Source organism: Bradyrhizobium betae (genome assembly GCF_004123905.1).
GTDB classification, from domain to species: domain Bacteria; phylum Pseudomonadota; class Alphaproteobacteria; order Rhizobiales; family Xanthobacteraceae; genus Bradyrhizobium; species Bradyrhizobium betae_A.
This window is the reverse complement of record NZ_MZXW01000053.1, coordinates 224235-280746: the sequence shown is the minus strand read 5'-3', so window position 1 is coordinate 280746 and position 56512 is coordinate 224235. Positions and strand designations below refer to the sequence as shown.

52 protein-coding genes (2 of these 52 only partly in view) are annotated in these 56512 nt (G+C 64.6%); 17 read left to right on the top strand and 35 right to left on the bottom strand.

Translation table 11 applies throughout. The features are described from left to right. From B5V03_RS36480 to B5V03_RS36450, 7 genes are all read right to left on the bottom strand, one after another. Window positions 1–343 carry the 5' end (the start) of a methyl-accepting chemotaxis protein gene (locus tag B5V03_RS36480; protein ID WP_129275238.1) on the bottom strand. 1685 nt of this gene lie to the left of the window's left edge, so 343 of the gene's 2028 nt are visible here — the first part of the coding sequence; it begins with the start codon at window positions 341–343; its stop codon lies off the left edge, out of view. 16 nt (window positions 344–359) lie between these two features. Continuing rightward, on the bottom strand, window positions 360–1343 hold the full coding sequence (locus B5V03_RS36475) for a TRAP transporter substrate-binding protein (RefSeq protein WP_245502454.1): 984 nt from the start codon (window positions 1341–1343) through the stop codon (window positions 360–362). Window positions 1344–1438: 95 nt separating this feature from the next. After that, window positions 1439–2251 (bottom strand): ABC transporter permease, encoded by an 813-nt coding sequence (locus B5V03_RS36470; RefSeq protein WP_129275237.1) that lies wholly within the window; start codon window positions 2249–2251, stop codon window positions 1439–1441. 4 nt (window positions 2252–2255) lie between these two features. Next, window positions 2256–3170 carry an ABC transporter permease gene (locus B5V03_RS36465; RefSeq protein ID WP_129275236.1) on the bottom strand — a complete coding sequence of 305 codons (915 nt, stop codon included), beginning with the start codon at window positions 3168–3170 and terminating at the stop codon, window positions 2256–2258. Further along, window positions 3167–4324 (bottom strand): ABC transporter ATP-binding protein, encoded by a 1158-nt coding sequence (locus B5V03_RS36460; RefSeq protein WP_129275235.1) that lies wholly within the window; start codon window positions 4322–4324, stop codon window positions 3167–3169. Before B5V03_RS36460 ends, B5V03_RS36465 begins: the two co-directional genes overlap by 4 nt. Before the next feature lie 52 nt (window positions 4325–4376). Further along, window positions 4377–5855, bottom strand: coding sequence for a glycerol-3-phosphate dehydrogenase (locus B5V03_RS36455; protein ID WP_129275234.1), 1479 nt, complete (start codon window positions 5853–5855; stop codon window positions 4377–4379). A gap of 33 nt (window positions 5856–5888) precedes the next feature. After that, a complete protein-coding gene (locus tag B5V03_RS36450; protein ID WP_129275233.1) occupies window positions 5889–8576 on the bottom strand; it encodes a sensor domain-containing protein in 2688 nt (895 codons plus the stop codon). Between the two features lie 202 nt (window positions 8577–8778). Between B5V03_RS36450 and B5V03_RS36445 the strand changes: the two genes are divergently transcribed. Beyond that, complete coding sequence (locus tag B5V03_RS36445; protein ID WP_129275232.1) at window positions 8779–9882, top strand: NAD(P)/FAD-dependent oxidoreductase; 1104 nt, start codon at window positions 8779–8781, stop codon at window positions 9880–9882. A 171-nt stretch (window positions 9883–10053) separates the two neighbouring features. On the opposite strand, the gene B5V03_RS36440 is transcribed toward B5V03_RS36445, so the two are convergent. Next, on the bottom strand, window positions 10054–10233 hold the full coding sequence (locus B5V03_RS36440; RefSeq protein WP_007596254.1) for a YdcH family protein: 180 nt from the start codon (window positions 10231–10233) through the stop codon (window positions 10054–10056). A 329-nt stretch (window positions 10234–10562) separates the two neighbouring features. Between B5V03_RS36440 and B5V03_RS36430 the strand changes: the two genes are divergently transcribed. The 3 genes from B5V03_RS36430 (at window position 10563) to B5V03_RS36420 (ending at window position 11470) form a co-directional block, all read left to right on the top strand. Then, the gene (locus B5V03_RS36430; RefSeq protein ID WP_027519980.1) at window positions 10563–10769 is read left to right on the top strand and encodes a YdcH family protein; all 207 of its coding nucleotides are present in this window, start codon (window positions 10563–10565) and stop codon (window positions 10767–10769) included. Window positions 10770–10897: 128 nt separating this feature from the next. Then, window positions 10898–11116: a hypothetical protein gene (locus B5V03_RS36425; protein WP_129275230.1), complete on the top strand. Its 219-nt coding sequence runs from the start codon at window positions 10898–10900 to the stop codon at window positions 11114–11116. Between the two features lie 102 nt (window positions 11117–11218). Then, a complete protein-coding gene (locus B5V03_RS36420) occupies window positions 11219–11470 on the top strand; it encodes a hypothetical protein (protein WP_092034622.1) in 252 nt (83 codons plus the stop codon). A 60-nt stretch (window positions 11471–11530) separates the two neighbouring features. Here the strand turns inward: B5V03_RS36420 and B5V03_RS36415 are convergent, their stop codons facing one another. Beyond that, a complete protein-coding gene (locus B5V03_RS36415; RefSeq protein ID WP_164988517.1) occupies window positions 11531–12268 on the bottom strand; it encodes a GGDEF domain-containing protein in 738 nt (245 codons plus the stop codon). Between the two features lie 141 nt (window positions 12269–12409). Here B5V03_RS36415 and purE point away from each other — a divergent pair, with 141 nt between their 5' ends. After that, on the top strand, window positions 12410–12898 hold the full coding sequence (purE, locus tag B5V03_RS36410) for a 5-(carboxyamino)imidazole ribonucleotide mutase (RefSeq protein ID WP_129275228.1): 489 nt from the start codon (window positions 12410–12412) through the stop codon (window positions 12896–12898). Beyond that, a complete protein-coding gene (locus tag B5V03_RS36405) occupies window positions 12895–14001 on the top strand; it encodes a 5-(carboxyamino)imidazole ribonucleotide synthase (RefSeq protein ID WP_129275227.1) in 1107 nt (368 codons plus the stop codon). Before purE ends, B5V03_RS36405 begins: the two co-directional genes overlap by 4 nt. 36 nt (window positions 14002–14037) lie before the next feature. Here B5V03_RS36405 and aqpZ read toward each other — a convergent pair whose 3' ends face one another. Then, window positions 14038–14760 (bottom strand): aquaporin Z, encoded by a 723-nt coding sequence (aqpZ, locus tag B5V03_RS36400; protein WP_129275226.1) that lies wholly within the window; start codon window positions 14758–14760, stop codon window positions 14038–14040. A gap of 261 nt (window positions 14761–15021) precedes the next feature. Here aqpZ and rpsU point away from each other — a divergent pair, with 261 nt between their 5' ends. After that, entirely contained in the window at window positions 15022–15330 is a 309-nt protein-coding gene (gene rpsU / locus B5V03_RS36395) for a 30S ribosomal protein S21 (RefSeq protein ID WP_014439827.1), read from the top strand. A 138-nt stretch (window positions 15331–15468) separates the two neighbouring features. Then, window positions 15469–16119, top strand: a complete 651-nt coding sequence (locus tag B5V03_RS36390; RefSeq protein ID WP_129275225.1) for a tetratricopeptide repeat protein — start codon at window positions 15469–15471, stop codon at window positions 16117–16119. 28 nt (window positions 16120–16147) lie between these two features. Here the strand turns inward: B5V03_RS36390 and B5V03_RS36385 are convergent, their stop codons facing one another. The 12 genes from B5V03_RS36385 to B5V03_RS36330 form a co-directional block, all read right to left on the bottom strand. Then, window positions 16148–17104: a hypothetical protein gene (locus tag B5V03_RS36385; RefSeq protein WP_129275224.1), complete on the bottom strand. Its 957-nt coding sequence runs from the start codon at window positions 17102–17104 to the stop codon at window positions 16148–16150. A gap of 93 nt (window positions 17105–17197) precedes the next feature. Further along, window positions 17198–17482, bottom strand: coding sequence for a cupin domain-containing protein (locus B5V03_RS36380; protein WP_129275223.1), 285 nt, complete (start codon window positions 17480–17482; stop codon window positions 17198–17200). Window positions 17483–17520: 38 nt separating this feature from the next. Then, a complete protein-coding gene (locus B5V03_RS36375) occupies window positions 17521–18618 on the bottom strand; it encodes a calcium:proton antiporter (protein ID WP_129275222.1) in 1098 nt (365 codons plus the stop codon). Window positions 18619–18678: 60 nt separating this feature from the next. Continuing rightward, window positions 18679–19479, bottom strand: a complete 801-nt coding sequence (locus B5V03_RS36370) for an alpha/beta hydrolase (protein ID WP_129275221.1) — start codon at window positions 19477–19479, stop codon at window positions 18679–18681. A 21-nt stretch (window positions 19480–19500) separates the two neighbouring features. Further along, on the bottom strand, window positions 19501–20898 hold the full coding sequence (locus B5V03_RS36365; protein WP_129275220.1) for an NAD(P)(+) transhydrogenase (Re/Si-specific) subunit beta: 1398 nt from the start codon (window positions 20896–20898) through the stop codon (window positions 19501–19503). Between the two features lie 39 nt (window positions 20899–20937). Then, window positions 20938–21255, bottom strand: coding sequence for a proton-translocating transhydrogenase family protein (locus B5V03_RS36360; RefSeq protein WP_129275219.1), 318 nt, complete (start codon window positions 21253–21255; stop codon window positions 20938–20940). An 11-nt stretch (window positions 21256–21266) separates the two neighbouring features. Continuing rightward, entirely contained in the window at window positions 21267–22394 is a 1128-nt protein-coding gene (locus B5V03_RS36355; RefSeq protein ID WP_129275218.1) for a Re/Si-specific NAD(P)(+) transhydrogenase subunit alpha, read from the bottom strand. Window positions 22395–22533: 139 nt separating this feature from the next. Beyond that, complete coding sequence (locus B5V03_RS36350) at window positions 22534–22686, bottom strand: aa3-type cytochrome c oxidase subunit IV (protein WP_008136857.1); 153 nt, start codon at window positions 22684–22686, stop codon at window positions 22534–22536. A gap of 97 nt (window positions 22687–22783) precedes the next feature. Beyond that, window positions 22784–23179, bottom strand: coding sequence for a type II toxin-antitoxin system death-on-curing family toxin (locus B5V03_RS36345; RefSeq protein ID WP_129275217.1), 396 nt, complete (start codon window positions 23177–23179; stop codon window positions 22784–22786). 12 nt (window positions 23180–23191) lie between these two features. Further along, on the bottom strand, window positions 23192–23416 hold the full coding sequence (locus B5V03_RS36340) for an AbrB family transcriptional regulator (RefSeq protein WP_018641564.1): 225 nt from the start codon (window positions 23414–23416) through the stop codon (window positions 23192–23194). Between the two features lie 77 nt (window positions 23417–23493). Then, window positions 23494–26460, bottom strand: a complete 2967-nt coding sequence (locus B5V03_RS36335) for a patatin-like phospholipase family protein (protein ID WP_129275216.1) — start codon at window positions 26458–26460, stop codon at window positions 23494–23496. A 247-nt stretch (window positions 26461–26707) separates the two neighbouring features. Further along, window positions 26708–28618, bottom strand: a complete 1911-nt coding sequence (locus B5V03_RS36330) for a M3 family oligoendopeptidase (RefSeq protein ID WP_129275215.1) — start codon at window positions 28616–28618, stop codon at window positions 26708–26710. Between the two features lie 127 nt (window positions 28619–28745). Between B5V03_RS36330 and B5V03_RS36325 the strand changes: the two genes are divergently transcribed. The 4 genes from B5V03_RS36325 to B5V03_RS36310 all read left to right on the top strand — a co-directional run bounded on the left by B5V03_RS36325 (window position 28746) and on the right by B5V03_RS36310 (window position 35384). Next, window positions 28746–30245 carry a sigma-54-dependent transcriptional regulator gene (locus B5V03_RS36325; RefSeq protein WP_129275214.1) on the top strand — a complete coding sequence of 500 codons (1500 nt, stop codon included), beginning with the start codon at window positions 28746–28748 and terminating at the stop codon, window positions 30243–30245. A 346-nt stretch (window positions 30246–30591) separates the two neighbouring features. After that, on the top strand, window positions 30592–32790 hold the full coding sequence (locus B5V03_RS36320) for a L,D-transpeptidase family protein (protein ID WP_129275213.1): 2199 nt from the start codon (window positions 30592–30594) through the stop codon (window positions 32788–32790). 278 nt (window positions 32791–33068) lie between these two features. Further along, window positions 33069–34703 carry a DUF882 domain-containing protein gene (locus B5V03_RS36315; protein ID WP_129275212.1) on the top strand — a complete coding sequence of 545 codons (1635 nt, stop codon included), beginning with the start codon at window positions 33069–33071 and terminating at the stop codon, window positions 34701–34703. A 147-nt stretch (window positions 34704–34850) separates the two neighbouring features. Then, complete coding sequence (locus B5V03_RS36310; protein WP_129275211.1) at window positions 34851–35384, top strand: hypothetical protein; 534 nt, start codon at window positions 34851–34853, stop codon at window positions 35382–35384. A gap of 113 nt (window positions 35385–35497) precedes the next feature. Here the strand turns inward: B5V03_RS36310 and B5V03_RS36305 are convergent, their stop codons facing one another. Both B5V03_RS36305 and B5V03_RS36300 read right to left on the bottom strand, forming a co-directional pair. Continuing rightward, entirely contained in the window at window positions 35498–35770 is a 273-nt protein-coding gene (locus B5V03_RS36305) for a DUF2312 domain-containing protein (RefSeq protein ID WP_094976882.1), read from the bottom strand. 183 nt (window positions 35771–35953) lie between these two features. Beyond that, the gene (locus B5V03_RS36300; RefSeq protein ID WP_129275210.1) at window positions 35954–36259 is read right to left on the bottom strand and encodes a DUF1244 domain-containing protein; all 306 of its coding nucleotides are present in this window, start codon (window positions 36257–36259) and stop codon (window positions 35954–35956) included. Between the two features lie 168 nt (window positions 36260–36427). Here B5V03_RS36300 and B5V03_RS36295 point away from each other — a divergent pair, with 168 nt between their 5' ends. Continuing rightward, window positions 36428–37027, top strand: a complete 600-nt coding sequence (locus B5V03_RS36295) for a DUF1036 domain-containing protein (protein WP_129275209.1) — start codon at window positions 36428–36430, stop codon at window positions 37025–37027. After that, window positions 37024–38460: a pyruvate kinase gene (gene pyk / locus B5V03_RS36290; RefSeq protein ID WP_129275208.1), complete on the top strand. Its 1437-nt coding sequence runs from the start codon at window positions 37024–37026 to the stop codon at window positions 38458–38460. Before B5V03_RS36295 ends, pyk begins: the two co-directional genes overlap by 4 nt. 152 nt (window positions 38461–38612) lie before the next feature. Here pyk and B5V03_RS36285 read toward each other — a convergent pair whose 3' ends face one another. Next, window positions 38613–39293 (bottom strand): TetR family transcriptional regulator, encoded by a 681-nt coding sequence (locus B5V03_RS36285; RefSeq protein ID WP_129275207.1) that lies wholly within the window; start codon window positions 39291–39293, stop codon window positions 38613–38615. Between the two features lie 271 nt (window positions 39294–39564). Here B5V03_RS36285 and B5V03_RS36280 point away from each other — a divergent pair, with 271 nt between their 5' ends. Then, entirely contained in the window at window positions 39565–40548 is a 984-nt protein-coding gene (locus tag B5V03_RS36280; RefSeq protein ID WP_129275206.1) for a phosphatase PAP2 family protein, read from the top strand. A 487-nt stretch (window positions 40549–41035) separates the two neighbouring features. Here B5V03_RS36280 and B5V03_RS36275 read toward each other — a convergent pair whose 3' ends face one another. Beyond that, a complete protein-coding gene (locus B5V03_RS36275; RefSeq protein WP_129275205.1) occupies window positions 41036–41200 on the bottom strand; it encodes a Flp family type IVb pilin in 165 nt (54 codons plus the stop codon). Between the two features lie 288 nt (window positions 41201–41488). Here B5V03_RS36275 and B5V03_RS36270 point away from each other — a divergent pair, with 288 nt between their 5' ends. Continuing rightward, window positions 41489–42970 (top strand): hypothetical protein, encoded by a 1482-nt coding sequence (locus B5V03_RS36270; RefSeq protein WP_129275204.1) that lies wholly within the window; start codon window positions 41489–41491, stop codon window positions 42968–42970. A gap of 120 nt (window positions 42971–43090) precedes the next feature. On the opposite strand, the gene B5V03_RS36265 is transcribed toward B5V03_RS36270, so the two are convergent. Next, window positions 43091–43417: a BA14K family protein gene (locus tag B5V03_RS36265; protein WP_129275203.1), complete on the bottom strand. Its 327-nt coding sequence runs from the start codon at window positions 43415–43417 to the stop codon at window positions 43091–43093. 349 nt (window positions 43418–43766) lie between these two features. Here B5V03_RS36265 and B5V03_RS36260 point away from each other — a divergent pair, with 349 nt between their 5' ends. Next, window positions 43767–44624: an alpha/beta fold hydrolase gene (locus tag B5V03_RS36260; RefSeq protein ID WP_206736238.1), complete on the top strand. Its 858-nt coding sequence runs from the start codon at window positions 43767–43769 to the stop codon at window positions 44622–44624. 411 nt (window positions 44625–45035) lie between these two features. Here the strand turns inward: B5V03_RS36260 and ftsH are convergent, their stop codons facing one another. From ftsH to B5V03_RS36215, 8 genes are all read right to left on the bottom strand, one after another. Beyond that, window positions 45036–46961: an ATP-dependent zinc metalloprotease FtsH gene (gene ftsH, locus B5V03_RS36250; RefSeq protein ID WP_129275200.1), complete on the bottom strand. Its 1926-nt coding sequence runs from the start codon at window positions 46959–46961 to the stop codon at window positions 45036–45038. Between the two features lie 278 nt (window positions 46962–47239). Beyond that, on the bottom strand, window positions 47240–48301 hold the full coding sequence (tilS, locus tag B5V03_RS36245; protein WP_129275199.1) for a tRNA lysidine(34) synthetase TilS: 1062 nt from the start codon (window positions 48299–48301) through the stop codon (window positions 47240–47242). Between the two features lie 64 nt (window positions 48302–48365). Then, complete coding sequence (ybgF, locus tag B5V03_RS36240; RefSeq protein WP_129275198.1) at window positions 48366–49406, bottom strand: tol-pal system protein YbgF; 1041 nt, start codon at window positions 49404–49406, stop codon at window positions 48366–48368. A 206-nt stretch (window positions 49407–49612) separates the two neighbouring features. Continuing rightward, window positions 49613–50101 carry a peptidoglycan-associated lipoprotein Pal gene (gene pal, locus B5V03_RS36235; protein ID WP_129275197.1) on the bottom strand — a complete coding sequence of 163 codons (489 nt, stop codon included), beginning with the start codon at window positions 50099–50101 and terminating at the stop codon, window positions 49613–49615. A gap of 271 nt (window positions 50102–50372) precedes the next feature. Beyond that, window positions 50373–51098: an N-acyl amino acid synthase FeeM domain-containing protein gene (locus tag B5V03_RS36230; RefSeq protein ID WP_129275196.1), complete on the bottom strand. Its 726-nt coding sequence runs from the start codon at window positions 51096–51098 to the stop codon at window positions 50373–50375. Between the two features lie 184 nt (window positions 51099–51282). Then, a complete protein-coding gene (locus B5V03_RS36225; protein ID WP_245502453.1) occupies window positions 51283–54471 on the bottom strand; it encodes an efflux RND transporter permease subunit in 3189 nt (1062 codons plus the stop codon). After that, window positions 54468–55544 carry an efflux RND transporter periplasmic adaptor subunit gene (locus B5V03_RS36220; protein WP_129275195.1) on the bottom strand — a complete coding sequence of 359 codons (1077 nt, stop codon included), beginning with the start codon at window positions 55542–55544 and terminating at the stop codon, window positions 54468–54470. Before B5V03_RS36220 ends, B5V03_RS36225 begins: the two co-directional genes overlap by 4 nt. Further along, on the bottom strand, window positions 55541–56512 hold the 3' portion of the coding sequence (locus B5V03_RS36215; protein ID WP_129275194.1) for an efflux RND transporter periplasmic adaptor subunit. It continues 147 nt past the right edge of the window; only the last 972 of its 1119 coding nucleotides appear in the window; its start codon lies off the right edge, out of view; it ends in the stop codon at window positions 55541–55543. Before B5V03_RS36215 ends, B5V03_RS36220 begins: the two co-directional genes overlap by 4 nt.

Sequence of the window (56512 nt, the reverse complement as noted above, 5' to 3'; positions counted from 1 at the left end):
GGCCGGCGGCAATCGCCGGCAGGCGGGCGAATTGCTGATCGACTTGGTCAAAGGTCTGGCCAAAGCCGTCGATCGCCTTCATGGCGCTGTCTCGGTCGCCGAGATTGCGCGTGCGGATGAATCTCTCGACGGTGACATTCGACGAGAGCAGCGCGGCATGCACCCTCGCCATGCCGGCATCGCCATCGGCGCTGGTGACGAGCTCGCCGACAGTGCCGCCGATCTCGGACAGCCGCATGACGGCAAGCAGCGCCAGCACGCAGAGGAAACCCAGGACCAGCGCGAAGCCGCCGAAGATGCGCGGGCGGATGCCGATGCGCGACAGGAGCAATGACAGGTTCATGATGTTTCCCGCACCATTACGGCGTGGCCCGAATCCGGGCGAGCAGATCCTTGCCGAAGCGTTTTTCGAATTCGGGCTCCAGGGGCTTCACGGCATCGATGAAGGGTTGGCGATCGACCTTCTCGATGATCTCCATGCCGGCCTTGCGCAGCTCCTCGATCTTCTTTGTCTCCTCCGCGACGCCACTCTGCCAGGTCGCCTCCGCACCGGCCTTGGCCGCGGCGATGATGGCGGCTTGGTCGGCCGGCTTCAGAGCCTGGAACACGTCGCGATTGGCAACGAAGGCGATCGGCGCGAAGAAATGCCCGGTCAGGCTGGCATATTTCTGCACTTCCTCGAGATGGCTGGTGGCGATCGTCATGACCGGGTTCTCCTGCCCGTCGATGCGGCCATCCTTCAGCGCCGAATACACCAGCGTGAACTCCATCGGCACGACCTCGGCGCCCAGCGCCTTGAAGGTCATCTGATAGACATCGTTCGGCAGCACGCGGATCTTCAGGCCCTTGAGGTCCGCGGGAGAATGAATCGGCCGCTTTGAATTGGTGACGTTGCGAAAGCCCTGCTTGCCGATCGCGAGCAACACGAGCCCCTTGTCAGCAAAGTGCTTGGCGAACAGCGCGCCGACCGGCCCATCTGCGACCGCCTTGGCCTGCGCCGCATCACGGAACAGGAACGGCACGTCGAATACGCCGAACTCCGGCACGGCGGAGCTGACGACCGATCCCGATAGCGTCGCCATGTCGACCACGCCACTGCGCATGGCGGCAAGGATCGCCGTCTCGCTGCCCAGCGCGTTGCCGGCGCGTGCATCGAGGATGATTCGCCCCTGTGCGAGCTCGCCGAGCTTGCGGCGAAATTCGTCGGAGCCGATCTGCTGCGGCGATTGCGGCGAACCGTTGTACAGCAGCGACACCATCTGCGTCGCGCCAGCCGACGGCCGAACTGCGAAACAGAGCAACGCCAGAACCGTGCTGGCCACACCAATGTAAAGCCGCTTCATCGCCCCTCTTCCCCAAGCGAGGCGACGATAACGAGATAAGCTATATGAATTGTTAACCAAGATGGGCGGTGCTCAGGCACCGCACGAGAGTTCAGCTACAGCGGCGCCGCGCTCTCGCCCTGTGAGCTCGACAGTTTCGAGGCAAGCGAGGCGATCACGATGACCACCGCAATCAAGGCAATCACCAGCGTGCAGATCGCGTTGATCTCGGGCTTCACGCCGAGCCGCACCTCCGAATAGATCCGGATCGGCAGCGTCGCGGAGCCCGGGCCGGTTGTGAAACTCGCGATCACGAGATCGTCCAAGGACAGCGTGAAGGCCAGCATCCAGCCGGCGACGATCGCGGGCGCGATCAGCGGCAGCGTGACAGCGACGAACGCGCGTGCCGGGTTGCAGCCGAGGTCCATCGCCGCCTCCTCCAGCGAGCGGTCGAGCGAGCCGAGGCGGGACTGCACCACCACCGCAACAAAACACATCGTCAGCGTGGTGTGCGCGATCGTCACCGTCCAGAAGCCGCGCTCGGCATTCAACGCCACGAACAGCAGCAGCAGCGACAATCCCGTGATCACCTCCGGCATGACGAGCGGCGCATAGAGCATGCCGGAGAATAATGTGCGGCCTCGAAAGGACTCGCCGCGCGACAGCGCGACGGCCGCGAGCGTCCCGAGCAGCGTCGCGATAGTCGCGGAGGAGACCGCGACGCGCAAACTCATCCAGGCCGCCTCGATCATGGCGCGGTCATTGAAGAGCTCGCGATACCAGCGCAGCGACCAGCCACCCCACACCGTCACCAGCCGCGAGGCGTTGAAGGAATAGATGACGAGGATGAGGATCGGCAAATAAAGGAACGCCAGCCCCAGCGCGAGCGAGGCGATGTTGAAACGGGACAGGCGGGAGACCTTGCGCATCGCCTCACCGCCCCTGTTCAAGCTGCCGCTTCTGGAGCCGTTCGTACAGCAGCAGCGGCACCAGCAACACGACGAGCAGTACGATCGCCGCCGCGGAGGCGACCGGCCAGTCCTTGTTGGTGAAGAATTCGAGCCACAGGGTCTGGCCGATCATCAGCGAATTGGAGCCGGCCAGCAGATCCGGAATGACGAACTCGCCGACGATCGGGATGAAGCACAACAGCACGCCGGCGCCGACACCCGGCAGCGACAGCGGAAAGGTGACGAGCCAGAACACTTGCCACGGCGGCGCGCCGAGATCACTGGCCGCCTCCTCCAGCACCGGCTCCATCTTCGCGAGCGTGGCATAGAGCGGCAGGATCATGAACGGCAGATAGGAGTAGACGATGCCGATATACATCGCAGTGTCGGTGGAGAGCCACACCACCGGCTGGCTGACCAGATGCAGCGCCAGCAGGATCTGGTTCAGCAGGCCGTCGTGCTGGAGGATGTTGATCCAGGCATAGATGCGGATCAGGAACGAGGTCCAGAACGGCACGATCACCAGCACCATCGCCACCGCCTGCCAGCGTTTTGGCAATCGCGCCATGCCGTACGCGATGGGATAGCCGATCAGCAGCAGCAGCGCGGTCGCGGTGAGGGCCACCGTGAGGCTGCGCACATAGGCGAACACATAGAGGTCATCGGAGCCGAGTAGCCTGAAATTGTCGATCGATAGCGCGGCAAACGCCGCCTTCAGCGCTTCCCACCCCGCCGTCAGGTCGAACACCGGCTCGTAAGGCGGCTGCGCGATCGCCGTCTGCGACAGGCTGATCTTGAGCACGAAGCCGAACGGCACCAGGAACAACAGCACCATCCAGACGTAAGGCGCGATCGCGGCAAAGCGCGCCGGTCGCGCGAAGATGCGGCGCGAGCTCATGACGGCAGCACCACGCAATCATCGGGCGTGAACCAGGCGACGACGTGCTGGTTCAGGCTGTAGGCATCGACATCGAGGCGCGCGCTGTTGGCGACGGAGGCCTGCACCATGCCGCCGGTATCGAGCTTCACCTTGTAGGTGGTGGTGCCGCCGAGATAGCAGATGTCGGCGATGACGCCGTCGAGCCGGTTGATCGCGGTTTCACGACCGGCCTCGCTCACGGGACCGCGGCGCGACAGCTTGACCTTCTCGGGGCGGATCGCGACTGAGAATTTCCCCGCACCGAGCGGCTCGCGCGGCTCGGCCACCACCAGCGCACCCGCGTCACGCGTGCCAATGACCAGACGATGACCGTCGCGCAATTTGGACTCGCCGTCGAACAGATTGATATCGCCGACGAACTCCGCGATCCAGCGCGAGCGTGGCGCCTCGTAGAGTTCGCGGGGGATTGCGACCTGAGCGAGCTTGCCTGCCTTCATCACACCAATCCGGCTCGCCATCGTCATGGCTTCCTCCTGATCGTGGGTGACGATGATGAAGGTCATGCCGAGCCGGCGCTGCAGCTCCATCAGCTCGCCCTGCGTGTTTTCGCGCAACTTTTTGTCGAGGGCTGCGAGCGGCTCGTCGAGCAGCAGGAGTTTGGGGCGCCGCGCCAAGGCACGCGCCAGAGCGACACGCTGGCGCTGGCCGCCGGAGAGCTGGTCAGGCTTGCGCTTCTCCAGCCCTTCGAGCTTGACCAGCGCGACCATCTCGTCCACGCGCGTGGCGATGTCGGCGCGCGCCATGCCAGCGCGCTTCAGGCCGAAGGCGACGTTGTCGCGCACGGAGAGATGCGGAAACAGCGCATAGTTCTGAAACATCATGTTGATCGGCCGCTCATGCGGCAACGCCTGCGCGATATCCTTGCCGTCGAGCAGGATGCGCCCCTCGTCCGGCGCCTCGAAGCCGGCGAGCATGCGCAAGAGCGTAGTCTTGCCGCAGCCGCTCGGTCCAAGCAGCGCGAAGAATTCGCCGGCCTTGATGTCGAGCGACACGCCATCGACGGCTCGGAACGTCCCGAACGTCTTGGCTACGCCCTCGATGCGCAGCAGCGGCTGACCCGCTACGGGAAGCGCATCCGCCGCAGCCTCTGTTCTGGGCAACTCGTCAGTCATGGTCCCTACCAACCCCGATTCCGCCGCACGCTAGCGGCCGATCGGCCTTTGCTCAACAGGTTCGGGGCGGGTCGTTCACATGCGCCATGAACGCCGCGAGCGCGTCACGGTCCGCCGCGGGCATCGTAAGATCCAGCTTCGAGCGCCGCCAAAGGACGTCCTCCGGAAAACGCGCCCATTCGTGGGCCATGAGATAGCGCACCTCGGCGCCGGTCAGCTCAGGGCCGAAGGCAGGGCCTAGCTCTTCGCGCGTCTTCGCCTCGCCGAGCACCGCCGATAGCCGTGAACCGTAGGCCCCGACCAAGCGCTGGGCCTCCGGCTCCGACAGAAACCGCCAGCGGTCCCGCGCGAGGTCGACCTCGTGATCGAAACGGTCCCAGGCGAAATCGCCGCCGGGCAGCGCGGCACCCGCAGTCCAGGGCGGCGACATCGGATAGAATGGCGTCAGGTTCGTCACCGCCCGCTCCGCGCGCAGACGCGAGGTGGTGACGTCACCGCCGAACATCGTGATCAGCGGCGCCTTGCGCCGTCGTGCATGGAACAGCGTGGTGCCATCGCGTCCCCGGGCGGACGCCAGCGTCAGGTTGACGCCTGAGACCGTGCGCACCACGTCGGTCGGCGCAACGCGCTCGCGAAAATAGCGGCTGGCGGCGTCGCAGAGATAGCTGATGTCGGCGCCCGGCATCGCCACGATCGCGGGATCGCCGGCGAAAGCATGCGTGACCGTTCCGATCAGCGTGAAGTCGCGCTCGAAGGGCCGGGCGAAGATCAACCGTCCATCATTGTTCTGGAAGACGTAGACATTCTCGGAATCGAACAACTTGGGCACGATGATCTGGCTCATCTGCATCGCCGCCATGGCGGGCTGCGGCTGCCGCAGCACGGTGTCGGCGACCATCGACGTCCAGCCGCCGGAGGCGTTGGCGAGCGCCCTCGCCGTGATCGTGCGGCGAAGGCCGCGATCGACCACCGCAAGGCGCCAGGTGTCGGTTCGATCGGCACGGACGCAGCGCGCCCCGGTCCGGATCGCAGCGCCGCGTTCGGCGGCGTCCAGCGCCGTGAGCACCACCAGGCGGGAATCATCGACCACGCAGTCCGAATATTCGAACGCGATACCGAACGGACGCTTCAGCGCGTTGCCGACCGGATGATGCGTGATGTCGAGGGTCGCCGATGGTGGCAGGCCGCTGCGGTTCGTCAGGCTGTCATAGACATAGAGGCCTGCGCGCAGCAGCCATGGCGGGCGCTCCTCGGAATGGGCGGGGATCGCGAAACGCATCGGCCGCACCAGATGTGGCGCAATAGCAAGCCAGGTCCGCCGCTCGGCCAGCGCCCGGCGCACCCGCCAGAAACCGCGGCGCTCCAGCACCGACAGATCGCCATGGATCAGCCGCGGCGTCGCCGACGAGGCTGCGCCGCCGAGATCGCCCTGCTCGAACAGGATGACCCTTAAGCCCCGGCCGGCCGCATCGCGTGCGAGGCTGACACCGTTCAGGCCGCCGCCGATGATCGCAAGATCGTAATCCGCCATGAAACCGTCGAGAGGGAGCGAAGTTCACCACCACTAGCCGGTCTTGAGCGCAAGCTCCATGGCCTCGGCGCGGCCGACAAGGCCGGCATATTTCCCGATCGGCAGCGGCTTGCCGAGCAGATAGCCCTGCACGCCGTCACAGCCCTCCTTGGCAAGGAAGGCGAGCTGCTCGACGGTCTCGACACCCTCGGCGACGATCGACATGTCGAGGCCGTGGCCGAGATCGATCACGGCGCGGACGATGGCCGCCGATTGCGGGTTGCGGCCGAGATTGATGATGAAGGCGCGGTCGATCTTGATCTTGTCGAACGGGAACGCCTGGAGATAGCTCAGCGAGGAATAACCGCTGCCGAAATCGTCCATCGAGATGCGCACGCCAAGCGACTTCAGCCGGCGCAGCAACGCCAGGCCGCGATCAAAGTCCTCGATCAGCACTCCTTCGGTGATCTCGAGCTCGAGGCGACCGGGCGCCAGACCCGTCTCGATCAGGATCGAATGGACGAGGCCAACCACGTCGCCGTGCATGAACTGCGCCGGCGACAGATTGACCGCAACCTGGAGCGGCTTCGGCCAGGACGCCGCCTCGCGGCAGGCCTGCCGCAAAATCCACTCGCCCATCTCGACGATCAGGCCGCTCTCTTCCGCGATCGGGATGAATTCCGCCGGCGAAACCTGGCCGCGCACTGGATGCTGCCAGCGCGCCAGCGCCTCGAAACCGATGATCTCGCTCTCGGCAACGCTGTGGCCGGCGACCCCCTGCGGCTGGAAGGCCAGCGAGAGCTCGCCGTTCTTGATCGCCATCGACAGGTCCTGGTGCAGCACGCGGCGGTCACGGATCTGCTGGTCCATCTCCGGCTGGTACAGGCTGATTGTGCCGCGCGACTTCTGCTTGGCGCGGAACAGTGCCGCTCCGGCATTGGCGAGCAGCGATGCGGCATCCGCACCGTTGTGCGGGAAGATCGACATGCCGGTGGTGACGCCGGCGCGGACCGGCCGGCCCTCGATCTGGAATTCGCGGGCGATGGCCTCGCCGAGTTGCCGCGCCAGTGAAAGACCGGCCTCCGGCTGCTTACCGTCGATGATCAGGCCGAACTCGTCGCCGGACAGGCGCGCCACCACGCCGCCACGCGCGGAATCCTGGAGCCGCTGGGCGACCTCGACCAGGAGCTTGTCGCCGAGCGCATGGCCGAAGACGTCATTGACCTCCTTGAGGCCATCGAGATCGACGCAGAGGACCGCGAACTCCTCGCGGGTGCCTTCGCAGGCCTCGATCATCTGGGTCAGCGCCTGAAGGAAGGCGGCGCGGTTCGGCAAATCGGTCAGGCCGTCATGATAGGCCATGTGCGCCATGCGCGACTCGGTCTGCCGGCGGTCGGTGACGTCTTCGTGGGTCTTGATCAGATATTGCGGCTCGCCGGCATCGCTCAGCACGGTGGCACGGCGGGTCAGGAACAGCCGCAACCCGTCCTTGGTGGAGATCGGATGCTCCTCGGTGATCATCCCGCGCTTCTTGATCGCGGCTTCATCGCGCGCGATGATCAGCTTGGCTTCCTTTGGATTGAAGATGTCGGACGCGGTCAGGCCCGTGGCTTCCTCGCGCCTGCGGTTGAGGATGGTTTCGGCGCTGCGGTTGGCGAGCAGATAGCTGCCGTCCTTGACCTGCTCCACGATCAGCGCGACCGGGATGTTGTCGACCACGAGCTCCAGGAACTTCTTCGTGCTCTCCAGCTCCTGCGACAGCGAACGGCGGTCGGTGATGTCTTCGAACACCAGCAGCAGGAATTCGGGCTTGTTGCTCTCGTTGCGGACCACGATCCGGATCGAGGCCACCATGCGCCGCTCACCGGCGCGGTCGACCTCGAATTCGTTGCGGAACTGGCCGTCCGGTGAATTGAGCGCCGCCCGGTCGGTCGCCTCGATGCTGTCCGCCGAGATCGGCGCGAACAGTTCGCGCGCGTTCTTGCCGACGGCATGGTCGCGCGAGAAACCCCAGAACCGCTCATAGGCACGGTTGGCGAAGATGTAGCGGCCGTCCTCGATGTTCTTCGCGGCCACGCAGGCCGGCACGTTATCCAGCACCGTTTCCAGGAACTGCTTGGTGGAGGCGAGCTGTCGCGACAGTCTGCGCTGCTCGCTGACGTCCAGATGCGTTGCCACCGAGCCGCCGTTCGGCAGCACGAAATATTTCACCAGGATGCCTCGCCCGTCCGGCAGTTCGGTGATCAAACCGTTGGCGCTGGCCGCCTTCTCGTAGAACTCGTCGTCGGAGACGCCGCCGAGCACGCCGCGCGTGCGTCGCAGCTCGAGGAGTTCGTGGCCGTTCATATTGGCCCAGAGATCCGACCGCAGCAGGCCGTAAAGGTCGAGATAGCGGTCGTTGCAGAAGATCACGCGCCGCTGCGCATCCGTCATCACCACGCCCTGGTTGAGATTGTTCATGGCGGAGGAGACGAAGGCATTGCGCCGCAACTGCAGACGCCTGGTCCGGCGCAGCGAGGAATGGATCCACAGCGCGATCGCGGCGAGGAACGAGCAGATGACGACGCCCGCGATCAGGACTTCCCAGATCACGTTGGGGTCGAGCTCGCCGAGATAGCTAGGCGCCTCGAAACTGTCAGACAGCGCAAAGGCACGCGCAGGCGCGACCGCGCCCGCCAGGCACACGGCGGCCTGCACAGCAATCGGAAGCATGCTGCCCGCGTGCCAGTTCTTTTCAGCCATCAGCCACCCGCGATTTCAATGTCGGATTGTCTGGCCTCACCGGTTTGGATCGGGTAAACGCCTGTACGCGCAACAGAAAAATGTGACGCCAAATACGGCAATTGCCCTGACATGATAAATGCTTCCTTAACGGAAAACGGCCCCGCGCCCTCGTTCTCGCCTCCAATGCCACCGGCGCTTCCAGCGGACAGCCTGCACAACCATGGATAAGGTCGACTGCATCGTCATCGGAGCCGGCGTGGTCGGGCTCGCGGTGGCCCGGAAGCTCGCGCAGGCCGGCCGCGAGGTGATCGTGCTGGAGGAGGCCGAGGCCATCGGCACCATCACCTCCTCACGCAACAGCGAGGTGATCCATGCCGGCATCTACTACCGCGCCGGGAGCTGGATGGCGCGCATGTGCGTCGACGGCAAGCACGCGCTGTACCGCTATTGCGGCGAGCGCGGCATCCCCCACAAGAATTGCGGCAAGCTGATCGTCGCAACCAATCCGAAAGAGACCGAGAAGCTGCAATCGATCAAGGCGCATGCCGAGGCCAATGGCGTGCTCGACATGCAGCTGCTCACGGGCGAGGCCGCGCGCGCGCTGGAGCCGGCGCTGGCCTGCGACGCCGCGCTGCTCTCGCCCTCGACCGGCATCATTGACAGCCACGCCTACATGCTCTCGCTGCGCGGCGAGGCCGAGGCAGCCGGCGCGGCCTTTGCGTTTCACACCCCGTTGATCCGCGCCAAGGCGGGGGCCGGAATCATCGAGGTCGAGGCCGGCGGCGAGGCACCGATGGCGCTGCAATGCAGCCTCCTCGTCAACGCTGCGGGGCTCGCGGCGACGACGGTCGCGCGCCACATCGACGGGATGCCGCTGGACCGGATTCCACCGGCCTATCTCGCCAAGGGAAATTACTTCAGCTGCAATGCCAAAGCGCCGTTCTCGCGCCTGATCTATCCGGTGCCCGAGCCCGGCGGGCTCGGCGTACATCTGACACTGGACATGGCGGGGCAGGCGCGTTTCGGCCCCGACGTCGAGTGGATCGAAACGATCAACTACGAGGTCGACCCGTCGCGTGCCGAACGCTTTTATCCGGCGATCCGCAGGTATTGGCCGACGCTGCCCGATGGCGCATTGATGCCGAGCTATTCAGGCATCCGCCCGAAGATCGTGCCGCCGGCGGTGGCCACGCAGGATTTTCTGATGCAGGGCCCGCGCGATCATGGCGTCGAAGGACTGATCAACCTGTTCGGCATCGAATCGCCGGGACTGACGTCCTCGCTCGCGATCGCCGATCACGTCGCCGAACTCGCAGGCATCTAGAGCGTTTTCGAGCGAAGTGGGTACCGGTTCGCGTCAAGAAAACGCATCCAAACAAAAAGCCAGCACCACGCAACACACGCATGCGATGCGCACCCTGCAGCAGGGATGAGTGCAAACGCTCTCATCCCTGCGTGAAAGGATACGATCGACTTGACGCTGTTACGGGGGTTACTAGTGGAGCGTGTCGCCGTGCCTTAGACGCTCGATCTGGTCCTTGACCATCAACTTCCGGCGCTTCAACTCAACAATTTGCAGGTCGTCTGTTGAAAGGTGCACGAGAGCTTCGTGCAATTCGTTTTCGAGAGTTTTATGCTTCCGTTCCAATTCAACCAGATGTGCCTGAATTGTCATTCGAAACCTCCTCGGTAGGGGTGAACCTTGGATTCGATCCGGACAACCAAGTCTACATCACCGATTCGTTCTGTCGATGGGTATCCGTCGTCGCAGCGTCATTTTTGAAAATTCATATGTAATGAAGCGTGAGTAAGGGAACCACGCTGGAAAAATCCATGATATCAATGCGCTTGCGCAGCGCTGCCGCGAATCGTCGAAATATCTTGCGGGAGATCGGTGAGCGGCGACCCGAGATCGCTTGCGATCACGGTGCGCAAGGACGATAATTTCCACAGGGCATCCACAGCCTTAATCTCACGCCTATCGGTTTTTCGGCCACCGCAGACATGACCAATGAAGATGCGCGCGAACTCGAATCCGAGCTCGCCCGGTTGCACCAGGAACACCGAGATCTCGATGCCGCGATCGATGCACTGCATCAATCGCCTGCCCCCGACCTATTGCGGTTGCAGCGGTTGAAGAAGCGCAAGCTGTTGTTGCGCGACCGTATCGCCTTCATCGAAGACCAGATCACGCCCGACATCATCGCCTGATCCACAGGGCAGCTTTTCGCGGCGGCTCGCCGCATGTGAATCCGCTTGACTCCAAAAGAACAAAATAGGAACATTTAGCCAGCCCAACGCCCCCAGGAAACGCCCGAGAAACACCAAGGACAACGCAGATGTCGGCAACCGCCCTTTTCGACAACAGCCATTATGAACAGGCCTGCGATCAGGCGATCGCGATGTGCGACGGCAATCTGCGCAGCACCATCAAGGCGCTGATCATGGCCAACGAATATCTGGAGGCAGAGCTGGAAGAATTGCAGGCGGCGATTTCGGCCGGCTGCATTCCGGAGACCTCGCGCAGCAAGATGCGGAGCAAGAGCAGCGCCGCCTGAGTTTCAAAGCGCGACGAGATCGCGCTTTGATTTTTTCAGCATGATCTTATCGGAAAACCGCTTCACACTTTTCCGGATCATGCTCTATTGGAGCGCAATGCCATGTCGGACGTGACCTACTACGTTGCAATGCCCTTCCTGATCGATGCCGACGGATCGCCGGTCGCGGGCGCCGCGGAGGAATGCCAGAGCTCGACGGCCGCGTTACGGCGCGCCGAGATCTTGTCGCACGGCGCCGGCAACATCGGCGCAGTCGCGTTCAGCCGCAGCGGCGATCCCATGACCGGCGAATTCGGTGACGCCACGCTGCTGCGCAAATTCGGCAACGTGCCGGAAGATCTCGCCACGCTGTGAGGGTTATTGTTTGAGCATGATCTCTTCGGAAAACCGCTTCACACTTTTCCGGATCATGCTCTAGCTGCTGACGAGCCTGATCCGCGGCTCGTGCCGCCGGCTGGCCTTGCGCACATACATGGCCGCATCGGCTTCCTCCATGGCGCGGCCTGGGTCGGACTGCGCTCCCAGCAGCGCAACACCGGCGGAGGCGCCCGCGGTCACATGCTGGCCGCGAAAGACAAAGGACAATTCGTCGATCGCCTGCTCGAAGGCCGCCGCCTTCGCCTTGGCATCAGTCTCGCTGAGATTCCAGAGCAGCAGCGCGAACTCGTCGCCGCCGAGCCGGCCGACCACGTCTGAGGCGCGGACCTGCCGCGTCAGCGCGCTGGCGATCTCCTTGAGCACCGCGTCGCCAGCGGCATGGCCGAAGGAATCGTTGATCGGCTTCAGCCGGTCGACGTCGAGCACGATCAGTGCGCCGCTGGCGCGATACCGCTTCATGTAGGCGATTGCGCGCGTGAGCTCGCGCTCGAAGCCGCGCCGATTCGGGATCTCGAGCAGGAAATCGGTGTCGGCGGCAGCTTCCAGTTCCGCGACCCGCCGCTCCGCCGCCTTGAGCTTGCTCCGCAGGCCGCGGATGGTCGCCTTGGTGTCGTCGGCAGTCGACGCTCCGCGCGGTGCCGGCTTGACCGAATTCTTGGCCGGATTCGTAGCCGGATTCCTGGCCGGGCGCTTCGCGGCGGTGTTGGATCGGCTCGCGCCCGCTTTTCGGCCCTTTTTGGCCTTCGCAGCGCTCGCCCTTTTTGGTTTCTTCATGGGCATCCTGCTCAATGAAGGCTTGCGGGGATTCACCAAGACAGGATAGTGCATTCCCTTCTCCTTGCCACCGCCTTGCGAGCCACCGGCCGGAACCGTTAATCTGGCCTATCCTTCTGTTTTCCGAGCACAATTGACGTCATGACCGCGCCGATCGCCATTATCATGGGAAGCCAGTCTGACTGGGAGACGATGCGGCACGCCGCCGACACGCTCGCAGCTTTGGGCGTTACCGCCGACACCCGCGTCGTTTCGGCCCACCGCACCCCAGACAGGCTGTTTGCCTTCGCCAAGAGCGCCAAGGCGGCCGGCTTCAAGGTCATCATTGCCGGCGCCGGTGGCGCTGCGCATCTGCCGGGCATGGCGGCGGCGCTGACGGAACTGCCGGTGTTCGGCGTTCCCGTCGAATCCAGGACGCTCAAGGGCATCGATTCGCTCTATTCAATCGTGCAGATGCCTGCGGGCATCCCGGTCGGCACCCTCGCCATCGGCAAGGCCGGCGCCATCAACGCGGCGCTGCTTGCGGCCGCCGTGCTGGCGCTGTCCGACCCGGCTTTGTCCGATCGCCTCGCCGCCTGGCGCAAGGCGCAGACTGATGCGGTCGCCGAGCGCCCGGAGGACAAGGCGTGACGGACGCAAAGCAGGTGAAGCTGAAGCCCGGCGACACCATCGGCATCCTCGGCGGCGGACAACTCGGGCGGATGCTGGCGATGGCCGCGGCGCGGCTCGGCCTGCGCTGCCAGGTGTTCTCGCCCGATCCGGACTCGCCCGCCTTCGACGTCGTGCTGAACGCGACCTGCGCCGAATATGCCGACGTCGAGGCGCTCGAACTGTTCGCGAACGACGTCGACGTCATCACCTACGAATTCGAGAACGTGCCGTCCGCCGCCGCGATGGTGCTGGATGCCCGCCGCCCGGTGCTGCCCAACCGCAAGATCCTCGAGACCACCCAGGACCGGCTCGCCGAGAAAGATTTTGTCACGCGCCTCGGCATCGGCACCGCCGCCTATGCCGACGTCACCTCGGTCGCTTCGCTGCGCGAGGCCATCGTCAGAATCGGCCTTCCGGCCGTGCTGAAAACCCGCCGCTTCGGCTATGACGGCAAGGGCCAGGCCATCATCCGCGAGGGCGACGACATCGCGAAAGTGTGGACCAGCCTCGCCACCAAATCGGCGATCCTGGAAGCCTTCATCCCGTACGAGCGCGAGATCTCCGTGATCGCCGCGCGCTCGACATCGGGCCAGGTCGAATGCTTCGACGTCACCGAGAACGAGCATCGCGACCACATCCTGAAGATATCCCGCGCGCCCGCGCAGATTCCGGACGCGCTCGCAGAGGAAGCGCGCAGCATCGCCGGCAAGATCGCAAGCGCGCTCGACTATGTCGGCGTGCTGGCAGTGGAGATGTTCGTGCTCGCCAATGGCACCGGACCAAAAGTGCTGGTCAACGAGATCGCCCCGCGCGTGCACAATTCCGGGCATTGGACGCTCGACGGCGCCTCGGTCTCGCAATTCGAGCAGCACATCCGCGCCATCGCCGGCTGGCCTCTGGGAAAGCCGGTGCGTCACGGCGAGATCGTCACCATGACCAATCTGATCGGCGACGAGATCAATGATTACGAGAAGTGGCTGACCGTCCCGGGCGCGACCGTGCACATCTACGGCAAGGGCGGCCCGCGCCCCGGCCGCAAGATGGGTCACGTCACCGAAGTCAGGCCGCCGAAAGCCGGATAACGGGACCGCAGCCAGGGCTACGATCCCGCTTTGCGATTAGGCCGTCTTGGCGCCAGCGACGACGCCGGTGGGCTCCTCGCTGAGCCAGCGATAGACCACCCCGCCCAGCGCGCCGCCGATCAGCGGTGCGACCCAGAACAGCCAGAGCTGCGCCATCGCCCAGCCGCCGACGAACAGCGCGGGACCGGTGCTGCGCGCCGGGTTCACCGACGTGTTGGTGACGGGAATGCTGACGAGATGAATCATCACGAGCGCGAGCCCGATCGCGAGCGGCGCGAATCCAGCGGGTGCACGGCCGTGGGTGGCCCCCATGATGACGAACAAGAACATCATCGTCATCACCACCTCGGTGAGGAAGCAGGCGACAAGGCTGTACTGCCCCGGCGAATGCGCGTCGTACCCGTTCGACGCAAAGCCCTTGGTGACGTCGAAGCCGGGGGCACCGCTGGCGATGATGTAGAGCAATCCGGCGGCAACGATTGCGCCACAGATCTGCGCGATCACGTAAGGCAGGATCTGGCCGGCCGGAAAACGCCCGCCGGCGGCAAGGCCGACCGTGACGGCCGGATTGAGATGGCAGCCCGAGATGTGCCCGATCGCATAGGCCATGGTGACGACGCTCAAGCCGAAAGCCAGGGACACGCCGACCAGGCCGATTCCGACCTGCGGAAAGCCGGCTGCAATGACTGCGCTGCCGCAGCCTGCGAATGTGAGCCAAAAGGTCCCGATGGCTTCAGCGGCGTATTTCTTCATGTTCATGTATCGTCCCCTCATTTCAAAGATTCCGGAACAAAGCTCCGGTCGCGGCCCCACTATTGGCACCAAATCCCCTGAATCGGTGCCGCACGGAGGTATTTTCGCCGCATTTAATGGCCGAACTAGGCCCGAAAATCCGCTTGGCCGGTGGACATCTCCGGTTTTGTCTGATACATCCGCGCGCTCAAGGTTAAGGGCTTGCGCTTTTTGCCATCCCCTTTGTCCTACCAGAATTCAAATCCGATCCACTGAAGAGGATGCCGCGTGCAGGTTCTCGTTCGCGATAACAATGTCGACCAAGCCCTCAAGGCGCTGAAGAAGAAGATGCAGCGCGAGGGTATTTTCCGCGAGATGAAGCTCCGCGGTCATTATGAGAAGCCCTCCGAGAAGAAGGCCCGCGAAAAGGCCGAAGCCGTGCGCCGCGCGCGCAAGCTGGCCCGCAAGAAGCTGCAGCGTGAAGGCCTGCTGCCGATGAAGCCGAAGCCGGTGTTCGGCGCCGGTCCCGGTGGTGATCGCGGTGGTCGTGGCGGCCCGGGTGCGGGCGCAGGTGCAGGTCCGCGCGGACCGCGCTGATTTTGCCTGACTTGCAAGACTGAACTTGCAAGACTGAGTTTTCGATGACGCGGGCCCTCGGCCCGCGTTATTGTTTTGTGAGCGGTGCCTTTCTGGGACGGGGCACTACCATGCGGCACCAGCGCGAGCGAACCGTAGATGGCCTCCCCTTTCCCTGAGCGCAGCATGGCGCAACTGCGCCGGATCTCGCGTCAGCCGCTCACGCTCGGTTTAATGGGGATTGCGCTATGCGGCTGCTCCTTCGACCTGGGCTCCCTGATGCCGGAGAAGGACAAGCCGCAGGAGGCGCCCAAGGCGGCCGCCGCGCCAGAGAGCGCGGTCAGCGCCGGTAGCGTCACCGAAGCCCGGGCCCACACCGCAAAGGCGCAAGCCCTCGCCAAGTCAGGCGAGACGGCCGCAGCGCTGGATGAGTTCAATCGCGCCGTTGCGCTCGATCCCTACAATGCGCAGGCGCTCTATGGCCGCGGCCTGATCTACCAAGGCAACAACGAGCACGATTTCGCGGTCGCCGATTTCAGCGCCGCCAACGGGCTCAATCCGCAAAAGGTCGAGCCGCTGCTCGGCCGCGCCACCAGCTATCTCGCCCTCGGCAAGGTCAAGGAAGCGGCGGCCGATCTCGACGAAGCCTCCGAGGCCGATCCGCACAATGCCCAGGTCTGGACTGCGCGAGGACAGGCTTATGAACGGCTGCGCGACAAGGCCAAGGCGGCAGCCTCCTACAACAAGGCGGTCGCTCTGCGTCCACGCGACGATGCCGCCCGCAGCGGCCTCGCCCGCGTCGGCGGCTGACAAACTTAGAGGAAGCGCGGACGCTACCTTAATCGGGGGTGGAACTCTTCGGCAGGACGGAGTGGAACATCGACTTCATGCCCGACAGCATCTCGTCCGCGACATTGGTCTTCTTCGGCCGCGGCATAGTTGCGCCGGCATCGGCACGCAGGTCGAGCGGCGGCGCGATCACCGGGACGGGAATGTCAGCCGGCGGCGTGATCCGATTCGGGTCGTCGTTGCCGAGCGAGGCCGTGTAGGACGGCGACGAGCCGCCATTGCCATACGCCTCGGTGGAAGGCGTGGACACCGTAATCGGCGGCGGCAGCGGACGGAGGACCGTGGACGGCTCGGTCGTGACGACCCGCGGGGCCTCCGGCGTGCGGACGGCTTCGCGCATCGCGGGCTCGGGGGTCCGCTCGACCGGCTTGGTCTCGGCGGATTTGGCCTCGGCTGCCTTTTCGGCAGCCTTTGCTTCAGCAGCCTTTTCGGCCGCCTTAGCCTCAGCAGATCTGCCCTCAGGCGACTTGCGCAAACGCTCGATGGCGGCACGCGCCAGATCGTTGGCGTCGGGGGTCGCGGCCGGGGACGCAGCAGCCGGCGCCGAATTGGCCTCCATCACTGGAGCGGTGGCTGCCGGAGCAGGCTTGGCGGCTGCCTTCTCACGTGCCGGGGGGCGGCCGTGCGAAGCGGTGTCGGAGGGAGCAACGTCCGCGGGCTTGGTGTCCGCAGCCTTGGTCTCGGATTTGTCCGCAGGCTTCTCGACCGCCGCCTTCTCGGTCACGTTCTTCTCGGAGACGCCCTTGGCCTTGACGCCGGGAGCGGGAAGGCTGGCGGTGTCGGCAGGCTTGCCATCCTTGCCGGCCTCGGCAGGTGCAATGACGGCCGCGGGGGCATCAGCCGCCGGCTTGGCGTTGATGTAGTGGTTAACGATGTAAGCCCCGATGATCGTTGCGAGCACCGAGGGTAAGATATCCATCGAGATTTTAGCGAGGTATTTCAGCATTTCTCGGCCACTCCCCGCGCGATCAGATGCGGGAACTTTGGGGCATTGTAAGGGATCAACTGCGACGGATCGATGGCAAAGGTTACACGTGCCTTACGGCTTCAGCTCGATCTCAAGGAACACGATCTCGGTTGAGGTTTCGTTAAGTACGTCATGTTGGACGCCGGTCTTGCGGAAGTAGGATTTTCCGGCCGCGAGCTGCGCCTTGGAACGCTCCCCATTGGGCGCCACGATGGTCATTTCGCCGGCCACGACGGGAACGATCACGTAGTCCATCCCGTGGGTGTGATGCCCGGTCGCGCTGCCCGGGGCGAGCCGCCATTCGGTCACCCGGACCTCTTCGTTGTCGATCTGGACCTCGGACTTGGCGGCAAGCATCGGAACTCTCCAAAAATAACCTAAAGCGCGGGCGCGCTTCAGGGCACAAACACCATGAACACGTAGACGGCAAATACCACCATATGGACCAGCCCGAACAGGACATTGGTCCTGCCCGTGCCAAAGGTCAGCATGCTCAGCAAGAATGTCAGGAACAGCAGCGCCGTATTCTGCGGATTGAGCCCCAGCACGAGCGGCTGGTCGAGCGCATAGGTGGCAAGCCCGACGGCGGGAATCGTCAGCCCGATGGTCGCAAGCGACGACCCGAGCGCCAGATTGATGCTCTTCTGGAGGTCGTTCTTGCGGGCCGCGGCAATCGCGGAGACGCCCTCGGGCATCAGGATCAGGAGGGCGACCAGCAGGCCCGCGAATGCCGGGGGAGCGCCGATCTGGACCGCGACGGCGTCGACGACCAGCGAAAATTTCTTGGCCAGGAGCACGACGGCCAGCAGCGAGATCAGCAGCAGCGCGATGCTGAACGCCAGCATCCTGCCCGGCAAATGGGCCACCCCGCCCTCACCGTCCGCCCTCTCATGAACGAAGTAATCCTTGTGCAGGACGGTCTGGGTGTAGAGGAACACGCCATAGAGCACGATCGTGATGAGGTCGACGAAGCCGAGCTGGAGCGTCGAATAGATCGGGCCCGGCGTCGTCAGCGTGTAATTGGGCATGATCAACGTGAGGGTCGCGAGCGCGATCAGCACGCTGAGATAGACGTTGGCACCGGAGACCTGAAAGCCCTGCTCGCGGTAGCGCAGGCCGCCGATGAAGACGCAGAGGCCGACGAGGCCGTTGCAGACGATCATCACGACTGCGAACACAGTGTCGCGCGCGAGTTCTGGCGCCGGCTTGTCGCCCAGCATGATCGTGGTGATCAGCGCGACCTCGATGATGGTGACCGCGAGCGTCAGCAGCAGCGTGCCGTAGGGCTCGCCGATGCGCTCGGCGATCACCTCGGAATGATGAACGGCCGCGAACACGGTTCCGAACAGGATCACCAGCAAGACGACCGCGAACAGGCCGCCGCCGACCGATAGCGTAAAGCCGTAGCCGGTCGCGGTGACGATCAGGAACAACAGCACCGCCAGAGCGGGGAAGATCCATGACGACCGCGGCATCGGTCCGTGTGCGCTCATGCAGGCGATTCCTTCAACTGGGAGACCGATTATGCGTGAGAAGATCGCGCGCGTCAGCCCTCAGGACCCATTGATGAAGTTTCGTGCGATATCGGCGATGCCAAAGTTGCCGAGATCGTCATGCCCGCCGCCGGGAATGCGGACGAACTGCTTCGGCTCGCGAGCCAGCGCAAACAGCTTCTCGCCGAGTGCGATCGGGATGGTCTGATCCTGCGCCCCATGCACGATCAGGAGCGGCACTGTGACGCGTGCAATGCGCTCATCCGAGTGGAACGGGTCGCGCATCAGCAGGCGGACCGGGACGAAGCGGAAATGCGCAGCCGCTACATCGGCGATCGACGTATAGGGCGCCTCGAGGATCAGCTTGCCGACCGGGTGCTCGGACGCGATCGCGACGGCAACGCCGGTCCCGAGCGAGAAGCCCCAGGCGACGACGCGCTGGGCCTCGTAACGCTCCGCCGCGAATGAATACGCGATTGCCGCGTCGCGCAGCAACCCGTTCTCGCTCGGCGCGCCACTGGAGCCCGCGTAGCCGCGATAGGATAGCGCCACGAGACCAGTGCCGTCAGCCGTGATGGCCTTGAAGCGTCCGGCAAGACCGGCGAGAAAATCGCCATTGCCGTGGAAGAACAGGACCACGGCACGGCCGGGCTTCGCCGGCACGTGCCAGACGATGACCTTCTCGCCATCCGACGTGGTCAGGACGTGCTCTTCGGCCTGGGGAAACCCCGCGGCGGCGGGCGCGGTGCGCTCGGCGGTCGGGATCGGAAACAGCATGGCGCGCTGCTTCACATAGAGCAGGACGAGACCGGCGAGGTAGCCGGCGGCAACGACGATGGCGATCCATTTCAGGAATGTCATCGTGGCGCCGGCTCTCCGGCGCTACATCGCCTTGACGATGTTCTCTGTGACCTTCTTGGCGTCGCCGAGCAGCATCATGGTGTTGTCGCGGTAGAACAACGGATTGTCGATGCCGGCATAGCCGGACGCCAGCGAGCGCTTGATGAACATCACGGTGCCGGCCTTCCAGACCTGGAGCACGGGCATGCCGTAGATCGGCGAGGTCTTGTCCTCTTCGGCCGCCGGGTTGGTGACATCGTTCGCACCGATCACGAAGGCGATATCGGCCTGCGCGAATTCGGAGTTGATGTCCTCGAGCTCGAACACCTCGTCATAGGGTACGTTGGCTTCGGCCAGCAGCACGTTCATGTGGCCGGGCATACGGCCCGCGACCGGGTGAATGGCGTATTTCACCTCGACGCCTTCCTTCTTCAGGATATCGCCCATTTCGCGCAGCGCGTGCTGGGCCTGCGCCACCGCCATGCCGTAGCCGGGCACGATGATGACCTTCTGCGCGTTCTTCATGATGAAGGCGGCGTCGTCAGCCGAGCCGAGCTTGGCGGGCTTCTGCTCGCCACCGCCACCGCCGGCCGCGGCGGTCTCGCCGCCGAAGCCGCCGAGGATGACCGAGATGAAGGACCGGTTCATCGCGTGGCACATGATGTAGGACAGGATCGCGCCCGATGAGCCGACCAGCGCGCCGGTGATGATCAGCGCGGAGTTGCCGAGCGTGAAGCCGATGCCGGCCGCGGCCCAGCCCGAGTACGAGTTCAGCATCGAGATCACGACCGGCATGTCGGCGCCGCCGATCGGGATGATCATGAGCACGCCGAGCGCCAGCGCGATGATGACGATCAGCCAAAAGTCGAGCGCGCTGCCCGACATCACCAGCCCGACGATGAAGACGACCAGCGCGATCGCCAGCGCGATGTTGATGATGTGGCGGAACGGCAGGATGATCGGCGCGCCGCTCATCCGCGCGGACAGCTTCAGGAACGCGATCACCGAGCCGGTGAAGGTCAGCGCGCCGATGGCGACGCCGAGCGACATTTCGACCAGGCTCTGCGGATGGATGTTGCCGGGGGTGCCGATGTCGAAGGCTTCGGGCGCGTAGAACGCGCCGGCGGCGACCAGCACTGCGGCCATGCCGACCAGCGAGTGGAAGGCGGCGACCAGCTCCGGCATCGACGTCATCGGCACGCGACGGGCGATCACCGCGCCGATGCTGCCGCCGATGGCGATACCGAGAATCACCAGGATCCAGGCGACGCCGTCCGCCGGCGGATGACTGGCGAGCGTGGTCGCGACCGCGATCCCCATGCCGATCATGCCGAACAAATTGCCCTGGCGCGACGAAGCCGGGCTCGACAGCCCGCGCAGCGACAGGATGAACAGCACTCCCGCCACGAGATACAAAAATGCAGAGAGGTTGGCGCTCATCTCAGGTCCCCATTGATCCCTTCAGCCCGAGGTGGCCGCTTACTTCGACTTCTTCTTGTACATCGCCAGCATGCGCTGGGTGACAAGGAAGCCGCCGAAGATGTTCACGCAGGCAAAGATGAGCGCGATGAAGCCGAAGCCCCGCGCCCAGCCGGAGCCGCTCGAAATCATGCCGACGCCGACCGCGAGCAGCGCACCGACCACGATCACCGAGGAGATCGCGTTGGTGACGCTCATCAGCGGCGTATGCAGCGCGGGGGTCACCGACCACACCACGAAATAACCGACGAAGACGGCGAGAACGAAGATCGACAGCCGGAAGACGAAGGGGTCGACGACCTGTGCAACATGCTCCATGGCGGCTCTCCTTAAACCTTCGGCTGGAAGTTCGGGTGGATCACGGCGCCGTCTTTCGTCAGCGCGGTCGCCTTGACCAGCTCGTCGTCCCAGTTCACGGCCAGCGATTTGCTGGCCTTGTCGACCATCGTTTCGATGAAGTTGAACAAATTGCGCGCGTAGAGGCTGGAGGCCGACGCCGCGACGCGGCCGGCGACGTTGGTGTAGCCGACGATCTTGATGCCATCGAGGTCGACGACCTCGCCGGCCTTGGCGCCCTCGACATTGCCGCCGCGCTCGACGGCGAGATCGACCAGGACCGAACCCGGCTTCATCGACTTGACCATGTCGGCCGAGACGAGCTTCGGCGCCGGCCGGCCCGGAATCAGCGCAGTGGTGATGACGATGTCCTGCTTCTTGATGTGCTCTGCGGTGAGCGCGGCCTGCTTGGCCTGGTATTCCTTGGACATTTCCTTGGCGTAACCGCCGGCGGTCTGCGCGTTCTTGAACTCCTCGTCCTCGACAGCGAGGAATTTCGCACCGAGCGATTCTACCTGCTCCTTGGTCGCGGGCCGCACGTCGGTCGCGGTGACGACGGCGCCGAGACGGCGCGCGGTCGCGATCGCCTGGAGGCCGGCAACGCCGACGCCCATCACGAACACTTTTGCGGCGGGCACGGTGCCGGCCGCCGTCATCATCATCGGGAAGGCGCGGCCGAAGGCCTCGGCGCCCTCGATCACGGCGCGGTAGCCGGCGAGGTTCGCCTGCGAGGACAGCACGTCCATCACCTGCGCACGCGTGATGCGCGGCATCAATTCCATCGCGAAGGCAGAGACGCCGGCATCGGCGATCGTCTTCAGCGCAGCCTCGTTGCCGTAGGGGTCCATGATGGCGATGACGAGCGCGCCGCGCTTGTACTGCGCGAGCTCGGAGGCCTCGGGGCGCTTCACCTTGATGATGATGTCGGCGTCCTTCAGCGCGTCGGCGCTGACGGTGGCGCCCACGGCGGTGAATTCGGAATCCGGCAGGCCCGACTTGAGGCCGGCGCCCGGCTCAACGGCGATCTCGGCGCCCAGCGCCTTGAACTTCTTCACCGTATCAGGCGAAGCGGCAACACGCGGCTCCGACGGATCGATTTCCTTGGCAACGGCGATCTTCATAGGCCCTCCGGCGACGCGGGCAAAAACGCGCACGCGAACTTAGCGTCACTCCCGCAACGTTGGATACCGGTTTTGGAACCGGCTTGTATGCAAATTTTATAAGCAGCCGCCGGCGTTGGCGGATGCAGCAGGCGCTGGATCAGGTCAGGAAGATCGCCATCAGGATGACGATGAGCGCAACCGAGGCCGTTCCGTACTTCACCAGCTTGATGAAGCCCTCATAGGTCTGCTCGTGAGCAACATAGTCGTTGCCGTCAGCAGTGGTGTACGCCACTTCGCTATGGTCAGCCATCGATTGTCCCCGGTCGAAAGTCGAATTCTTGGGCTGGGATACCTTAATCCTTCGGGCAGGGCAACGGCAGGCAGACGCGGTTTTGCCGCAAATCAGGTCATTTGGAATCCAGATTGTCGCGAATCCAGCGTGTCAGGCTCTGCTCGCTGACTTCACCGGCGGCGAGCGAGAGGATGATCGCCGTCGCTTCTGCAGGATCGGGACTGAAGACCACGCCGTTCTTGTGAAGAAATACCATCATCGCCATGAAAGCGATGCGCTTGTTTCCGTCGACAAACGCGTGATTCTTCGCAAGCCCGAATGCATAGGCTGCAGCAAGCTCGTCGAGCGGCGCCTGCTCGTCGCGCCATTTGTTGATCGGCCGCTCCAACGCCGAACGCAGCATCCCTTCATCGCGCAATCCCGGCGCTCCGCCGAAACGACGGAGTTGCCGGCTATGAATTGCGACAGCCTGCTCGTAGGTGATCCAGAGCGGCTCCTGAAGATCGCTCATGCGCGTCGCCGACTATTTTGCAAGCGCAGCGAGCGTGTCGCGATACTTGTCCATCACCTCGTCGGCGATTTCCATCGTCCGCTCGAAGTCGGGATCGTAGGGCAGCAACTGAAAACCACCCCCGGGTAATTCCACGATGTGCAATTGCTGTCCGCGCTTGAGATCGAGCCGCTGCATCAACTCGCGGGGCAGCAGCAGACCGTCTGAATTGCCGATCTTCTTGATTTCGATCTTCATGACCTAGCCTCCGGTCAGCACGTTATACATGTGTATAACGCCCCACTGGCGGCCGTTCAACAAATGTTTTACGTCCCCTAACCCTGATCCAGCACGGCGATCGCGCCTGCTGCGGTGACGGGCCGGTCGATGACCGGCCACCCCAGGGCGCGGCGGACCTCATCGATCACCGCCTCGCCCGGCTCGTTAAATCGGGCCGTATGCGGATCGACGCCGCATCCGACGGCCACCGGATTGTCGCCGGACAGGAAGCCGTGGGCCATGTGGAAACCGAGCGCGCGATAGACCTCGAACTGCTCTTCGGAGAAGAACTGGTCGCCCGTGGTCTCGTGCGGGAACGCGGCGTGCCGCCGCCCATAGTCGCGGATGTAATCATTCTCGTCTCCGGTCAGGGACGACTTGAGATAGACGAGATAGCCGGTGTCGCCGGCGCCATAATCGATGGTGCCGATGGCGACATGGACGTGATCGATCGGCTTGTCATCGCGCCGGCCTCGGGACGTCGCCGGGTCCGCATTGCACGCCATCACCGCCCGCGTGCGCTCGTGGATCGGCATCCAGGGCAGATCGATCCGGACGCCGAGATCGATGCGGGCATAACGCTGCAGCGTCATCAGCGAGGCGAAGTTCATCGGCGTGTCCGCTTCCGCATCCACGGCGATGATGACCCGGCAACGCCGGCGCAGCAGCTCATAGACGCCGAGATTCTCGATATGGCCGCCGTCGGTGAGATAGACGCCGTCGCTGTTCTCATAGAGACGGCCGGAGATTTCCGACCAGAAATAGAGCGGCGAGAAGCGGCGGAACCAGCGCGCGCTCACGTAGCGCGGATTCCTCAGCCAATAGCCGAGCCGGACGTTGAGAAGCGCGAGCGTCGGCGTCAACGCGCGGATCGAGTTCGACCCCATGTTCGACGACGCAGCCGCTCCGGAGATCGCCATCGCCGTGGCGAGGTCGAGACTTTGCTCGGCCCTCTCGACGGCCAGTGTCGCCGCGTAGCCGGTCGCCTCGCTCCCGACATTGCGCGGTGAGAACATGAAGAAGTCGGCGTTGCGGCCACGCCGGTTGGCAAAATCCGAACCCTGGATGTTCAGCGCGGTGTTGATGAGGTGATAAGGCGCCAGCAGCGTGGCCCCGGCTTGTTCGCTGCCATCAGGGTCGCCTGCATTCGCGACGCCATAGAGGTCGCTCAGCTTTATGCGATCGAGCGGCTTGAAGTCGCGGCCCTGGTCGAGACTGGCCTCGGCGCGTGCGAGATCGCTCTCGGCCGGCCGGGTCGGGTCGAACAGGAAGGCTTTGCTCAACCGGTCGCGGTAGAGCCGGTGCAGCGAGTTGGCATTCGGCGTCAAAAGCCAGGAGACCAGGAACAGCAACAAGCCCGTCAGCGCATACAGGACAATCACCGGCAGGGTGTAGGAATAGGCTGCGTCGGACGCGGTCCCCTGGAACAGTTGCGGGAAGCGCGGCCGCACCTTTCGCGTGAGCCATTGGGCTGCAGCTTGGAGCCACGCCGGTGCGTGCCAGGTCGCCAGCCGATCCGAGTTCATATCAACGCGCGGCTCGGGGGACGGCTCAACCTTCTCGGCAAGTTCGATGGCGGCGTTCCGGTCGAGCTGGACCTTGCCTGCAAGGCCTCCGGGAAGCGATGCGTTCAGTTTCGCCTTGGCGATGCAGTCCCTCTGTTCGGTCTGGGCCGAGCAATCCCTGAAGATGTCGTTGGAGATCCCCCAATAGGACAGATTGAGATAAGCGACCCAGATGATCAGCGGCAAGGCGAGGCCGGCGATCCAGAGCGCGATCTTGGCAACGACCGCTAGCAGCATCGATCCCCGCTGCGAGGATACGCTGTTGCCCTTCAACAGTTCGAGGAATTGCTGCCGGAACGCGGTGACGAACACCCCGATCGGTGCCGCGACGGCGGCAAGCGACTGGATCCAGGTCACCGCGACGCCGCCGACCGGCCCGCCGATCACGCTGCTGTCGGCAACATCGAACATCTGCCGCAGCATGAACGGCTGAAATTCGAAGAAGGCGATGGCTGCCAGCAGGACCATGAAGGTCGCCCCCACGGTCGGCAGGTGCGAGCGAAATTCCTGGCGATGACTCGGGCGGGCGAAGGACCGCACGATCGCCCACAGGAAAAAGAGTCCGATCACGATGATCGTCGTCGCAAGGGTGAGCGCGAAATTCTTCACCTGGAGCACCCGCGCGAAGTCGCAGGCGGCACCGACCACGACGACGATGCCGGCGGCGTAGACGTACACGATGGCGGGACCGCTGCCCCTTTCGGATCGCGAGCCGAAATAAGCCAACACGCCGCACGCAAGCAGGATTGCGCCGACGATGGCACCGACCGCCGTGAATCCGTGCTGATTCACGAAGCCGAAATCGTGCAGCTCGCACCCGCTGGAATCGCCGATGCTGACGCCGAACAGGTTTGCGACCGTCAGGCATTTCCGCGTCGGCGTCGACCAGATGGTGACTGCCGCCAGCATCAGCACGATCGGAAGGATGATCCCGATATTGGCGACCAGCCCGCGTACCACGATGGCAATGCCGGTAAGCAGATCGCGCACCCCGGCGGGGATCAGATAATTGGAGCAATTCCTGATATGCCCGACGGAGGCGGTATCGCTGATTTCGTTCGCGGTCGCGGTGCCGCCCGAGGGCCTCTCCCCGAACACGAAACGCCGCGCCACCGTCATGGTCGCGCTGAGCGAGGTGCCGATATAGCCGCCGCCGGAGACGGTCGAGAGGTAGTCGATCCGCCGGAACAGATTGTGGTGGTTCAACGCCTGGAGGACGCCGAGGCAAAGCGCCGAGGAGCGAATGCCGCCGCCTGACAATGCGAGCCCGGTGACGTCGAGCATCTGGCAGGATTGCAGACCATCCGTGCGGATCTGGCGCGCATCCTCGCGCCTTGTGTTGATCGCTTCGATTTCATCGCGAACGATCTGGTGGTGCTTCTCGCACCACGGCATTTCCTCAGTGGAGCGAGGCGTGCGAGCTTCAACGAGCTGCGTCGGCCGGACCTGATCGAGCATGCGTGCCTCCCCTGGGCGGCGGAGCACCGGCAATCAATGGTTGTAAAATGGAATAAAAAATAGCCTTATGAAAATAAGTCTCGCCGGGGATTCAAACGTTCAATCCTACATCGCAGGCGCGTGCGATCGCGAAAATCGCACGGCAATGCGCCGGCTGGAACCCGGCAGGTGCCGCCTGAATGGGCGACACCGGCCGGGTTTGGGAAGAGTTCCCGGGCCGCGCGTCAGGCACACGCGGCCCGCCGCTTCAGCCCATCGCCTCCAGCTCGTCGATCATGCCGGCGATGACCGAGAGACCGCCGTCCCAGAACTTTGGATCCTTGGCATCGAGCCCGAATGGCCGCAGCAGCTCGGAGTAATGCTTGGTGCCGCCGGCGGCGAGCATGTCGAGGTAGCGCTCGGCAAAGCCTTCGGCGGCGTTCTCGTAGACGGCGTAGAGCGAGTTCACGAGGCAATCGCCGAACGCGTAAGCGTAGACATAGAACGGCGAGTGGATGAAGTGCGGGATGTACATCCAGTAATTCTCGTAGCCCGCCTTGATCTCGATCGCGGGGCCCAGGCTCTCGCCCTGCACCGACAGCCAGATCTCGCCGAGCCGCGTCGCCGTCAGCTCGCCGTTCTTGCGCTCGGTGTGGACCGCGCGCTCGAACGAATAGAACGCGATCTGCCGCACCACGGTGTTGATCATGTCCTCGACCTTGCCAGCGAGCAGCGCCTGACGCTGCTTTGCGCTCTTGGTTTGCGCCAGCAGCCGGCGGAAGGTCAGCATCTCGCCGAACACGCTTGCAGTCTCCGCCAGCGTCAGCGGCGTCGGCGCCATCAGCGCGCCGTTCTTGGCCGCGAGCACCTGGTGCACGCCATGGCCGAGCTCATGCGCGAGCGTCATCACGTCGCGCGGCTTGCCCTGGTAGTTCATCAGCACGTAGGGATGCGCCGAGGGCGTGGTCGGATGCGAGAACGCACCCGGCGCCTTGCCCGGACGCACCGGCGCGTCGATCCAGCGATCGGTGAAGAAGCGTTCGGCGATGTCGGCCATTTTGGGCGAGAAGCCGCGATAGGCCGTCAGCACCATGTTGCGCGCGTCGGGCCAGCCGATGACATCGGTCGCCGCGAACGGCAGCGGCGCGTTGCGGTCCCAATAAGCCAGCCGCTTCCTGCCGAACCACTTCGCCTTCAGCGCGTAATAGCGATGCGACAGCTTTGGGTAGGCCGCGCGCACCGAGGCGACCAGCGCATCCACCACCTCGCGCTCGACGCGGTTGTTCAGATGGCGGGAATCCGCAACGTCCTGAAAGCCGCGCCAGCGGTCGGAGATATCCTTGTCCTTGGCCAGCGTGTTGGTGATCAGCGCAAAAGTGCGCTCATGGGCCTTGAAGGTCTTTGCCAGCGCTTCGGCGGCGGCCTTGCGCTTGGCACCGTCACGATCCTGCAGGAAATTGAGCGTCGGCTCGATCGCGAGTTCTTTTGCGCCGACCTTGAAGCGCAGGCCGGAGATGGTCTGGTCGAACAGCCGGTTGAAGGCGGAATAGCCGGTCTGCGACTTCTCCAGGAAGAGCTGCTCGAGCTTGTCGTCGAGCTGGTACGGCTTCTCCTTGCGCAGATCCTCGATCCACGGACGGTAATACGCGAGCTCCGGCGCCTCCATCGCGCGGTTCAAAATATCGTCATCGACACGGTTGAGCTCGAGCGCGAAGAACAGCAGATGCGTGGACGCCGCCGTCAGCCGCTCCGAGACATCGCCGTAAAACTTTGAAATCTTGGGGTCAACGCTGTCGCCGGCATGGATGAGACCGGCATAGGAGCCGAGACGGCCGGCCAGATCGTCGATCGCCTCATAGCGTCGCACGGCTCTCGCGAGCCATTTTCCGCCATCTTCATTTGCTGTCCCTGTCGCGAGCTTGCCCTTGAAGTCCGTCTCGAACGCGACGCAATCGGCATCCATCTTTGCGAGATCACGCGCCACTTCCGGCGCATCGATCCCGGAATAGAGATCGGCCAGGTTCCACTCCGGAAGCTTGTCGGTCTTGCTCGCAGGCTTGCTGGAGGGTTTTGCCTTGGTGGCGGATTTCTTGACGGCGGATGTCTTGGTGGCTGGCTTGCGGAGAGCGGGCTTCTTCAAGGCAGACTTCTTGAGAGCAGATTTGGAGCGCGAATTCATTGTGTGGGAAACCTGTGTTCAACAATCGCGACGGCGGGCGGGGGCATCAAGGTTTAAGAGTGCGTTAATCGGCTTCGGCCAGAGTGCCCCGATTCGAGACAGATAGTAGTAGCGTGCGGGGAACACCATGGCTGCCAGTATTTTGATCGCCGACGACGACGCAGTAGCCCGCCGGCTGGTCGAGAACATGGTGCAGAAATGCGGCTATGAGACGATCGTCGTGGACTCCGGCGACGCCGCGATCGCCACCCTCACCGCCCCCGATGCACCTGTCATCGACGCCGTCATCCTCGATCTCGTGATGCCCGGCCTCGATGGCATGGGCGTGCTGGCGAAGATCCGCGAAGCGGGCCTGACCGTGCCCGTCATCGTGCAGACCGCCCATGGCGGCATCGACAATGTGATCTCGGCGATGCGCGCGGGCGCGGCCGATTTCGTCGTCAAGCCGGTCGGCGTGGAGCGGCTTCAGGTTTCCTTGCGCAACGCGCTCAACGCTTCAGCGCTCAAGGGCGAATTGCAGCGCATCCGTCACAGCCGCGAGGGCCGGCTGACCTTCTCCGACATCATCACCCGCGCCGAGGCGATGGCGGGCGTGATGCGCGCCGCGCAAAAGGCGGCGGGCTCGTCGATCCCCGTACTGATCGAGGGCGAGTCCGGTGTCGGCAAGGAGATGTTCGCACGCGCCATCCATGGCAGCGGCGAGCGCAAGGCCAAGCCGTTCGTCGCGGTCAATTGCGGCGCGATCCCCGACAACCTCGTCGAGTCCATCCTGTTCGGCCACGAGAAGGGCGCCTTCACCGGCGCCACCGAACGCCACACCGGCAAATTCGTCGAGGCTCATGGCGGCACGCTGTTCCTGGACGAGGTCAGCGAGCTGCCGCTGACCGCGCAGGTCAAGCTGCTCCGCGCGCTGCAAGAAGGCGCAGTCGAGGCCGTCGGCGGCCGCAAACCGTTGAAGGTCGACGTCCGCATCATCTCGGCAACCAATCGCAGGCTGCTGGAACGGGTGAAGCAGGGCCACTTCCGCGAAGACCTGTTCTACCGCCTGCACGTGCTGCCGCTGACGATCCCCTCGCTGCGCGCCCGTCGCGAGGACATCCCGCATCTGCTCCGGCATTTCCTGGCGCGGTTTGCCGCCGAAGAGAACCGAACCATCACCGGCATCAGCGGCGACGCGGTCGCGCACCTCACCCAGCTCGACTGGCCCGGCAACATCCGCCAGCTTGAAAACGCGGTCTACCGCGCGGTAGTGATGAGCGAGAGCGACCAGCTTGGCCCTGCCGACTTCCCCCTGCTCACTTCGCAGCCGCATCATCACGAGACGGAGATTCCGACCGCGCCGCTGATGATCGAACCGATCGCGGCGCCCTCGATGGTGTCGGGTGGTGAAATACCAATCGCGCCGCTCCCCCTGGCCGGCGCCCTCTCCATGCTGACCCCGACCGGCGATGTCCGCCCGCTGGAGGACATGGAGAACGAGATCATCCGTTTCGCCATCTCGCATTACCGCGGACAGATGTCCGAAGTCGCCCGCCGCCTCAAAATCGGCCGGTCCACCCTTTACCGCAAACTCGACGAAGCCGGGGTTCCCGGCCATGGCGGCAAAAGCGGCGAGGAGACGCACTGAGCCTCATGCGAACGGAGGTTCGCGCGACCCGACAAGGCCGCTGCAAGCCGTTGAATTACGGCAAAATTCGGCGGCGACTTGAACCGTGACTTGGAAGTGACAGACAGAGGGAAAAGCGCGTGCTGCAAGCGCACAATCCGTTGCCAAGAGGCTCCCTTGAAGTCAGTTTGTCGTGAGTTGTCCCGGGTAGCGCTGGCTGCGAAATCGGGGCCTGTATATCGTCTGCGTAAGAATCGTTGCGTGCAGGCGTGCAACTTTCAAGAGGCCGGCGCGGTTTAGCCGAAGCTCAATAGGCGATAACGAAAGCTGTTCCACGAGGGACAGTTCACCCGAGGGGTGCGACACAATGCGTGACTGTTTGAACCACCGTCGAGGCTTTGACCGCGTCCTGATGACGGTCGCGGCGACCTTCCTCACGGTATCGGCCGGCTCGGCGCTGGCGCAGGATCAGGCGCGCAGCAGCGCGGCCGAGCTCGCGATCGAAGCCGCGATCCCGCGCCCCGAGCCCGCAAACGTCCCGCCCCCGACCGCCTCCGACATCAAGCTCGACACCACCGCCACGGTGCAGGACTCCGCAAGGGAGCCGACGAAGGAACCCGTGAAGGCCGAAGCCGCCCCGGCCCCGGCCAAAGTCGAGACGAAGCCTTCCGACGTCGCAACGACGCCCGCGCCCGAGGCGCCGAAGAGCGAGACGGCCAAGATCGAACCTGCAACGACTGAACCGGCAAAGGCCGACACTGCGACCGCCACGCCGGCTGCGCCTGCGGCACCTGCTACTGCCGCGGCTCCGGCCGCCGAGCCCGTGAAGGCCGCGAGCAACGTTCCCGCTGCCGACCAGCCGGTCGCCGACAAGCTCAAGGACCTCATCGGCGCCAAGACCTCGCGCCATTTCGACCGCAAGAACGAGCGCGCCGCGATCGAGAAGTTTTATGGTGCACGCGACTTCGCGCCGGTCTGGACGCAAGCCGGCAGCCTGACCGCCTCCGCCAAGGGCGTGATCGCGCGGCTGAAGGATGCCGCCTCCGACGGTCTCAACCCCGCCGATTATCCGGTGCCGGATTTCGCCGCCGCCACGAGCCCCGATGCGCTCGCGGACGCCGAGCTGAAGCTCACCGCCAGCATGTTCGACTATGCGCGCCAGGCGCAGAGCGGCCGTATGCACTGGTCGCAGGTCAGCGCCGACATCCTCTATCCCGAACATCCGGTCGACCCGAGCGACGTGCTCGTCAAGGTCACGACCGCGGCTGACGCCTCCGCAGCGCTCGACAGCTACAACCCGCCGCAAAAGCTCTACAAGGAGCTGAAGGCCAAGCTTGCGGAGCTGCGTGGCCAGGGTAGCGGCCCGGTGGTCGAGATTGCCGATGGCCCGGCGCTGAAATACACCCCGGCCGGCAAGAAGCAGGCGGAGATCGTCATGGACGATCCGCGCGTGCCGCAACTGCGCGCCAAGCTCGGCCTCGCCGAGAACGCCAGCGACACCCGCTATGACGTGACGGTGGCCGAAGCCGTGCGCAAATTCCAGAACAGCGTTGAGATGAAGGCGACCGGCATTCTCGACGACAAGACTGTCAGGGCGATCAACACCCCGAAGCGCGACAAGCAGATCGACGTGGTGCTGGTGAACATGGAGCGCTGGCGCTGGCTGCCGCGCGATCTCGGCGTGCCCTCGCTGGGCGATGCCTATGTCATCCTCAACATTCCCGACTACACGCTGAAGGTGATGCAGCGGGGCCAGCAGGTCTGGACCACCCGCGTCGTCACCGGCAAGCCGGGCCAGCACGCCACCCCGCTGCTGACCGAGACGATGAAGTACATCACGGTCAACCCGACCTGGAACGTGCCGCCGTCGATCGTCTATGGCGAATACCTGCCGGCATTGCAGCAGGATCCGACCGTGCTTCAGCGCATGGGCCTGAAGCTCGAGCAGAACCGCGACGGCTCGGTGCACATCTCGCAGCCGCCCGGTGAAGCCAACGCGCTCGGCCGCATCCGCTTCAACTTCCCGAACAAATTCCTGGTCTATCAGCACGACACGCCGGACAAGAACCTGTTCGCCCGGGACGACCGCGCCTTCAGCCATGGCTGCATGCGTGTGCAGAACCCGGATCAATATGCGTCGGTGTTGCTCAACATCGCGATGCCGAACGAGAAGTACACGCCAGAGCGCGTGCGCAGCATGTACGGCAAGGGCGAAGTCGACCTGAAATTCCCGACCCCGATCCCGGTCAACATCACCTATCAGACCGCGTTTGTGGACGATGGCGGCAAGCTGCAATTCCGCAAGGACGTCTATGGCCGCGACGCGACCATGCTCAACATCCTGAAGAACGGCCGCGGCAAGGATCTCGAGAACGTCGTCGCGCACTCGCAGCCGAGCTATTCACGCCCGGCAACGACGCTGCCCGCGGGCGTGGCCGTGGCCAACAATGGCGGCGGCTTCGGCTCGTCGTCCGGCCCGAACTTCTTCGAGCGGCTGTTCGGGGCCCCGACCCCGCCGCCGGCTCCGGTCGGCCGCAAGCCGCAGCAGCGGGTGTTCACCCGCTGAGTCCGGCTCGGCCCCGGCACCTAATTTCTCGAAATTCTACAATAAAATCAGCGACCCTGTCCTCTGGACGGGGTCGCTTAACGTTAACCATTCTCCACCCGACCTCGGACAGTGGGCGTTTTTTTGCCACACTCAACCGTTTAGGTTTGTATTCTGACTTGGTTTGGGGTCGGGAAGGTCAACCTACAATTAACCTTCTCGCTTTAAGAAAGCGTTCACCCTCTTTCGCGCGCTAACGGGGTTGGCGGGAGAGTCCATTTTGAACGCTGGTCGACTGGGTGGGCTCTAACGTGCTGACTGGTCTCGCACGCCAATTTTCTGTGCTGTCGTTGTCCCATGCGGGAGTGAAGGCCGGATCCCGGATCGGCCTTGCTTCCGTATTGCTGCTTGCTGCCGCGGGCTCGGTTCACAACGCCGCCGCGCTGAACGAGACCAAGACGCTCTCCTTCCACCACACCCATTCCGGCGAAGACCTCACCGTCACCTTCAAGCGCGATGGCCGCTACGACGAAGCCGCGCTGAAGCAGCTCAACCATTTCCTGCGCGACTGGCGCACCCAGGACGAGACGGTCATGGACCGTCACCTCTTCGACATCCTCTGGGAAGTCTATCGCGACGTCGACGGCAAGCAGCCGATCCAGATCATCTCCTCCTATCGCTCCCCCGCCACCAACGCCATGCTCCGCCGCCGCTCCTCCGGAGTGGCGCGCTTCAGCCAGCACATGCTGGGACATGCGATGGACTTCTACATCCCGAACGTTCCGCTGGAGCAGATCCGCTTCGCCGGCCTGCGCCTGCAACGCGGCGGCGTCGGCTTCTATCCGACCTCCGGCTCGCCCTTTGTGCATCTGGACACCGGCAGCATCCGGCATTGGCCGCGTATGACGCATGATCAGCTCGCCCGCGTGTTCCCGGACGGAAAGACGGTGCATCTGCCGACCGACGGCACGCCGCTGAAGGGCTATGAGCTCGCCAAGGCCGAGATCGAACGCCGCGGTAGCGGTGATGACGGCGCCAGCAAGCCGGGCTTCTTCGCCGCTCTGTTCAAGGGCAAGTCGGCTCCGGCCGCCGCGAGCAGCGACGAGGATGATGAGGGCGCGCCCGCGCCGGCCGCCAAGCCGGCGACTGCGCCGACCGTGGTCGCCGCCGCAACCAAGCCTTCCGAAGCAAAGCCCGCCGATCCGGTGCCGACGCCCCGCGCCAAGCCGTCCGTCGCCGCCACGATCCAGCTCGCTTCCGCCGACGCGCAGCTCGTTGCGCCGCCAAAGCCCGCGCCCGTGGCTGACAAGCCCGCCGCCGGCAAATCTGCTGACGCAAAGCCGGAGACACCGGCCGACATCATCAATGCCCGGGGCTTCTGGGATGCACCGGCGACGCCGCAGCAGGCGACGCCGGCGCAGATCGCCGCACTGAAGGCCCGCCAGGCCCTGGCCGCCGCCACTGATCCGCAGCCGACTGCGAGCGTCTCCAACGCAACGCTTCAGGCGCTGGCCTACGCACCGGCTGCCTCCCCGGTCGACCGCGCCAATGTCGTCGCCGCCTCCGCGCCGATCCCGCGTCCGGCCCGCGCCGCGCGCAACACCGCGCCTGCGACCGAGATCAACAGTGTGGTCGGCAAGAGCACCGACGGCAGGATCGCGACCGCGACCCGGCTGTCTGCGGCCAAGGGCGAGAGCATCTGGCTCAAGATCGTGATGCTGTCGCCGAGCGCCAGCCGCGCGATGTCGGTCACGCTGATGGGCGAGCTCGATATGGCCGCACTGCGCGGCTATTTCGTCAAGCCGCAAGCCGTGATCGCGATGGGTTTTGCCGACGATCCGATGCAGGGCCTATCCTGCGACAGCTTTACGGGCTCGTCGACCGCGAAGCTTGAGACGACGTCGTTCGTCGTGCGGACGGCGGCGCTGCGCTGAGGCGACAGACGGACGGATTCTGCCCCGTCTTTGCAGGCGTCTGCGCCAAAGGGAATTCCTCCCGCTTTCAACGGGTCATCACCCGATATCGCTGCACATTCCAGGCGCGCATTGTGGCATTGCGCTACAGCGCAGGCGGAGTGTGCGATGTCAGTTCCATGCAAATCTGAGCTCAGCCTTCTGAACCACGACGAGCGCGAAGTCGTGATGAATTCGCACCACCCGATGGTCGGAGAGATGGAGCGCGATGAACTCGAGCGCCTTCGCGCCCGCCTTCAGGACCTGCGCGACAGGGAGCGTACATTGTCGCGGCATCGGCGCCGCGAAACAAAGGGCACGGCCGACCCACGCGGCAAAAGCTTCTCCGGAACGGCGGTGCACGCAAACCGGCGGCAGTCGGTTTTCGCTGCCGCCATCAAGCGCATAAAGAACGAGCTGACGCGTATCCGAAAGTTTGAGGCACGACGGGAGCTCGGAGCAGCGGCGCGGCGGGCGTTGGCACTCCGTCGGGCACGTCAGTTTTCCCGGCCGCAGATGCCCCCGACGTCACTTGACGGGATGCGGTCCATCCCAAGCCGTCGCCGGATCTACAAGCTTCCAAGGGAAAAAATCGGGCGAGTCTCGCAGGCCAACAAGCGGGCGCAGGCCCGGCGCGACTCCAAACGCGGACGCAGCCATTGAGCTGGAGATCTGGCCTGCGGACCGGGCAGCAACGTTTCCCGCTGGGCACGACAGCCCGGATTTCGCTTGCGCTCCATCCGGGCAACGGCAGTGGTGCCTGAGGCGTAACCGCCTCAGAGCATCCCCAGCGCCTGCATGTAGGTCTCGAGAATGGTCTCGGCCTCGGCGCGCTCGTTCGGGTCCTGCTTGCGCATCCGCACGATGGTGCGCAGCGCCTTGACGTCGTAGCCGTTGCCCTTGCTCTCGGCATAGACGTCGCGGATGTCGTCGGAGATCGCCTTCTTCTCTTCCTCCAGCCGCTCGATGCGCTCGATGATGGATTTGAGCTGGTCCTTGGCAAATTTCGTCGCGGGCTCGTCGTCGCGGACGGCGGCGGTGGTGGCCATCTTGGTACTCCAAATGGAACTGGCAAAACGAGGTGACGCCGGCATCCACCGCGCGTGCTGGCAAAACCCTTAGGGTTCGTACCCGCTGCGTTCAAGCAAGCATCGCGCTCGTCCACAGCGCGCCCACACCTTCCTGCGGCGAGGCGCAGAAAGCTGTTGTGTGGTGCGACTCAAGGGCCGCGGTCAGTGCCCGTGGGGATGGACCTTCTTCATCGCCTCGATCTGCTCGGGCGTGGCCGTGCCCTGGTGCTTCGCTTTCCAGGTCTCGTAGGGCATGCCGTAGACGGCCTCGCGGCTCTCGTCCTTGCTGAGAGCGACGCCTTGGGCGTCGGCGGCGTCCTTGAGCCAATTCGACAGGCAGTTGCGGCAGAAGCCCGCCAGATTCATCAGGTCGATGTTCTGGACGTCCGTCCGCTCCCGCAAATGGTCGATCAGGCGCCGGAATGCGGCCGCCTCGAGCTCCGTTCTGGTTTTGTCGTCGATGGCCATGGCTGGATCCCTCGGCTCTGCACTTGCTTGTGGTCACCCTTACGGGATCAGGTGGGGTCCTGTCACAGATTTTGCCATATCGCAGGGCAAACGGCCTCCAAGCCCCCACGGGTCGGTTCCCCCGGCCCTACGCCAAATCGTCAATCATCTGGTATACGTTCCGCGACAATGATCGCCGAATCTCCCCGCTCCCCCCTTTGCCTACTCGCCCGGTTGGTCCCGGTGCTGGTGGTTGGCCTGCTGTGCTCCTGGGCGAGCCCGGCCGCGGCCGATTTCCGGCTCTGCAACAACACCTCGAGCCGGGTCGGCATCGCGCTCGGCTACAAGGACGCCGACGGCTGGACCACCGAGGGCTGGTGGAACATCTCGTCCCGCTCCTGCGAGACGCTGCTGCGGGGAACGCTGGTCGCCCGTTACTATTACATCTACGCGATCGACTATGACCGCGGCGGCGAATGGTCGGGGCAGGCCTTCATGTGCTCGCGCGACAAGGAATTCACCATCCGCGGCACCGAGGATTGCCTCGCGCGCGGCTACGACCGGACCGGCTATTTCGAGGTCGATACCGGCGAGCAGCGGGCCTGGACGGTCCAGCTCACCGATGCCAACGAACAGCCGTCGCAACAGCAGCGCGTGCCCGGCCTGCCCGGCCCGGTTGGACCGGGTGGCGGCGTTCCGGGTTTGCCCAATAGTCCGCCCGGTGGTACGCCCCCCGCCGCGCCTGGCCTCCCACCAGTTCCCTCGCCACCGTCTGGAAATAAGCCATGAGGCGTCTTCGCCGTATCAAGATTCTCGCGACCCTCGGACCCGCCTCCTCGGACCTCGCGATGATCCGCCGCCTGTTCGAGGCCGGCGCCGACGTATTCCGTATCAACATGAGCCACACCCCGCATGACAAGATGCGGGAGCTGGTGGCAACGATCCGCAACGTCGAGTCGAGCTACGGCCGGCCGATCGGCATTCTGGTCGACTTGCAGGGCCCCAAGCTCAGGCTCGGCGCCTTCGCCGAGGGCGCGGTGCAGCTCCAGAACGGCCAGACCTTTACGCTGGATTCCGACAAGGCGCCGGGCGATGCCAATCGCGTCAATCTCCCGCATCCCGAGATCCTGGCTGCGCTGCGGCCGGGCCATTCGCTGCTGCTCGACGACGGCAAGGTGCGGCTGATCGCGGAAGAGACCACGAAGGAGCACGCGGTGACGCGTGTCGTGGTCGGCGGCCGGATGTCCGACCGCAAGGGCGTCAGCCTGCCCGACACCGATTTGCCGGTCTCGGCGATGACGCCGAAGGACCGCGCCGACCTCGAAGCCGCGCTGGTGACCGGCGTCGACTGGATCGCATTGTCGTTCGTGCAGCGCGCCGACGACGTGATCGAGGCCAAGAAGATGATCCGCGGCCGCGCCGCCGTGATGGCCAAGATCGAGAAGCCGCAGGCGATTGACCGCCTCGCCGACATCATCGAGGCCTCCGATGCGCTGATGGTGGCGCGCGGCGACCTCGGCGTCGAGCTGCCGCTCGAGCGCGTGCCGAGCCTGCAGAAGCAGATGACGCGGATGGCGCGCCGCGCCGGCAAGCCGGTGGTGGTCGCGACCCAGATGCTGGAATCGATGATCCAGTCGCCGGTGCCGACCCGCGCCGAAGTCTCCGACGTCGCCACCGCCGTCTATGAAGGCGCCGACGCCATCATGCTGTCGGCGGAATCGGCGGCCGGCAAATTCCCGGTCGAGGCCGTCTCGACCATGAATCGCATCGGCGAAGAGGTCGAACGCGACCCGACTTATCGTTCCGTACTCACCGCTCAGCGCCCGGCGCCCGAAGCGACTGCCGGCGACGCTATCGCCGACGCCGCGCGACAGGTCGCCGAAACGCTCGACCTGCCCGCCCTGATCTGCTGGACCAGCTCGGGCTCGACCGCCGCGCGCGTCGCACGCGAGCGGCCGAAACCGCCGATCGTGGCGATCACGCCGAACATTCAGGCCGGACGCCGGCTCGCCGTGGTCTGGGGCGTGCATTGCGTGGTGGCGGACGATGCGCGCGACCAGGACGACATGGTGAGCCGCGCCGGCCAGATCGCCTTCCGTGACGGTTTTGTCCGCGCCGGTCAGCGCGTGATCATCGTCGCCGGCGTGCCGCTCGGCATCCCCGGCACCACCAACATGCTGCGCATCGCTTCCGTCGGCCCCGAGGGCGACGCGAATATTTAAGGCGGCCGGGCGCGGCCAAACAAAAAGGTCGAAAACAACCCCATGCACAGTAGCCGGCGCGTCCGGCGGGCTTGCTGCGGTTTGTCGAAAAGGCGCGCTCAGGCAATGACCTGAGCGCAATCAGGCCTCAGCCTCGGCCTCGCGCTGCTTTTTCACGCCCCGACCAGCGCTTTCGCGGCCGGCAGCAGCGTCTGCTGCACCACCAGGCCGCGGGCGCGCGCGTCCATGACGCCGACGGCGCGCAGCGCGAGCAGCGTCACGGTCTGGACAGCGTCGCGCATCCGGGCGGGATCTTCGAGATTGTCCGGTGCGAGCGGCCCGACCAGCGACTCATGCAACGCGCCGAGCAGCGCGGTGGCGGCAAGCGCAGTGTCCTGCGCCGGCAAATGACCGGCGCGCACGGCGGCATCGATGCGGCCAGCGATCTCGCCGGCGATCTCGCGCCGGCTGGCGAGCCTGGAGGCGCTGACATCGACATCGACTGGCTCGGCCAAAATGCCCCAGGCCAGTCTGCGCTGCGACAGGGTATGGACCGCCACGGTGGTAACTGCGGCCGCCAGTGCCGAGGACGGCCCCGGCGCGGCATCGGCCGCCCGGCGGATCGCCGCGAGTTCGTCCCGCGAAACCTCGGAGATCAATTCGGAGATCAGATCGGCCTTGGACGGGAAGTAGCGGTAGACCGTCCCCGCCGCGACACTGGCGCGGACCGCGACCGGCGCGATCTGCACCGCCGCCATCCCGCCTTCCGCCGCCGCCTCCCGCGCCGCCGCCAGTATCGCACTGCGCCTGGCCGCGAGGCGCTTAACCACTTGATGCGTCCGCCGATAAACCATGGCGCGCTTCCTGTCCCACACGCTAGCCACACGCCCTGCGGCCGAACGCTTAGTCACTGATTTCACTGCAAATCGCCCCGCAAGGACTGAACAACTATTCAGAGGTGATGACAAGAAGCAAATGCGTGAAACGTCATGGTAAAGCGGCGTGGCGCGCCAATCATTCAAATTGCAGCAATCGGATTGGCAAAAGGTTGATCCTGGCCGTTACCGCCATTTTAAGGCGAACCCACCACTGTACCGCGGTACTGCGATTCCACCCTGGTGCAGCATGCTCGATACCGACACAAGGATCGCCTGGCAGCTCTTCCAGCTGAACTGGCTTCCCATCGTTGCCATGGGCAGCCTGCTGGCGTTCGGCCTGCCCTCAACCGGCCTGAGCCTCGAGCCCGTCGCCTACGGCATCACGCTGGCGATCGCCGCCCTGCTGATCGCAATCGCCTATCGTCATCAGCTCGCCAAGGGCGAGCTTGCCGATCCAAAACTGGTGTTCTCGCTCGGCACGATCGGACAGGTCATTCTCACCTGCGCCATCGTCGGCCCCTTGAGCTACGTCGCAGGCAAAATGAACTGGCCGCTCCAGGACGACGCGCTGCTTGCGATCGACCGCGCGTTCGGCCTCGATCCCGAACCGATCGCAAGCTACGTCAACGACCATCCCTGGCTCGCCGACCTCTTGGCGCGCGGCTACGGGCTGATCAAATGGCCGCTGCTCGCCATTCCCGTCGTGCTGACATTGACGGCGCGCTATGTGCGGCTGCAGATGTTCATGCTCGCGATGAGCCTTGCGCTCGCGGTCACCATCGCGATCTCGGCAATGGTGCCGGCGATCGGCACCTATTACGGGCTGCAATTGCCGGCCGCGCATTTTCCCGAGATCAACACCATGGTCTATGCCGGGCAGTTGCGGGATATCCTGGCTCTGCGCGACGACAGTTTGCACGAGCTGCATCTGTTCTTCCTCTCCGGCATCGTCTCGTTCCCAAGCTTTCACGCCGCATCCGCCGTGCTCTACATGTGGGCGCTGTGGCCGGTGCGCGGCATCGGCGGCATCGCGGCCGCGCTCAACATGCTGATGATCGCGGCAACGCCGGTGATCGGCGCGCATTATCTGATCGACGTCGTGGGCGGCATCGCGGTTGCCGCAGCATCGATCTGGGTGACGAAGTTTTATGTGGCGCGGCTCGGCCGCACGTCGGCTGTGTCTGCCGCGCCGGCGCCGGCGCCGGTCTGGCAGCCCAGCCTCGCGGAATGACGGCGCGGTCGTCTTGATCCGCGGCAAGCTGCCGTAGGGTGAGCAAAGCGCAGCGTGCCCACCATCGCCCCGCAATCGCGACAGACGTTGCGAGCATGCTGCCACATCCTCGTGTGCGAGCGCAGCGAAGCAATCCAAAATCTCTCCGCGGAGGCAGTCTGGATTGCTTCGCGGCGCTCGCAATGACGTTGTGAATGCGCCGTGCTCGTCATTTTCGGTGAGCTCGTGATGGTGGGCACGCTACGCTTTGCCCACCCTACGAATTCTTCCGTTCCGTCATCCTGAGGTGCGAGGCATGGGACGCGACGCGTCCCATGGGAGCCTCGAAGGATGAGCGGCCGAGATGCAGCCGGGCCGTCGCCCTTCGAGGCTCGCCGAAGAGGCGAGCACCTCAGGGTGACGGTGATAAATAGGTTGATGCCGTCCGCCCAAACGAAAAGAGCCCCGTCCGAGGACGGGGCTCTCTAAACTCTGGCTTCGTCCAGTCTTACTTGAGGCTGGTCGAGATCGAGCCGAACTTGGTGTTCAGCGTGCTGCCGAGGTTGTTGACGACGGTGATGATCGCCAGCGCGATGCCGGCGGCGATCAGGCCGTATTCGATGGCGGTGGCGCCGGATTCATCGTTCAAGAAACGCGCAACGAGGTTCTTCATAGAGTGCTCCCAAAAAAGTACACAAGGCTACAACTGGTCTGGTCTCTTCGGCTTCCCAGCGCCGCCCGACCATGGAACCGAACGTAGAGGCAAAGAATTGCGCCGCAGTTAATTCGCCTGCGTAAACACCGAGCGGTTTGCGTGTATTCGGCGATGGTAAACTGGAATTGAAAACAATCCGTTAAATTGTCGAGACATCACACAACGCTTCCCGCCGATTTACCCGAAGTTATGACCGCCGTGGTCTTATGCGCCAACCGACAAGAACAAGCAGGACGACGAGGCGGCATGTCCCTTTCCTTTGCCAACGGCATCGCGGCACAGGGCCGCGCGCGAGCGCTGGTGCCGCTCTGCGTCGGTGCGGGCGCCTATCTCTTCTTCCTCTATGTCGGCGACACCTTGCTTCAGGACTCCGACTCGTTCTGGCAGATCAAGATCGGGCAATGGATCCTCGATCACCGCGCCCTCCCCTATACCGACTTCTATTCCTTCACGCGGCCGGGTGCGCCCTGGGTGTCGACCTCGTGGCTGTCGCAGGTCGCGTTCGCGCTCTCCTACGCGCAATGGGGCTGGGCCGGCCCGGTGATCCTCACCGCGCTCGCGGTGGCGTTGTCGGCGGCGATCCTGGTCGATTTGCTCGACGCACATCTGGAGATGCCGCGCTCGGTGCTGTTCGCGATGCTGGCAGTCGTGCTGTCGCTGCATCACATCCTGGCGCGGCCGCACATTTTGGCCCTGCCCGTGATGATCGCGTGGGTCGGCATGCTGATGAATGCGGCCGATCGCAGGGGCACGCCGTCATGGGCCTGGCTGCCACTGATGTCGCTGTGGGCGAATTTGCATGGCGGCTTCGTGTTGGGCCTCGCGCTGATCGGCCCGATGGCGTTCGTGGCGCTGTGGGGCCTCGAGTCCGACAAGCAGGTCCGGCTGCTGCTGCGCTGGTTCCTGTTCGGCGTCGCGGCGGTGGCCGCGTGCTGTGTCACGCCCTATGGCTGGCGTACATTGCTGGGTGCGACCAACATTCTCAATCTCGGCGAGCTGCTGACGGTGATCTCCGAATGGTCGCCGGTGAATTTTGCATCCTTCAACGCGTTCGAGGGCGCGTTGTTCGGCCTGATCGCGCTCGGGCTCTATCGCGGCCTGACGCTGTCGCCGCCGCGGATTCTGCTGATCCTGCTGCTGACCTGGATGGCGCTCAGCCATGTCAGGAGCATCGAGGCCTTCGCCTTCCTGGTGCCGCTGGTGCTTGCCAAGCCGCTTGGCGAGAAATTTTCGCAGCAGCAAGCCGAGGCGCAAGGCGGTGCGGGCTGGCCCTCCCGCTACGTCACCGCGACGGGCGCGCTGATGATCGTGGCCGCGGCCTGGACCTCGACCTCGCTCTTCATGTCGCATCATCGCTTCAACTTCACGATGGACCAGACGCCGGTGGCGGCGCTCGACCTGCTCGAGAAGCGCGGGGCGCAACGCATCTTCAACGCCTACAAGTTCGGCGGCTATCTGATCGCGCGCGACATCCCGGTCTTCGTCGACGGCCGCGCCGAGCTCTATGGCGAGAAATTCGTGATGGACTTCTTCAACGCGACGGAGGGACGCAAGCCCGCGCTGCTTCCCGGCCTGCTCGACGAGCACAAGATCGACGCGACGCTGCTGGTGGCCGATTCTCCGGGCCCGCAGATCCTCGATCACCTCAAGGGCTGGAAGCGGATCTATGCGGATGACATCGCGGTGGTCCATGTGCGGGAGAGCGCGGACGGGGCGGCTGCGCACTGAAGCTTCCACAACGTCATGGCCGGGCTTGACCCGGCCATCCATGCCTTGCCCGGTCGCACCGGAGAACGTGGATGCCCGGGACAAGCCCGGGCATGACGGCCTCTCAGAGTGCACGTCTCACTACCTGCAAGGATGGCGGCTGCCGTCGAAGCCCATGTAGGTGCCCGTCGCCGGATCGAAGGAGCGATAACGCGCGGCGCATGACCGGGACATCCCGCCGTCCGCGCGGGCCATAACGTTGTCCACGCCTTGCACGGGCGCTGCGCCGTCCGGCAATTCGAGGCCCATCCGGCCCGCCGGCGTCAGCGTGCCATTCAGGTTGCGATCGGGGTTCTCCGCCTCGTACGCACCCGGATGGCTGCTCGCAAAGCCGGATTGCGCGTAGGCCGTGGTTGCGGTCAGGGCCGACAACAAAGCCGCGGCAGCGAGAATTTTGAATCCAGTCATGGTCGATCTCCATCATGGGCCGGTGCATTGCGCGGCCGGTGCGACGGGAAGTGGATCGACATGGTGCATTGGACAAGCTGGCTGCGTGCCCAGACTGGCCATCAGCGCAACCGGGTCGTTCAAATCCGGAAAGAGTCGTTTGTTTGGGGAATGTGACGAGAGGGTCCATCGTCGTCGCGTACGCTCCGCTCGCAATGACAGAGTTTGCGGCGATAGTGCAGCTCCATCTCGCGTCCCGATTTGCAGGGTGGGCCAAGCGAAGCCGGCCGCTACATCTGTAACGTCTTAGGAGATGACGCGCTGTTGTTGCCGTGTGGTAATATCTGATGGTCGAACAGGAATACTCATCATGATGTTTCGTAATCTTTTCGCCGCCCTTCTCGTCACGGTCGCGATCAGCGCGGCGTATGCGGCGCCGCAATGGCTGAACCTGCCGCCGACACCGACATTGCCCAAGGCCGCGAGAAGCGGCCTCGCGCCCGTCAACGGGGTCAAGATCTGGTACGCCATGTTCGGCCGCGGCGAGCCCGTGCTGTTGCTGCATGGCGGCCTCGCCAACGCCAATTACTGGGGCCACCAGGTCCGTGCGCTGCAACGGCACTATCAGGTCATCGTCATGGACAGCCGCGGGCATGGGCGCAGCAGCCGCAACCAGGACCCGTATGGCTACGATCTGATGGCCTCGGACGTGGTCGCCCTGCTCGATCACCTCAAGATCAAGAAGGCCGCGATTGTCGGCTGGAGCGACGGCGCGATCATGGGCCTCGACATCGCGATGAAGCACCCGGAGCGGGTGAGCAGGCTGTTCGCCTTTGCCGCGAACTCGGATCCGTCAGGCGTTGCGGATATCGCGACGAACGACGTCTTCAACGCCTACATCGCCAGAGCCGGCGACGAGTACAAGCGCCTCTCGCCGACGCCGACGGAGTACAAGGGTTTTGTCGCGGAGATCACCAAGATGTGGGAGAGCCAGCCGAAATGGACGGCCGCCGACCTCGCGGCGATCAAGGTGCCGACCTGGATCGTCGACGGTGACCACGACGAGGCGATCAAGCGCGAGAATACCGAGTTCATGGCGGCGAGCATTCCGGGCGCGGGATTGCTGATCCAGCCCGAGGTCAGTCATTTCGCGTTTTTGCAGGACCCCGAGCAGTTCAATGATGATGTGCTGCGCTTTCTGGGGCGCGGTGGCGCTGCGGCGAAGTGAGATCTCGTAGGGCGGGCAAAGCGAAGCGTGCCCACGACTTCCGTTGTGACAACCGAGAGATCGTCGGCACGGCGCTACGCGCCTTTGCCCACCCTACGAAACCGGTGCACGTGATTGCGAGCATCACTCTCTCAACAGACTCTGGATTGCTTCGCTGCGCTCGCAATGACGGAGTGTGTGGCGACAACGTCCCTCTCGTGTCCCGGACGCGCTGCAACGCTCTTGGCGTTGCGGCGCAGAGCCGGGACCCAGACGGCCGCACACTGCGTTGCCGCGTGGGCCCCGGCTCTGCAGCGCACCACGTCGCAAGGGCGACGCGCTGCGCTGCGTCCGGGGCACGAGAGCTGAGTATCAGCCAACAAAAAACGCGGCGTCTCCGCCGCGTTTTTCAATCTTATCTGCCGCTCTCGATTACGCCTGCGGCTGGGGCTCCAGGCCCGGATCGGCATCGGGCCGCGGGCGCGGCGACTTGCCGGCCGGGGGCACGGCGGAGGCGCGCGGCGTGGTCGGCTCGAGCACGGATTCGCGGTTCGGCTTCTTGCCCTTGAGCAGGTCGATGATCTCGTCGCCGGAGAGCGTCTCGAACTCGAGCAGGCCCTTGGCGAGAGCTTCGAGGTCGGCGCGCTTCTCGGTGAGAATGCGCGTCGCTTCGTTGTAGCCCTCTTCCACGAAGCGCCGGATCTCGGTGTCGATCTTCTGAACCGTGGCTTCCGATGCGTTCTGGGTGCGCGACACCGACATGCCCAGGAACACCTCGTCCTGGTTCTCGCCATAGGAGACGGTGCCGAGCGCCTCGGACAGGCCCCAGCGCGTCACCATCATGCGGGCCAGGCGCGTGGCCTGCTCGATGTCGGAGGACGCACCCGAGGTGACCTTCTCGCGGCCGAAGATCAGCTCTTCGGCGACGCGGCCACCCATCATGATGGCGAGTCGCGAGGTCATCTGCTCCAGCGACATCGACAGCTTGTCGCGTTCGGGCAGCTGCATGACCATACCGAGTGCACGGCCGCGCGGAATGATGGTCGCCTTGTGGATCGGGTCGGTCGCGACGACGTTGAGGCCGACGATGGCGTGGCCGCCCTCGTGATAGGCCGTCAGCAACTTCTCTTCCTCGGTCATGACGAGCGACTTGCGCTCGGCGCCCATCATCACCTTGTCCTTGGCTTCCTCGAACTCGGCCTGGGTCACCATGCGCTTGTTACGGCGCGCGGCGGTCAAGGCTGCTTCGTTGACGAGGTTCATCAGGTCGGCGCCGGAGAAACCGGGGGTGCCGCGCGCGATGGTCTTGAGGTTGATATCGGGAGCCAGCGGCACCTTGCGGACGTGAACCTTGAGGATCTGCTCGCGACCGACGACATCAGGATTGGGCACCACGACCTGACGGTCAAAGCGGCCCGGACGCAGCAGCGCGGGATCGAGCACGTCGGGGCGGTTGGTCGCGGCGATCAGGATCACGCCCTCGTTGGCCTCAAAACCGTCCATCTCGACCAGCAGCTGGTTCAGCGTCTGCTCGCGCTCGTCATTGCCGCCGCCGAGACCGGCGCCGCGGTGACGACCGACCGCGTCGATTTCGTCGATGAAGATGATGCAGGGCGCATTCTTCTTGGCCTGCTCGAACATGTCGCGCACACGAGAGGCGCCGACGCCGACGAACATTTCGACGAAGTCCGAACCGGAAATGGTGAAGAACGGCACGTTGGCTTCGCCCGCGACCGCACGCGCGATCAGGGTCTTACCGGTGCCGGGAGGGCCGACCAGCAGCACGCCGCGCGGAATGCGACCGCCGAGGCGCTGGAATTTGCCGGGATCGCGCAGGAATTCGACGATCTCCTGCAGGTCCTGCTTGGCTTCATCGACGCCGGCGACATCCTCGAAGGTGACGCGGCCATGCGCCTCCGTCAGCATCTTTGCGCGCGATTTGCCAAAGCCCATGGCCTTGCCGGCGCCGCCCTGCATCTGGCGGGACAGGAAGATCCAGACGCCGATCAGCGCGATGAAGGGCAGCCAGGAGACCAGCAGCGAGACGAACCACGGCACGTTGTCGCCGGGCGGCTTCGCGGTGATCTGGACCTTGCTGTCATAGAGCCGCTTCACCAGCGTCGGGTCGTTCGGCGCATAGGTCTGGAAGCTCGAGCCGTTGGTGAAGGTGCCGTGGATATCCGGCCCCTGGATCACGACGTCGCGCACATTGCCGCGGTCAACTTCGCTCAGCAGCTGGGAGAAGGCGATGTCCTGCGAGGAGGCGCGCTGCCCCGGATTCTGGAAGAGCGTAAACAACGCCAACAGCAGCAACACTATGATGACCCAGAGGGCGAAATTGCGCAGATTGGCGTTCATCGATCTTCCTTCGTGGTCGCGCGGATCGCGGCCTGATCCTTGGGCAGTTACTTTGGTCTGTGCGAGGAAATCCCCAAGGAATCCTCTTGGTTAGACGCATACAATTTAGGTGCCGCCCCGGTCGCTGCCAAGGGAACGAGATGGGACTATTTATCCCATCTTAGAGCGATTCCCGCTGAAATAATGGCGACCTGGCCGGGGTTTTTCCTGCCTGGTTAAGGTGTCCTGACGCGGTACAGCGGAAACGGCCGGTGTCATGATCCGCCCTTCACGTCCCCCTACAAGTCCTTTGGGGACCGCCGGGCCGGTGCAGGCCTGATGTGGATACGCCCGCCAGCAAGGCTGATCAAGGCTCCCGCGAGGGTCTGCTTCAGGATCGCACGGCCATTTGCGGGGGCACGAGGACCGGTCGCCACGGCCTGATCGAGCGCGGCGAGGAGGGTTTCGACCTTGCCGAGTTCCGCCGGCCCTTCATGGCCGTGGGCATTGACCGCTCGCAGCAGCAGCCGCAGCCGGACCTCCTCCGGAAGAAGGGCAAAGGCTTCGGCTTCGAAGCTTCGGACGCCCACCTGCGGCGCATCGCCGCGATCCCGCAAAAGGAGGAAGCGCTCGGCTCCGTCAGCCAGCACCTCGACCGCCGCATTGGCGCGCGACAGGCGTGCGGCGAGCCGCGCAAGGCTCCTGCTATCGCCGCCCTCGGCCGCGAGCTGCGGCAACAGCGCGCGCAGCCGCGGCCGGGTGAAGGCGGTGTCGCGGTTGGTGGGGTCGTCGGCAAAAGAGATCTTCGCCCGCTTCAAGGTCGCAATCAGCTGCGCCTTCGGGACATCGAGCAGCGGGCGCACCAACACGATGCCGTCGCGCTCCGTGAGGCGCGCCATCGCCGAGAGCCCCGCGAGGCCACTGCCGCGGAGCAGGCGCATCACCAGGGTCTCGGCCTGGTCATCGCGGGTGTGGGCAGTCAGCACGTGGCTCGCGCCGGCGGCGCGCGCCGCCTGCGCAAGCAAACGGTAACGGGCTTCGCGCGCAGCGGCAGGCAATCCCGTCTTCGGCTTTGTGCCGCGCCAGCGCAAGGTCCGGTGCGTCAGGCCAAGCGCGGTGGCGAGCCGCTTGACCTCGCGCGCCTCACGCGCGGCTTCCGGGCGCAGGCCGTGATCGACGGTGACGACGAGAAGACGAGGACCGCGCGAAAAACTGCGCTGCCAGCGTGCGGCGAGCCACATCAACGCAACCGAGTCGGGCCCGCCGGAGACCGCGAGCACCAGCGCGGGCGCGCTTTTCAGCCCGGCGAAGAGCTGCTTCGCCGCGCGGGCCGAGATCGGTGAATTGTCGTCGTCTGGCATGACGCTGCAATCGTCCGCGGGTGGACCGGCTGTTTAGCGCAACGCCATCCGCTTTGTCAGCGGATCAGCACTTCACCCGCTTCTGCTCGCGATCCACCGCGGCTTTGACGCCGGCCGACGCTCGCGGATATTTGCGGCCGACCTCGCCGAAGGCGGCGCAGGCGGCCTCCTTCTCCTTCAGCGCCGCCAGCGACTGGCCGAGCCGCAGCAGAGCATCCGGCGCCTTGGCCGATTTGTCGTATTTGGTGGTGACGGCGAGGAAGGCTTCCGCGGAGTCGCGATATTGCTGGCGCTGATAGTAGCTCTCGCCGAGCCAGTATTGCGCGTCGCCGAGCAGCGGGTCGCTGGGATATTTCTGCGCAAAATTCTTCATGGTCTGCTCAGCAAGCGCGTAGTCCTTGCGCTGCATGTAGCCGATGCCGAGGTCGAACTCGTCGCGCGGCGTTGCCGACGGCGGCAGCGTCGTCAGGCCAGGGCCGGCGGCTGCGGGCGGGTAGCCCTGTTGGGCCGGCGGATAGCCGGGCTGGGCTGCCGGCGGCACGCCTTGCTGATAGCGCGGGCTGGTGTTGGCGAGATCGAGCGGCTCGCCGGCGTTGCGCCCGCCGGGCGCGCCGACCTGACCACCGCCCGCCGGCATCGGCTGCTGTCCGCCGCCGAGCGCGCGCGGCGCGCCGGGGGCGTTCGGGTTCTGGCTCGGGTCGAAGGAATCGCCGCGGCGGCGCGTGCCGGGGGCGCCGGGCGCCGGCTGCTCCTGGATGATCGGCGCGGGCGCGGCGATCTGCGGCTGCTCGTAATTCGGCTGCACGGCCTGCTGCTGCTGGCGATAAGACGGCGCGACTTGTGCGGGCGGCACGGCGGCGGCATTGGGCTGGCCCTGTCCGGGCGCGGCCTGCGCACCGCCTTCGAGCGCCCGCAGGCGGTCCTCGAGCTGGCGGTTGCGGTATTGCAGCTCTTCGTTCTGGCCGGTGAGCTGGCGCAGCTGGTTCTCCAGCCGCTCGATCCGCATCTCGGGATCATCGTCCGACTGCGCCAGAACAGGCGAGCAGAAAGAGAGCAGCGCGGCGATGGCCACGGTGCCGGTAAAGACCTTGGATCTGGATGACATCTTGCCCTGACGACGAAAGCGAAATGGTCTGCGACGGAACCTTCGACGCGCCACACATCGGAAGGCACTACGCCAAAAATGTGACTGGCACCACGGGGTTTCTGTCACAGATCGCTGAACGAAACCGGCGCCCGAGAGGGCGCCGGCATCATCGATTCCTGAAGATGAACGGCGCCTGACCGAAGTGTCAGGGACCTGACTGGACGTCAGGAGCTCGCGTTCAGCACGGTCACAGCACGACGGTTCTGCGACCAGCAGGAGATGTCGTTACAGACGGCCACCGGCCGCTCCTTGCCGTAGGAGATCGTGCGCATGCGGTTGGCATCGATGCCGCGCGAGGCGAGGAACGAACGCACCGACTGGGCGCGGCGGGCGCCGAGCGCGATGTTGTATTCGCGGGTGCCGCGCTCGTCGGCGTGACCTTCGATGGTGAAGGAGTAGCGCGGATAGGACTGGAGCCACTGCGCCTGCTTCTCCAGGGTCACGATCGCCTGCGGGGTGAGATCGGTCTGGTCGCTCTCGAAGAACACGCGGTCGCCCACGTTCACCACGAAGTCCTGCTGGCTGCCGGGGGTTGCCACGCTTCCGTTGGCGTCCAGGGCCGAGTTCTGCTTGGCGCAAGCGCCCATCGATAGTGCGATGGCGACCACCGCGGCCAGCTTCAATCCCTGGAGGATACGCATAGGATTAGTCATTCCGGAGCCTCCACGCTCACGTTCGTCCACTGCTGTCCGGTCTACAGGGGGTTGGTTAAGCGAACGTTCCGTCAACCTTGACGGAACCTTGCCTCAGCCGGTCAAATGCCCCCAACCCGCGAAAAGCAACCGTGATGGTTAATGGGTTGTAAATGTGGCGCGAGGGTGAAGGCAAGCCGCGCTAGCCGGCAAAAACGCTGGCGTTGCTTGAATTTTGGGCCTGAGCGCGGAGAATCCCGAGAGCGCCTTCAGCGCGGCATGGGCGCCTCGATCAGGCGAGCGCGGCTTCCGCCACCAGCACCGGCCGCTGCGGGACCTGACGCTGGCCACCGCGCCCGAACAGCATCCGCCGCTCGAAGGCGGTGGAGCGCATGATCGGATAGCGTTCGAACACCTTCTTGCGGAAGGTCGGGAAATCGGCCGCCATCAAGCCGAACGGTTTGGTGAGACCGGGCACGAGCCGGGGCTCGGCGATGGTCTCGTGCAGGAACACCCGCCTGTAGAACGCCTGATGCTCGGGACGCACGATGGCAAGGCCGAGATCGGCATTGAAATGCTCGCACGCCATGTAGGCGAGCCGGGTCGTCAGATAGGGCAATTCCGGAACCCGCTTGACCTGGTCGGGATCGGCGACAAAGCGGGTCGGATCGATCATGACCTCGCCGCGATCGAGCCGCGGCAGCAGGATCTCGGGGAAGACGTCGGCCGACGTGGACTCGCGCCATTCGGAGGTCAGCACGCTGATGCGCACCGAGCTGCAGAGCTGGCCACGGAGATAGACGCCGAAGGTCCATGCGTTCGGCAGTTCGTCGTAGCGGTCGGTGACGCGCGCTGCCGCCGAGTCCTTGACGGCGCCTTCGCGCAGATAGGCGCGGTAGCGGAGATTGTAGATCTCCTCCTTCTCGGCGTCCGTCTCCGCAAGATGATAATCGACGTCGGTCAGGAGCTCCGCACCCCGTCCAACAGCCGAAATGATCGCTCTGGCTGAGGACTGCATTCCCAACTCCTTACGCACCACCGCTCACCACATACGCGCGAGGACAACTTACGCGCGTGGTGATTTATTAACAGCTTCTTAACAACGAAGCAAAGCAATCGAACGGTTAGGGTTAACCCCCGTAGCACTACGGTGGCCAGCAACAGACTGAAACGACAGGGAAATTTTGGAAGCGGAGCTTAGACTATTTTGCAGCGTGCTTTGCGAAAGTCGAAGGCAGGCTCGGCGCACGATCCCGGCCGACGGGTGCCGGCGCGCCGTGCCCCAAAAACGCCGCTGGCGAAGCGCCGCCATGCTCTCCTTCCCTCTCCCTTGCCGATGTTTCATCGCTGCGCTCAGGATGAATTCCGAACCAGGCGACATAAAGCGACGGCAGGAACAGCAGCGTCAGCAGCGTGCCGACGATGATGCCGCCCATCATGGCGTAGGCCATCGGGCCCCAGAAGATCTCCCGCGCGATCGGAATGAGCGCGAGGCTCGCGGCAGCGGCCGTCAGCAGGATCGGACGCATGCGGTGCTCGGTTGCTTCCACCACGGCATCCCAGGCCGGCCTGCCCTCCTTCTTCAGATCCTCGATCTGCACAATCAGGATCACGGAGTTGCGTACCAGGATGCCGATGAGGGCCAGCACGCCGAGGATGGCGACGAAGCCCAGTGGCGCACCGCTCGGCAGCATGGCCATGACGACGCCGATCAGCGCGAGTGGCGCGACCGCGAAAACCAGGAAGAGGCGCGAGAAGCTCTGCAGCTGCACCATCAGCACGGTCGCCATGACGAACAGCATCAGCGGCACCACCGCGATGATCGGCCCCTGGCTCTTGGCGCTCTCCTCCACCGAGCCGCCGATCTTGATCGTGTAACCCGCGGGCAGCTGCTTTGCAAAGTCCGCTACTTTCGGCGCGAGCTGGTCGACGACCGTCTTCGGCTGAACGTTGCTGACGACCGCGGCTTTCAAAGTGATGGTCGGAATCCTGGCGCGGCGCCAGATCGTAGGCTGCTCCAGCTCGTAGCGCAGATTGGCGACGGCGCCGAGCGGCACCGATTGGCCACCGAGACCGGTCAATTGGAGGTCGCGCAACGTGTCGATCGAGGCGCGCTCCGGCGCGGTCGCGCGTCCCGTGACGTTGACGAGATAGATACTGTCCCGCACCTGTGTGACCGGCGAGCCCTGGAGCACGGAGTTCAGCGTGGTGGCGATGTCTTCCGAGGTAACGCCGGGCTGGCGCGCCTTGTCCTGGAGCACGTCGACCTTGACGACGCGCGCGGGCTCCATCCAGTCGAACACCACGTTGCCGAGATCAGGACTGCTGCGAACGACGCCGGCAAGCTTCTGCGACAGGTCGCGAACCTCGGCGATATCGGGGCCACTCAGGCGATATTGCACCGGACGCCCCACGGGCGGGCCGACCTCGAGCAGCTTGACATAGGTGTCGGTGCCCGGGAACGTCTTCCTCAAATAATCCTCGAACTGCGACTTGAGCTTGTCGCGCGCGGCGATGCCGCCTTTGGTCACGATCACCTGCTGGCCGAACCAGGTATTGGCGGTCTGCAGGTCGAACGACAGCACGAAGCGCGGCGCGCCGGTGCCGACATAGGTGGACCAGTGCTGGACGGAGTCGTTTCCTTGCAGCTGCTCGCGCTCGAAGCGAGCCAACTGAGCGTTGGTGTCGGCGATCGAGGCGTTCTGCGGCAGGTTCCAGTCGATCACGAGCTCGGCGCGGTCCGATGATGGGAAGAACTGCTGCTGCACAAACTGCAATCCGAACAGGGCGAGCAGGAAGGCGCCGGCCGTGACGGCAACGGTGCTCCAGCGGTGATGCATGCAGAACAGCAGCAGGCGCGCGAACATTTGAGCCGTGCGGCCCTTCTGCTCGTGATGTCCCTTTATCCTGGCCGGCAGGATGGTGACGCCGAGCAGCGGCGTGAACAAGACGGCGACGACCCACGAGACGATCAGCGAGACCGCGATCACCACGAACAGGGTGAAGGTGAACTCGCCGGCGTTGCTGCTGTTGAGCCCGATCGGGATGAAGCCGGCCACGGTGACCAGTGTCCCTGTCAGCATCGGAAATGCGGTCGATGTATAGACATGGGTCGCCGCCTTTTCGAGGGGATCTCCGATCTCGAGCCGCGCCACCATCATTTCGACCGCGATCATGGCATCGTCGACCAAGAGACCAAGCGCGATGATTAAGGCTCCGAGCGAAATGCGTTGAAGCGAGATGCCGCAATAGGCCATCACGACGAAGGTGATCGCAAGCACGAGCGGAATGGCGATGGCGACCACGAGACCCGCTCGCATTCCCAGGCTCAGGAAGCTGATGCCGAGCACGATGATCACGGCCTCGAACAGCGCTTCGGTGAAGCCCGAAACGGCATGTTCAACCACGACCGGCTGGTCCGCAACGAGGTGCACTCCGACGCCGATCGGCAGGTCGGCGATGACCTTCGTCATCTCTTCCTTCAGGGCCTCGCCAAACTGGAGCAGGTTGGCGCCGGATTTCATGCCGATTGCGAGCGCGATGGCGGGCTGGCCGTTGTATCTGAAGAGGGTTGACGGCGGATCGACGTAGCCGCGCGTGACGGTCGCGACATCGGTCAGCGGGAAGAAGCGGTCGTTGATGCGAAGATTGACTGCCTTGAGGCTGGCCTCCGATGTGAACTGGCCGTTGACACGGACGCTGATCCGCTCCGGCCCCTCCTGGAACACGCCGGAGGGCGCCACCGCGTTCTGGCCCTGCAGCGAGTTCATGATGGCATGAACGTCGAGACCGAGCGCTGCGATCTTGCGGGTCGAAAATTCGAGATAAATCACCTCGTCCTGCGCGCCGAGAATGTCGACCTTGCCGACATCGGGCACGGTCAGCACCTTGGCGCGGATGTCCTCGACCTGATCGCGGAGCTGGCGCTGGCTCAAGCCATCACTGGCGAAGGCATAGACGTTGCCGAAGACGTCTCCGAAGCGGTCGTTGAAACCGGGTCCGATCACGCCTTGGGGAAAATCACCCCTGATGTCTGCGATCATGTTGCGGACGCGCACCCAGGTCGGCTTGACGTCGGCCGCCTTGGTCGAATCGCGCAAGTAGACGAAGACGGTGGCTTGGCCCGCGACCGTCACGCTCTTGGTGTAGTCGAGCGATTCCAGCTCCTCCAGCTTCTTCTCGATCCGGTCGGTGACCTGACGTGTCATCTCCTCGGGCGAGGCGCCCGGCCACTGCGCCTGGATCACCATGGTCTTGATGGTGAAGTCAGGATCCTCCTGCCGTCCCAGCTGGAGATAGGCAAACAGGCCGGCCACCATGAAGGCGATCATGAAATACCAGACGAGCGAACGATGGCCGAGCGCCCAGTCGGAGAGGTTGAACGACTTCATGGCTCTTGATCCTGTTCGAAGCGGACGTGCTGTCCCGGCTTGAGGCTGTGAATTCCGGCGGTGACGACGCGGGTGCCTGCGGCAAGTCCGCCGGTGACGCGGATACCCGCCGGTTCGGCGACGCCATCGATCTTCTGCAGCGAGACGGTGCCGGCGGACTGATCGACCACCCAGACAAAGTCGACGCCGTCTTTGGCGAGCACCGCTGATGCCGGCAGGCGCAGGACTTTGCTCTGGTCCTTGCCGAGCTTTGCCGTGACAGTCGCGCCAAGACGGAAGCTTTCGGGCGGGTTGTCGAGCGCAATCCGGACGCGTCGCAGCCGCGTCATCGCGTCGGCTTGCGGCGCGATTTCGCGAATCCTTCCCTCGACCTGAACGGCGGGGAGGAGTTGCAGGCTGACACTGAATGGGAGACCGACTTCGAGCGGCACGGGCAGGTCTTCCCCGATATCGACCACCGCCTCGCGAATGTCCGGGCGCGCGACCGTCACTACGGTTTGACCCGGCGAGACCACCTGGCCGACTTCCGCGCCGACGGCGGTGACGACGCCGCCGAAGTCGGCCTTGATCCGGGCATAGCCGAGCTGCTCGATGGCCTTGGTCAGGCTCGCCTGCTCCTGCGCAACGCTTGCTTCTGCGCCGGCGCGTGCCTGTTCGGCATTGTCCAGCGTCTGCCTGGTGGTCGCATCGCTGGTAATGAGCGTGCGTTGCCGCTCCTCCGTGGCCTTAGCCGTCGCAAGCTGCGCCTCGGCCTTCGCCAGCTGCGCCCTTGCCGCGCGAACGGCGAGATCGAGCGCAGTGGGATCGATCGTTCCGATGATTTGACCTTCCTTGACGAGGTCGCCGATATCGACCGGGCGCGAAGTCAGCCGTCCGAGCACGCGAAAGCCAAGGTTGGTCTTGTAGCGCGGCTCGACGACACCCACGGCAGCCGTGCTGTCACCGCTGTTCGGCTTGGTCACCATTGAGAGCACGGGGCGCACGGGCTCCGGCGCGTTCGTCTCCTGCTGGCAACCGGTGAGCAACGAGGCCGCCGCGAGCGTGCCGGCGATCAACATGACCTGTCGCTTCATGACCGGTCTCCTTCAAAGGTGACGGGCTGGCCGGCGCTCAGAAGCTTGCCGCCATCGATGACGACGCGCTCGCCGGACGCGAGGCCTGCCTTGATCAGCACCTGACCGGCTTCATAAGCGCCGACCGTGACGCGCTTCAGCGACGCTGTCTGCGTTTTGGGGTCGACGGTCCAGACGGCGGGCTTCTTGCCCGCAGCCATCAGGGCGCTCCACGGCAAAACGATCTCGTTCTGCGCCTTGGCCTTGATCGATCCTGCGACGGCGCTGCCCAGCATCATCGGGGGCGGCGGATTGTGGATGGACACCTTGACGCGGATCGTGGAGCTCTTCGCGTCGATAACAGGTGAAATCTCTCTCACCTCACCCGTCGCCGTCACGTTGGGATCGGAGACCAGCGCCAGCGTCACAGAGCGGCTGTCAGTCTGGCCAAGGAAGACGGATTCATAGACCTCGAAGACGGCATCACGCTCGCCATCCTGCGCAAGCGAGAACACGGGTTGCGCGGCCGGCACCACTTGGCCGACCTCGAGATTTCGCGCGGTAATGGCGCCATCGGCTTCAGCGCGCAGGACAGTATAGCCGAGCGCATCGCGCGAAGTCCCGAGCTGCGCCTTGGCTGCTTCCAGCACGCCCTCCACCGTTCGCAGACCTTCCTGTGCCTGGTCATAAGCGGTCCGGGTCGTGAAGCCGCTTGCGATCAGCGCTTTCTGCCGCTCGAACGTGGCTTTCGCCACGCGCAGCTGGGCTTCGGCGGAGGCCACTGCTGCGGTCGCGGCATCGACATCGGCCTGTTGCTCGGCGGGATCAAGCCGGGCCAGGACGTCGCCTTTGTTGACGTGAGCGCCGACGTCCACTGTGCGTGCAACCACACGTCCGCTGACGCGGAAAGAGAGATCGGCACGGAAGCGTGCCTGAACCTCTCCCGTCAGCGTGAGAGAGGCTTGCCGGTCCCGCGGCTGCACGACCGC

What these genes read in the sequence shown, in the direction of transcription:
- pyk (WP_129275208.1), top strand. Translation starts at nt 37,024, where the DNA reads ATGAGGCGTCTTCGCCGTATCAAGATTCTCGCGACCCTCGGACCCGCC.
- B5V03_RS36325 (WP_129275214.1), top strand. Translation starts at nt 28,746, where the DNA reads ATGGCTGCCAGTATTTTGATCGCCGACGACGACGCAGTAGCCCGCCGG.
- B5V03_RS36225 (WP_245502453.1), bottom strand. Translation starts at nt 54,471, where the DNA reads ATGAAGTCGTTCAACCTCTCCGACTGGGCGCTCGGCCATCGTTCGCTC.
- B5V03_RS36265 (WP_129275203.1), bottom strand. Translation starts at nt 43,417, where the DNA reads ATGACTGGATTCAAAATTCTCGCTGCCGCGGCTTTGTTGTCGGCCCTG.
- B5V03_RS36450 (WP_129275233.1), bottom strand. Translation starts at nt 8,576, where the DNA reads ATGGCTGAAAAGAACTGGCACGCGGGCAGCATGCTTCCGATTGCTGTG.
- ybgF (WP_129275198.1), bottom strand. Translation starts at nt 49,406, where the DNA reads ATGTCATCCAGATCCAAGGTCTTTACCGGCACCGTGGCCATCGCCGCG.
- B5V03_RS36425 (WP_129275230.1), top strand. Translation starts at nt 10,898, where the DNA reads ATGTCGGCAACCGCCCTTTTCGACAACAGCCATTATGAACAGGCCTGC.
- B5V03_RS36300 (WP_129275210.1), bottom strand. Translation starts at nt 36,259, where the DNA reads ATGGCCATCGACGACAAAACCAGAACGGAGCTCGAGGCGGCCGCATTC.
- B5V03_RS36460 (WP_129275235.1), bottom strand. Translation starts at nt 4,324, where the DNA reads ATGACTGACGAGTTGCCCAGAACAGAGGCTGCGGCGGATGCGCTTCCC.
- B5V03_RS36340 (WP_018641564.1), bottom strand. Translation starts at nt 23,416, where the DNA reads ATGAAGATCGAAATCAAGAAGATCGGCAATTCAGACGGTCTGCTGCTG.
- B5V03_RS36280 (WP_129275206.1), top strand. Translation starts at nt 39,565, where the DNA reads ATGCTCGATACCGACACAAGGATCGCCTGGCAGCTCTTCCAGCTGAAC.
- tilS (WP_129275199.1), bottom strand. Translation starts at nt 48,301, where the DNA reads ATGCCAGACGACGACAATTCACCGATCTCGGCCCGCGCGGCGAAGCAG.
- ftsH (WP_129275200.1), bottom strand. Translation starts at nt 46,961, where the DNA reads ATGAACGCCAATCTGCGCAATTTCGCCCTCTGGGTCATCATAGTGTTG.
- B5V03_RS36465 (WP_129275236.1), bottom strand. Translation starts at nt 3,170, where the DNA reads ATGAGCTCGCGCCGCATCTTCGCGCGACCGGCGCGCTTTGCCGCGATC.
- B5V03_RS36440 (WP_007596254.1), bottom strand. Translation starts at nt 10,233, where the DNA reads ATGACAATTCAGGCACATCTGGTTGAATTGGAACGGAAGCATAAAACT.
- B5V03_RS36360 (WP_129275219.1), bottom strand. Translation starts at nt 21,255, where the DNA reads ATGGAGCATGTTGCACAGGTCGTCGACCCCTTCGTCTTCCGGCTGTCG.
- B5V03_RS36335 (WP_129275216.1), bottom strand. Translation starts at nt 26,460, where the DNA reads ATGCTCGATCAGGTCCGGCCGACGCAGCTCGTTGAAGCTCGCACGCCT.
- B5V03_RS36230 (WP_129275196.1), bottom strand. Translation starts at nt 51,098, where the DNA reads ATGCAGTCCTCAGCCAGAGCGATCATTTCGGCTGTTGGACGGGGTGCG.
- B5V03_RS36345 (WP_129275217.1), bottom strand. Translation starts at nt 23,179, where the DNA reads ATGAGCGATCTTCAGGAGCCGCTCTGGATCACCTACGAGCAGGCTGTC.
- B5V03_RS36375 (WP_129275222.1), bottom strand. Translation starts at nt 18,618, where the DNA reads ATGAGCGCACACGGACCGATGCCGCGGTCGTCATGGATCTTCCCCGCT.
- pal (WP_129275197.1), bottom strand. Translation starts at nt 50,101, where the DNA reads ATGACTAATCCTATGCGTATCCTCCAGGGATTGAAGCTGGCCGCGGTG.
- B5V03_RS36470 (WP_129275237.1), bottom strand. Translation starts at nt 2,251, where the DNA reads ATGCGCAAGGTCTCCCGCCTGTCCCGTTTCAACATCGCCTCGCTCGCG.
- B5V03_RS36350 (WP_008136857.1), bottom strand. Translation starts at nt 22,686, where the DNA reads ATGGCTGACCATAGCGAAGTGGCGTACACCACTGCTGACGGCAACGAC.
- B5V03_RS36295 (WP_129275209.1), top strand. Translation starts at nt 36,428, where the DNA reads ATGATCGCCGAATCTCCCCGCTCCCCCCTTTGCCTACTCGCCCGGTTG.
- B5V03_RS36370 (WP_129275221.1), bottom strand. Translation starts at nt 19,479, where the DNA reads ATGACATTCCTGAAATGGATCGCCATCGTCGTTGCCGCCGGCTACCTC.
- B5V03_RS36355 (WP_129275218.1), bottom strand. Translation starts at nt 22,394, where the DNA reads ATGAAGATCGCCGTTGCCAAGGAAATCGATCCGTCGGAGCCGCGTGTT.
- B5V03_RS36385 (WP_129275224.1), bottom strand. Translation starts at nt 17,104, where the DNA reads ATGCTGAAATACCTCGCTAAAATCTCGATGGATATCTTACCCTCGGTG.
- B5V03_RS36305 (WP_094976882.1), bottom strand. Translation starts at nt 35,770, where the DNA reads ATGGCCACCACCGCCGCCGTCCGCGACGACGAGCCCGCGACGAAATTT.
- B5V03_RS36455 (WP_129275234.1), bottom strand. Translation starts at nt 5,855, where the DNA reads ATGGCGGATTACGATCTTGCGATCATCGGCGGCGGCCTGAACGGTGTC.
- B5V03_RS36330 (WP_129275215.1), bottom strand. Translation starts at nt 28,618, where the DNA reads ATGAATTCGCGCTCCAAATCTGCTCTCAAGAAGTCTGCCTTGAAGAAG.
- B5V03_RS36270 (WP_129275204.1), top strand. Translation starts at nt 41,489, where the DNA reads ATGTCCCTTTCCTTTGCCAACGGCATCGCGGCACAGGGCCGCGCGCGA.
- B5V03_RS36365 (WP_129275220.1), bottom strand. Translation starts at nt 20,898, where the DNA reads ATGAGCGCCAACCTCTCTGCATTTTTGTATCTCGTGGCGGGAGTGCTG.
- B5V03_RS36415 (WP_164988517.1), bottom strand. Translation starts at nt 12,268, where the DNA reads ATGAAGAAACCAAAAAGGGCGAGCGCTGCGAAGGCCAAAAAGGGCCGA.
- B5V03_RS36220 (WP_129275195.1), bottom strand. Translation starts at nt 55,544, where the DNA reads ATGAAGCGACAGGTCATGTTGATCGCCGGCACGCTCGCGGCGGCCTCG.
- B5V03_RS36430 (WP_027519980.1), top strand. Translation starts at nt 10,563, where the DNA reads ATGACCAATGAAGATGCGCGCGAACTCGAATCCGAGCTCGCCCGGTTG.
- B5V03_RS36445 (WP_129275232.1), top strand. Translation starts at nt 8,779, where the DNA reads ATGGATAAGGTCGACTGCATCGTCATCGGAGCCGGCGTGGTCGGGCTC.
- B5V03_RS36380 (WP_129275223.1), bottom strand. Translation starts at nt 17,482, where the DNA reads ATGCTTGCCGCCAAGTCCGAGGTCCAGATCGACAACGAAGAGGTCCGG.
- purE (WP_129275228.1), top strand. Translation starts at nt 12,410, where the DNA reads ATGACCGCGCCGATCGCCATTATCATGGGAAGCCAGTCTGACTGGGAG.
- B5V03_RS36320 (WP_129275213.1), top strand. Translation starts at nt 30,592, where the DNA reads ATGCGTGACTGTTTGAACCACCGTCGAGGCTTTGACCGCGTCCTGATG.
- B5V03_RS36420 (WP_092034622.1), top strand. Translation starts at nt 11,219, where the DNA reads ATGTCGGACGTGACCTACTACGTTGCAATGCCCTTCCTGATCGATGCC.
- B5V03_RS36260 (WP_206736238.1), top strand. Translation starts at nt 43,767, where the DNA reads ATGATGTTTCGTAATCTTTTCGCCGCCCTTCTCGTCACGGTCGCGATC.
- B5V03_RS36310 (WP_129275211.1), top strand. Translation starts at nt 34,851, where the DNA reads ATGTCAGTTCCATGCAAATCTGAGCTCAGCCTTCTGAACCACGACGAG.
- B5V03_RS36275 (WP_129275205.1), bottom strand. Translation starts at nt 41,200, where the DNA reads ATGAAGAACCTCGTTGCGCGTTTCTTGAACGATGAATCCGGCGCCACC.
- B5V03_RS36390 (WP_129275225.1), top strand. Translation starts at nt 15,469, where the DNA reads ATGGCCTCCCCTTTCCCTGAGCGCAGCATGGCGCAACTGCGCCGGATC.
- B5V03_RS36475 (WP_245502454.1), bottom strand. Translation starts at nt 1,343, where the DNA reads ATGAAGCGGCTTTACATTGGTGTGGCCAGCACGGTTCTGGCGTTGCTC.
- B5V03_RS36285 (WP_129275207.1), bottom strand. Translation starts at nt 39,293, where the DNA reads ATGGTTTATCGGCGGACGCATCAAGTGGTTAAGCGCCTCGCGGCCAGG.
- aqpZ (WP_129275226.1), bottom strand. Translation starts at nt 14,760, where the DNA reads ATGAACATGAAGAAATACGCCGCTGAAGCCATCGGGACCTTTTGGCTC.